Annotated in this window: 39 protein-coding genes and 1 tRNA gene; 14 read left to right on the forward strand and 26 right to left on the reverse strand. The window is 67.2% G+C overall.

All coding sequences use genetic code 11. From position 1 onward, the window contains the following. Together VM840_03470 and arc are read right to left on the reverse strand one after the other, a co-directional pair. The coding region (locus VM840_03470) for an alpha/beta fold hydrolase (GenBank protein ID HVL80634.1) at positions 1-755 on the reverse strand (755 nt) is incomplete at its 3' end. A 73-nt stretch (positions 756-828) separates the two neighbouring features. After that, complete coding sequence (gene arc / locus VM840_03475) at positions 829-2,568, reverse strand: proteasome ATPase (GenBank protein ID HVL80635.1); 1,740 nt, start codon at positions 2,566-2,568, stop codon at positions 829-831. A 78-nt stretch (positions 2,569-2,646) separates the two neighbouring features. On the opposite strand from arc, the gene VM840_03480 reads away from it, so the two are divergent. Then, positions 2,647-3,858 (forward strand): aminotransferase class V-fold PLP-dependent enzyme, encoded by a 1,212-nt coding sequence (locus tag VM840_03480; protein HVL80636.1) that lies wholly within the window; start codon positions 2,647-2,649, stop codon positions 3,856-3,858. Between the two features lie 28 nt (positions 3,859-3,886). Here VM840_03480 and VM840_03485 read toward each other — a convergent pair whose 3' ends face one another. The 5 genes from VM840_03485 to VM840_03505 are packed head-to-tail and all read right to left on the reverse strand — an operon-like array spanning position 3,887 to position 9,548. Continuing rightward, complete coding sequence (locus tag VM840_03485) at positions 3,887-5,089, reverse strand: acyl-CoA dehydrogenase family protein (protein ID HVL80637.1); 1,203 nt, start codon at positions 5,087-5,089, stop codon at positions 3,887-3,889. A 25-nt stretch (positions 5,090-5,114) separates the two neighbouring features. After that, the gene (locus VM840_03490; GenBank protein HVL80638.1) at positions 5,115-6,617 is read right to left on the reverse strand and encodes an aldehyde dehydrogenase family protein; all 1,503 of its coding nucleotides are present in this window, start codon (positions 6,615-6,617) and stop codon (positions 5,115-5,117) included. Beyond that, on the reverse strand, positions 6,575-7,363 hold the full coding sequence (locus VM840_03495) for a tRNA (adenine-N1)-methyltransferase (GenBank protein ID HVL80639.1): 789 nt from the start codon (positions 7,361-7,363) through the stop codon (positions 6,575-6,577). The genes VM840_03490 and VM840_03495 overlap by 43 nt, the downstream gene beginning before the upstream one ends. Further along, positions 7,360-8,484, reverse strand: a complete 1,125-nt coding sequence (locus VM840_03500) for an ATP-binding protein (protein HVL80640.1) — start codon at positions 8,482-8,484, stop codon at positions 7,360-7,362. The genes VM840_03495 and VM840_03500 overlap by 4 nt, the downstream gene beginning before the upstream one ends. Further along, entirely contained in the window at positions 8,484-9,548 is a 1,065-nt protein-coding gene (locus VM840_03505) for a site-2 protease family protein (GenBank protein HVL80641.1), read from the reverse strand. Before VM840_03505 ends, VM840_03500 begins: the two co-directional genes overlap by 1 nt. Before the next feature lie 31 nt (positions 9,549-9,579). Between VM840_03505 and VM840_03510 the strand changes: the two genes are divergently transcribed. From VM840_03510 to VM840_03520, 3 genes are read left to right on the forward strand one after another with little or no spacing between them, the layout of a single operon-like run. After that, positions 9,580-10,371 (forward strand): transporter substrate-binding domain-containing protein, encoded by a 792-nt coding sequence (locus VM840_03510; protein ID HVL80642.1) that lies wholly within the window; start codon positions 9,580-9,582, stop codon positions 10,369-10,371. After that, entirely contained in the window at positions 10,368-10,616 is a 249-nt protein-coding gene (locus VM840_03515) for a hypothetical protein (protein ID HVL80643.1), read from the forward strand. Before VM840_03510 ends, VM840_03515 begins: the two co-directional genes overlap by 4 nt. Before the next feature lie 24 nt (positions 10,617-10,640). Then, on the forward strand, positions 10,641-10,865 hold the full coding sequence (locus VM840_03520; protein HVL80644.1) for a thioredoxin family protein: 225 nt from the start codon (positions 10,641-10,643) through the stop codon (positions 10,863-10,865). Positions 10,866-10,879: 14 nt separating this feature from the next. Here VM840_03520 and VM840_03525 read toward each other — a convergent pair whose 3' ends face one another. Then, complete coding sequence (locus VM840_03525; GenBank protein HVL80645.1) at positions 10,880-12,220, reverse strand: adenylate/guanylate cyclase domain-containing protein; 1,341 nt, start codon at positions 12,218-12,220, stop codon at positions 10,880-10,882. Positions 12,221-12,380: 160 nt separating this feature from the next. Here VM840_03525 and VM840_03530 point away from each other — a divergent pair. Both VM840_03530 and VM840_03535 read left to right on the forward strand, forming a co-directional pair. Beyond that, positions 12,381-12,464 (forward strand) — tRNA-Leu (locus tag VM840_03530). A gap of 63 nt (positions 12,465-12,527) precedes the next feature. Further along, positions 12,528-13,859 carry an AAA family ATPase gene (locus VM840_03535; GenBank protein ID HVL80646.1) on the forward strand — a complete coding sequence of 444 codons (1,332 nt, stop codon included), beginning with the start codon at positions 12,528-12,530 and terminating at the stop codon, positions 13,857-13,859. A gap of 666 nt (positions 13,860-14,525) precedes the next feature. Here VM840_03535 and VM840_03540 read toward each other — a convergent pair. The 7 genes from VM840_03540 to VM840_03570 all read right to left on the reverse strand — a co-directional run bounded on the left by VM840_03540 (position 14,526) and on the right by VM840_03570 (position 23,719). Next, positions 14,526-17,939 carry an RNA-binding domain-containing protein gene (locus VM840_03540; protein ID HVL80647.1) on the reverse strand — a complete coding sequence of 1,138 codons (3,414 nt, stop codon included), beginning with the start codon at positions 17,937-17,939 and terminating at the stop codon, positions 14,526-14,528. A gap of 61 nt (positions 17,940-18,000) precedes the next feature. Beyond that, positions 18,001-18,501 (reverse strand): type II toxin-antitoxin system VapC family toxin, encoded by a 501-nt coding sequence (locus tag VM840_03545; protein ID HVL80648.1) that lies wholly within the window; start codon positions 18,499-18,501, stop codon positions 18,001-18,003. Continuing rightward, positions 18,423-18,665, reverse strand: a complete 243-nt coding sequence (locus tag VM840_03550; protein ID HVL80649.1) for a type II toxin-antitoxin system Phd/YefM family antitoxin — start codon at positions 18,663-18,665, stop codon at positions 18,423-18,425. The genes VM840_03545 and VM840_03550 overlap by 79 nt, the downstream gene beginning before the upstream one ends. A 44-nt stretch (positions 18,666-18,709) precedes the next feature. After that, entirely contained in the window at positions 18,710-19,888 is a 1,179-nt protein-coding gene (locus tag VM840_03555; GenBank protein ID HVL80650.1) for a restriction endonuclease subunit S, read from the reverse strand. Next, positions 19,885-21,888, reverse strand: coding sequence for a class I SAM-dependent DNA methyltransferase (locus VM840_03560; protein HVL80651.1), 2,004 nt, complete (start codon positions 21,886-21,888; stop codon positions 19,885-19,887). The genes VM840_03555 and VM840_03560 overlap by 4 nt, the downstream gene beginning before the upstream one ends. Positions 21,889-22,329: 441 nt before the next feature. Then, positions 22,330-22,476, reverse strand: a complete 147-nt coding sequence (locus tag VM840_03565) for a hypothetical protein (protein ID HVL80652.1) — start codon at positions 22,474-22,476, stop codon at positions 22,330-22,332. 64 nt (positions 22,477-22,540) lie between these two features. Further along, positions 22,541-23,719: a DUF222 domain-containing protein gene (locus VM840_03570; protein ID HVL80653.1), complete on the reverse strand. Its 1,179-nt coding sequence runs from the start codon at positions 23,717-23,719 to the stop codon at positions 22,541-22,543. Positions 23,720-23,829: 110 nt separating this feature from the next. Between VM840_03570 and VM840_03575 the strand changes: the two genes are divergently transcribed. Further along, entirely contained in the window at positions 23,830-24,351 is a 522-nt protein-coding gene (locus VM840_03575; protein ID HVL80654.1) for a magnesium chelatase domain-containing protein, read from the forward strand. Positions 24,352-25,850: 1,499 nt separating this feature from the next. Here VM840_03575 and metG read toward each other — a convergent pair. Next, positions 25,851-27,317 (reverse strand): methionine--tRNA ligase, encoded by a 1,467-nt coding sequence (gene metG / locus VM840_03580; GenBank protein ID HVL80655.1) that lies wholly within the window; start codon positions 27,315-27,317, stop codon positions 25,851-25,853. 815 nt (positions 27,318-28,132) lie between these two features. Here metG and VM840_03585 point away from each other — a divergent pair. Beyond that, on the forward strand, positions 28,133-28,306 hold the full coding sequence (locus VM840_03585; protein ID HVL80656.1) for a hypothetical protein: 174 nt from the start codon (positions 28,133-28,135) through the stop codon (positions 28,304-28,306). A gap of 17 nt (positions 28,307-28,323) precedes the next feature. Beyond that, positions 28,324-28,605, forward strand: a complete 282-nt coding sequence (locus VM840_03590; protein ID HVL80657.1) for a hypothetical protein — start codon at positions 28,324-28,326, stop codon at positions 28,603-28,605. Between the two features lie 1,018 nt (positions 28,606-29,623). Here VM840_03590 and VM840_03595 read toward each other — a convergent pair. From VM840_03595 to VM840_03630, 8 genes are all read right to left on the reverse strand, one after another. Further along, a complete protein-coding gene (locus tag VM840_03595; GenBank protein ID HVL80658.1) occupies positions 29,624-30,661 on the reverse strand; it encodes a hypothetical protein in 1,038 nt (345 codons plus the stop codon). Continuing rightward, positions 30,651-31,136, reverse strand: coding sequence for a sigma-70 family RNA polymerase sigma factor (locus VM840_03600; protein ID HVL80659.1), 486 nt, complete (start codon positions 31,134-31,136; stop codon positions 30,651-30,653). The genes VM840_03595 and VM840_03600 overlap by 11 nt, the downstream gene beginning before the upstream one ends. Before the next feature lie 442 nt (positions 31,137-31,578). Beyond that, entirely contained in the window at positions 31,579-31,878 is a 300-nt protein-coding gene (locus VM840_03605) for a hypothetical protein (protein HVL80660.1), read from the reverse strand. Positions 31,879-31,945: 67 nt separating this feature from the next. Continuing rightward, the gene (locus VM840_03610) at positions 31,946-33,172 is read right to left on the reverse strand and encodes a response regulator (GenBank protein HVL80661.1); all 1,227 of its coding nucleotides are present in this window, start codon (positions 33,170-33,172) and stop codon (positions 31,946-31,948) included. Then, positions 33,169-35,118 carry a response regulator gene (locus VM840_03615; GenBank protein ID HVL80662.1) on the reverse strand — a complete coding sequence of 650 codons (1,950 nt, stop codon included), beginning with the start codon at positions 35,116-35,118 and terminating at the stop codon, positions 33,169-33,171. The genes VM840_03610 and VM840_03615 overlap by 4 nt, the downstream gene beginning before the upstream one ends. Continuing rightward, positions 35,115-35,540 carry a response regulator gene (locus VM840_03620; GenBank protein ID HVL80663.1) on the reverse strand — a complete coding sequence of 142 codons (426 nt, stop codon included), beginning with the start codon at positions 35,538-35,540 and terminating at the stop codon, positions 35,115-35,117. The genes VM840_03615 and VM840_03620 overlap by 4 nt, the downstream gene beginning before the upstream one ends. 23 nt (positions 35,541-35,563) lie before the next feature. After that, positions 35,564-37,441, reverse strand: a complete 1,878-nt coding sequence (locus tag VM840_03625; protein ID HVL80664.1) for a PAS domain S-box protein — start codon at positions 37,439-37,441, stop codon at positions 35,564-35,566. Further along, the gene (locus VM840_03630; protein HVL80665.1) at positions 37,438-38,373 is read right to left on the reverse strand and encodes a response regulator; all 936 of its coding nucleotides are present in this window, start codon (positions 38,371-38,373) and stop codon (positions 37,438-37,440) included. Before VM840_03630 ends, VM840_03625 begins: the two co-directional genes overlap by 4 nt. Before the next feature lie 169 nt (positions 38,374-38,542). Between VM840_03630 and VM840_03635 the strand changes: the two genes are divergently transcribed. Further along, positions 38,543-39,232, forward strand: coding sequence for a response regulator transcription factor (locus tag VM840_03635; protein HVL80666.1), 690 nt, complete (start codon positions 38,543-38,545; stop codon positions 39,230-39,232). 117 nt (positions 39,233-39,349) lie between these two features. On the opposite strand, the gene VM840_03640 is transcribed toward VM840_03635, so the two are convergent. Continuing rightward, positions 39,350-39,826, reverse strand: a complete 477-nt coding sequence (locus VM840_03640; protein HVL80667.1) for a hypothetical protein — start codon at positions 39,824-39,826, stop codon at positions 39,350-39,352. Between the two features lie 176 nt (positions 39,827-40,002). Between VM840_03640 and VM840_03645 the strand changes: the two genes are divergently transcribed. Both VM840_03645 and VM840_03650 read left to right on the forward strand, forming a co-directional pair. Then, a complete protein-coding gene (locus VM840_03645) occupies positions 40,003-40,740 on the forward strand; it encodes a class I SAM-dependent methyltransferase (protein ID HVL80668.1) in 738 nt (245 codons plus the stop codon). Between the two features lie 208 nt (positions 40,741-40,948). Then, positions 40,949-41,563 carry a DUF998 domain-containing protein gene (locus tag VM840_03650; GenBank protein ID HVL80669.1) on the forward strand — a complete coding sequence of 205 codons (615 nt, stop codon included), beginning with the start codon at positions 40,949-40,951 and terminating at the stop codon, positions 41,561-41,563. A gap of 118 nt (positions 41,564-41,681) precedes the next feature. Here the strand turns inward: VM840_03650 and VM840_03655 are convergent, their stop codons facing one another. Beyond that, positions 41,682-41,822 carry a hypothetical protein gene (locus tag VM840_03655; protein ID HVL80670.1) on the reverse strand — a complete coding sequence of 47 codons (141 nt, stop codon included), beginning with the start codon at positions 41,820-41,822 and terminating at the stop codon, positions 41,682-41,684. A 249-nt stretch (positions 41,823-42,071) separates the two neighbouring features. On the opposite strand from VM840_03655, the gene VM840_03660 reads away from it, so the two are divergent. Both VM840_03660 and VM840_03665 read left to right on the forward strand, forming a co-directional pair. Continuing rightward, the gene (locus VM840_03660; protein ID HVL80671.1) at positions 42,072-42,377 is read left to right on the forward strand and encodes a hypothetical protein; all 306 of its coding nucleotides are present in this window, start codon (positions 42,072-42,074) and stop codon (positions 42,375-42,377) included. A 31-nt stretch (positions 42,378-42,408) separates the two neighbouring features. Then, positions 42,409-43,096 (forward strand): cyclic nucleotide-binding domain-containing protein (locus tag VM840_03665; protein HVL80672.1); only part of this gene is annotated, 688 nt, incomplete at its 3' end.

The raw sequence follows: 43,096 nt of genomic DNA on the forward strand, positions 1-43,096 counted from the left end.
ATGCTGCGCAGCGTGCGCATGACCCGGCCCCTGCTCGGCGCCAGCGGGAGCGCGGCGAACTCGGCCCGGGCCAGGCGTACGAACGGGACCGCCTGGCGGAACCACGGGATGCCGAGCGCGGGGCAGAGCAGCACCATCGCCTTCACGCGGTCCGGCTCCCGCGCCGCGACCTCGAGGGAGATCCGGCCCCCCATCGAGTTGCCGACGAGCCCGGCCTGCTTCAGCTCCAGCTCGTCCAGGAGCTCGAGCACACGGTCGGCGAACCAGGGCGCGTCGTAGGGCGCCATCGGCTTCGCGGAATCGCCGAACCCCGGTAGGTCGACGGCATAGACGCGGTACGTGCCCGAGAGCCCCTTCACGGTCGGGAGGAACGACATCTTGCTGGAGGCGAGCCCGTGTATCAGCAGGACGGGCAGGCCCTCGGGAGGTCCGGCCGCGAGCACGCTCCAGCGGACCCGACCGATCTTGGGATGGATCGTGACCGGGTACGAGGGGTCCCGCTCGGTCGGGGGGTCGAAGAGCGACTCGAGCTCCAGTCCGAGCGCGATGTTCCCGCGCGCCTCGAGCTCCCCGGCCAGGAACGCTTCGTACCCCGGGCGTCGGCCGAGGAGGATCTCCTGCATGACGGTGGGAGAGGTGCGCAGGTAGAGGTCCGGGTCGCGGGGAGGGGACTTCGTGATGGCGGCCCGTCCGGAGTCGAGCATCAACCCCCACGCGCCCGCGTCCCCCAGGTCGAAGGTGACGGCGGCGCGCACCCACCTCGCCTCGGGGCGCACGCGCGTCGTCAGGTCTAGGAGCAGGGACTCGACGTCGGGTTCCTGTCGGTGGTCAGAGGTACTGGCCAGGGGTGATCGTCTCCACGGGGCGCCGCTCCCGGCCCTCCCCGAGCAGCGTCCGGACGTACACGATCCGCTCGCCCTTCTTGCCGGAGATGCGGGCCCAGTCGTCCGGGTTCGTCGTGTTGGGGAGGTCCTCGTTCTCCTTGTACTCCTCGCGGATGGCGACGAGTAGGTCGTCCCCCTTGATACCCCGCTCCCCCTGTTCCAGCAGCCGCTTGATCGCCATCTTCTTCGCGCGCTGCACGATGGACTCGATCATGGCCCCCGACGCGAAGTCCTTGAAGTACATGATCTCCTTGTCGCCGGATGCGTACGTGACCTCGAGGAACCGGTTGTCGTCGGTCGCCTCGTACATGCGGTCGACCACCCGGTCGATCATCGACTTCACGGTCGCCTCGGCGTCGTCCCCGTGGCGAGCCAGATCCTCGGCATGCAGGGGGAGATCGGCCGTCAGGTAGATGGCGAAGATGTGCTTCGCCGCATCGGCGTCGGGGCGCTCGATCTTGATCTTCACGTCGAGGCGTCCCGGGCGCAGGATGGCCGGGTCGATGAGGTCCTCCCGGTTCGAAGCCCCGATCACGATGACGTTGCGCAGGGACTCGACGCCGTCGATCTCGGCGAGCAGCTGGGGGACGATGGTCGTCTCCATGTCCGATGAGATGCCGGTGCCCCGCGTGCGGAACAGGGAGTCCATCTCGTCGAAGAACACGATGACCGGTACGCCCTCGGACGACTTCTCCTTCGCCCGCTGGAAGATCAGCCGGATCTGACGCTCGGTCTCCCCCACGTACTTGTTGAGCAGCTCCGGCCCCTTCACGTTCAGGAAGTAGCTGCGCGCGTCGGGGTTGCCCGTCTTCTCGGCCACGCGTTTGGCGAGCGAGTTGGCCACGGCCTTCGCGATGAGCGTCTTGCCGCAGCCGGGGGGCCCGTAGAGCAGCACGCCCTTCGGGGGGCGCAGCTTGTGCTCGGCGAACAGGTCCCCGTGCAGGTACGGGAGCTCGACGGCGTCGTGGATCGAGACGATCTGCTGCTGGAGGCCGCCGACGTCCTCGTACGCGACATCGGGCACCTCCTCCAGGATCAGCTCGTCGACCTCGGGCTTGGGCAGCTTCTCGACGAGGTACCCCGAGCGAGCCTCGAACAGGATGTGGTCTCCGGCGCGGAGGTGGACGCCGCGCAGCGAGTCGGCGATCAACGCGACCCGCTCCTCGTCGGCGTGGGAGACGATCAGCGCCCGGTCTCCCTCCTCGAGCACCTCCTTGATCGTCACGACCTCGCCCGCCGTCTCGAACCCGCAGGCCTCGACGACGTTGAGCGCCTCGTTGAGCATGACCTCCTGTCCGAGCGCGATCTGCTTCGGGTCGAGCGTGGGGTGGACGTTGACGCGGAGCTTGCGCCCCCCCGTGAAGATGTTGGCCGTCCCGTCGTCGTTCAGACCGAGGAATACCCCGAACCCGGACGGCGGAGCGGTGAGCTTCTCGACCTCCTCGCGCAGGAGCGCTATCTGCTGGCGCGCCTCCCGCAGGACCCCCACCAGCCGCTCGTTCTGCTGGAGCGCCTGGACCAGCCGCGACTGGACCTCCCGGATGCGCTCCTCCATGGCCCGGACCGAGCGCGGCTCACCGCGGCGGGACTCCGTGACCGCGCCGAGCTGGGAGCGCAGCTCCTCCAGCTCGCGCTCGATGTCCTCGAAGCGCCCCTCCTCGGGCTCCTGGCCCCGTGGGCTCATCCGGTCCACCTTTCCTCGGGGTAGGGCCAGTATAGGTACCGACCCCCGACACCACCGCGCACTGGTTACCTTTGTCCGATGCGCCTCCCCGACCAGGGCCGGACGCCCGAGGAGCTGTTCGCGACCATGCGCGAGCGCAAGCGGGCGGACGCCGATTGGCGCGGCGGACGGACCTTCAGCCTCGTCTACCCAGCCTCCCCCGAGATCGACGAGGTGTTGACCGAGGCGAACCTCCTGTACCTGTTCGAGAACGCGCTGAACCCCGCGCGCTTCCCCAGCCTGAAGCAGATGGAGGACGAGGTGGTCTCGATGACCGCGTCGGTGCTCCGCGCGCCCGATGGAGCCGGCGGCTCGATGACCTCGGGAGGGACGGAGAGCATCCTCATGGCCGTGAAGACGGCCCGCGACGAGGCGGGGGTCGACTCCCCCTCGCTCGTGGCTCCCATCTCGGCGCATCCGGCGTTCGCCAAGGCGGCCCACTACCTGGGGATCGAGCTGCGCCAGGCGAGGCTGGACGCCGACCTGCGTTGCGACGTCGAGCACGCCCTCTCTTTGGTGGACGGGAGCACGGTGCTCATGGTCGGATCGGCGCCGGGTTACCCCCACGGGGTGATCGACCCGATCGAGGAGCTCGCGGCGGCGGCCGCGGAGCGCGGGATCGCCTTCCACACGGACGCCTGCCTGGGCGGGTTCCTGCTCCCCTTCATGGAGCGACTCGGGCACGAGGTCCCCGCGTGGGACCTCCGGGTGCCGGGTGTGACCTCGATCTCGGCCGATGTCCACAAGTACGGGTACGCGACGAAGGGCGCGTCCGTGATCGTCCATCGCGACCGTCACAGACTGGAGCACCAGGGGTTCCTGTACGACGCGTGGCCCGGGGGACGGTACGGGTCGCGGGCCCTGGCCGGCGCCCGCGCGGCCTCCCCCATCGCCGCCGCCTGGGCGGTGATGACCCACCTCGGTTGGGAGGGCTACCGTGCCCAGGTCTCGAGGATCCTCGACACGGTCGCGCGGGTGCGCGAGGCCATCGGGTCCATCGACGGTCTGCACCTGTGGGGTGACCCCGTGGCGTCCGTACTGGCCTTCGGCTCGGACAGCCACGACATCTTCGCCGTCGGAGACGTCATGGACGACCTCGGGTGGCACCTGGACCGCCAGTCCGGCCCGGACGCCCTGCACATGATGATCTCACCCGCCCACGATGCCGTCGTGAGCGGGTTCACGGACGACCTCCGTCGCGCCGTCGAGGCCGCGACCGTTTCGCGGGGTCGGGAGGCTCGCTACTCCTGACGGGCCCTCGACAGGGCCCACCGTCCGGCTAGTCGGACGCCAGCGCCCTCGATATGACCAGACGCTGGATCTCCGACGTCCCCTCGAACAGCGTGTAGATCTTGGAGTCCCGGTGCCACTTCTCGACGGGGAAGTCCTTGATGTAGCCGTACCCGCCCAGGACCTGGATCGCCGTCTCGGTCACCTTCACGGCCGCCTCACCGGCCTTCAGCTTCGACATCGAACCCTCGGCGTTGCTGAAGGCCTGTCCGGACGCGGCCATCCAGGCGGCGCGCCACACGAGCAGGCGCGCGCAATCGACCTCGACGGCCATGTCCGCGAGCTGGAAGGCGATGCCCTGGTGCTGGTAGATCGGCACGCCGAACGCCTTGCGGTCCTTCGCGTAGTCGACGGCGAACTCGAGCGCGGCGCGGGCGATCCCCACCGCCTGGCAGGCGACCAGCGGCCGCGTGATCTCGAAGGTGCGCAGGGCACCCGAGGAGCGGCCGGTCGACTGTCCGGACTTCGCGCGCTCGAGCTTGCCCTCGAGCTTCTCGATGCCCCCGAGCACGTTCTCGACCGGGACGAAGCAGTCCTCGAGCAGGACCTCCGCGGTGTGGGAGGCCCGGATGCCCATCTTCTTCTCCTTCTTGCCCTGCTTGATCCCCTGGTGGTCCTTCGTCGAGATGATGAACGTGGCCTGGCCGCGGTGTCCGAGGTTCGGGTCGACGGTGGCGACCACGAGGTGGACGTCCGCGATCCCGCCGTTGGTGGCGAAGACCTTCTGTCCGTTCAGGACGAAGCCGTCCTCGACCCGCTCCGCCTTCGTGCGCAGGGACGAGACGTCCGAGCCGGCGTTGGGCTCCGTGACGCAGAACGCGGCCACCGCGGGGTCGTCGGGGGTGCCGAACATGCGCGGCGCCCACGTGAAGAGCTGCTCGGGGGTCCCCCCGGCGGCGAGCGCGGAGAGCGGAAGCCCGGTGCCGAAGATGGCCAGGCCGATGCCGGCGCATCCCCAGAAGATCTCCTCCATCACGAGCGGCATGGAGAGCCCGGTCGGGTCCTGTTGGGTCTGCAGGTAGATGTCCGGGCCGTAAAGGCCTACCTCAGCGGCGCGCTTCACGACCTCCCACGGGAACTCCTCCGTGTCGTCGTACCGTTCGGCGACCGGACGGATCTCGTTCTCCGCGAAGTCGTGCGCCCACTTCTGAAGTTCCTTCTGCTCCTCTGAGAGGGCGAGGCTGAAGCTCATCTGTGCCGCTCCTTCCTTGGTGCGTCTATCGCCGTTGCGGTGCCTCGCCCGTCGTGTCCACGAATACGTCTCGCACCGTGAACACGTCGTCCCCTGCGAGGATCCCGGAACGACCCAGCAGCCGTCCCCGCTCCCAGTTCGTCAACCCTAGCTCAGGGCGTCCCCACGCCCACTGCCCATCGACCCATCTGGTGAACCCGTTGCCCACGTACGGGACCTCCGTACGAGCATAGAACCGCTCGAATCGTTCGCGGGACGCGGTCACGACCGAGGCGACGAAGCGGGGGCTGTAGCGGTTGACGAGGTCCACGGCCTCCTCGTCGGACCCCACGAGAGCGATCGACACCTCGGGCGTGCGGTCCCACTCCCACTCGGTCCCGAAGCCGTCGACGGGAAGCGTCTCGACCTGGGGCTCCTCGACCTCCCCGTCCTCGCGGCGCACGGTCACCATGCGCTCGGCCAGCTGAGGCGGGACGAGCGCCCGGGCCTCGGGGGCCGCGTGGAGACGGACATCCGGGTCGCGTTCGAGCAGCGCCTGCAGCGCCACATCGAAGAGGCGTTCCGACGCGTCGCGGTGCACGAGCAAGACGTTGAGCGTGTTGCAGACCTTGCGGTCCACCGAGTGCCGGACGGCGTTCGCGGCGGACGAGGGATCCGCGTCCTCCGCCAGGTACATCCAGGCTCCCCCGGTCCCGTGGAGGGAGGCCGGTATACCGTGCTGCTCGGCGATCGCGCCCAGCTGCGAGACGGCGCGTCCCGACCCCCTCGCCACCGCGAGCCTCACCTCGGGCATCGTGAACAGGGCCCAGGCCGCCGCGTGCGACCGCGACCGGAGGAGCGACACCGCGCCGCGCGGGAGCCCGGACGATGCGAGGGCGGGCTCGAGGGCCTGCTCCTGGATCGCGATGGCCGTCCCGAGCGCGTCGGACCCGATCCGCATCACCGCCGCGTTGCCGTTGCGCAGCACCCCCGAACCGTCCGCGAACACGTTGGGGCGGCCCTCGAAGACGAACGCGACGACCCCCAGGGGAGCGATGCGGCGCTCGATGCGGTACCCGTCCCCCTCGCGCGTCTCGATCACCTCGCCTCGACGGGACCGGGCAGCCGCCCACTCCCTCAGACCGGAGATCATGTCCGCGCGCATCTTCGCGGTGGCCTCGAGACGGGTGGTGGGGCGGCCACGCTCGCGCGCGGCGGCGAGATCCGCCTCGTTGGCGTGCGCGATATCCGTCCAGATGGAGTCGTCGGCCAGGCGGTCCGCGAAGATCTGGAAGAACCCGGTGATCGCCTCGTCGGGGGCGTCGGCCAGCGCCGGGAGGGCTCCCGCCGCGGCGGCGACCGCCTCCCGTGCGGCCGCGTGCTCGGCCGCGGGCACGACGAGCAGCTCGCCGGTGGCGTGGACGGCTATCACCCGGTCGTCGGGGGCGGTGTCCGGCATGGGGACGGTCCGGTCCCCGACGACCACCGGCGTGCCCGCGGGGATCGTCACGCTTCCGGGACCCCCACGCGCCGAGCCACCATCAGCCATGCCGTGTGGGCGACCATGCGGTGGTCCGGTCGGACCGAGAGGCCTTCGACCTTCCAGGTCCGGTGCAGGGTCTCGAACGTCTGGACCATCCCCCAGCCGGGCCGGTCGAGGGCCTCGGCCATGCGCTGCACCTGGGGGACGGTAGGCATGTACACGGTGAGGATCCCGCCCGGACGCAGCGCGCGCTCGAGGTTGTCGACCGCCATCCACGGTTCGGTCACGTCGAGGACCACCCGGTCCACGACGATGTCGAGCGGGTCGGTGTAGAGGTCGGCCAGTCGGGCGTCCAGGGTGCCGTACGAGGGGTCGGAGCCGACGAACCGCTCGATGTTGCGGAGCGCCGTGCGCTGGTGGTCCTCCCGGCGCTCGAGCGTGTGCACCGTCCCCTTCGGCCCGACGGCACGGAGCAGGGCGAGCGTCAGCGAGCCCGAGCCGGTGCCTGCCTCGAGCACGCGCGCCCCGGGGAAGATGTCTCCCCAGACCACGATCGGACCGACGTCCTTGGGGTAGACGACGGTCGCGCCGCGCGGCATCTTCAGCACGTAGTCGGCCAGCGTCGGCCGGAGGGCGCGGAACCTGCGCCCTTTCGAGCTGGCCACGAGCACGCCCTCCTCCGCCCCGATGATCTCGTCGTGCGGGAGCGGGCCGTGATGCGAGTGATACGCGCCTCCCGGCTCGAGCGTGATCAGGTAACGCCTCCCCCGCCCATCGATGAGCAGGACCAGGTCTCCCGCGGAGAAGGTCACGCCGACTCCCGGGACGCCTTGCGGCGTTTCATCTCGACCATGCGGCAGAACGCGCAGACATCGCCCGGCGTGGGCATCCCGCACGAGGAGCACGCGTGGAGCGCAGGGGGGCCCTCCGCGGTGAACCTCTCCTTCGCTCGGTCGATGAACCCGCCGTAGAAGGAGGCCTTCGTCCCGGGGGCGGCCTGCTCGAGGAGGTCGAGGGCCTGCTTGTAGCGGAGCTGCGTGTTGCCGGCGACGAGCGGGCACTCCTCCACCAGGTAGTCGATGCGTCGCAAGAACGCGTAGGTCGCCGTCTCCTTCTCGCTCAACCGGTGCAGGGGCTTCACCTTCCGGACGAACCCCGTGTCGTCTCCCAGCACGGGGCCCTGTCGGGCCAGGTACTCGGCGTCCCAGCGCAGCGTGTTCCCGAGCAGGACGGCCGCCTCGTCATCGAGGTTGTGTCCGATCGCGATCACGTCGAACCCGCCGTCGCGCGCCGCCTTGCTTATGAGGTGTCGCTTCGTCAGCCCGCAGGCCGAGCAGGTGGGGCGCCCGGTGTCGTGCGGGAGGTCGGGGATGGTGAAGCCGAACTCGGCCGCGAGGTCGCTGACCACGAGCTCGACCCCGCGTGATCCGGCGAACGACCTGCAGATGCGCAGCGACTCGGCGGCGTACTCGTCGCCGGTGCCAAGGACGATGTGGAAGCCGGTCGTGTCGTACCCGAGGTCGATCAGGACGTCCCACAGGGCGAGGGAGTCCTTGCCCCCGGACACCGCCACGAGCACCCGGTCGCCTTCTCGCAGCATCCGGTCGGACTCGATCGCCCTGGACACCTGGTTGCGGAAGAAATGCAGGAAGCACTCCTTGCAGAAGGCTGTGTTGTGGCGCCGCAGCTCGACGACCGCCTTCGCCTTGCAGCGGCGGCACTTGGTCGTCGTGGCGGCTCCCCCCGATATCACCGGACGGATCTCGATGTGGTCGCCGTCCTCGATGACGTCCTCCCGGGTGAGGAGCTCGTCGCCCCTGATCACGAGCACGGTGTCGGCGTCGATGTCCAGGTCGCGCAGTACGACCTTCACCCGCTTGGGGCCGTCCACCGACACCTCCCGGCGCGGGTTGCGCAGCACGATCGTCGCCATCAGACCGTCGCCTCCAGTCGGGCGCGCACGGCCGGGTGGTCGAGCACCCCCACGACGGCCCCCGCGTCGTCGACCACGATCAGCACCCCGTCCGCCGCGACCGACAGCTTCTCGAGCGCGCGCGACATCGGGAGCCGGTGTGAGCAGCTGATCCGCGGGCTCCAGGGGACCATGAGGTCGCGGACGCGCGCGAACGGGTCGACATCGGCCGAGAAGGCGGAGGGAAGCAGCACCCCGTCCAGACGACCGCCGGACGAGACCGCGTACGGTCCCCCGCCGCTCGACCGAACGTACGCGGCGGACTCGTCCCCCGTCAGGGTGCCGGTGATCGGACGCGCGTAGTCGGCGGCCGGCTGGCGCGACAGGCGCGAGGTGATCCGCGAAGCGCGCCGGGCCGAGCTGGCGAGCACGTACAGGAACCCCCCGACGACCGGCAGCCACAGCGCCTCACCAAGTTGACGACGCCAGGCCACGACGAGCCCGACGACGATGAGCAGGACCGCGAATACCTGTCCCACGATCGCTGCGCGGATGGACGACCGGTGGGGATCGTCGCTGCGCGACCACAGCCAGGCCCGGAGCAGGCGTCCCCCGTCGAGCGGGTAACCGGGGAGCAGGTTGAAGAGGGCCACGACGACGTTCGCCCACCCCACCACGCGCAGGACCGCTCCCGTGTCGCTGTCCCCCGCGGCCAGCAGCAGCCCGGCGCCCAGGACGAGACTGGCGGCCGGACCCGATGCCGCGATAGCCGCGTCCTGCGCGGGGCGCGAGGGCTCCCGGTTTATGCGAGCCACTCCCCCGAAGATGAACAGGGTGACGTCGCGGACCGGCACCCCGATCGACCTGGCCGTCTGGGCATGCACCAGCTCGTGCACGAGCAGAGAGAGGAAGACACCGAAGGTGGCCGCGGCCGAGAGCCAGATGGCCGAGGGGAGCCCGTGGGAGTCGTAGACCTCCAGGGCCAGGATGCAGGCGAGCAGCAGCGCCGCCGGGAACCACGACCCGTGGACTACGAGGGGGATCCCGAACGGACGGCCGAGCCGGACGCCGCGCCAGACCTGCATGGGGATGAGCCCAGAGTACCATCGCTGTGTTTTGGACCCCCTACGCGCACGGGCCGCACTCCTATCCGCTCTGCTGATCGCGGGGCTCCTCGTGGGGTGCAACCGGGCCGATCGCGAGGCGGGCGGGGTCGGCTGCCGCGGCTCCCGCCTGGAGCTGATCCGGCCCCAGACCTTGCTCGTGGGAGCCGATGTCGGGATCGAACCGTTCGCGTTCCGTCGGGAGGGTGAGCTGACCGGGTTCGAGGTCGAGCTCATGCGGGAGCTCGGCCGCCGCATGAACCTCGAGGTGGAGATCGTGAACCGGACCGCACCGGGACTCCTGCCCGGGTTGATCGCGAAGCGCTACGACGCGGTGGCGGCGGCCGTCCGGACGAGCGCCGAGAACCGCGCCCAGGTCTGCTTCTCCGCCCCCTACCTCGAGGCCGACCTGGCGGTCGTGTCGACCCGCGCGTTCGAGGACCTGTCCGCGGTCCCGGACGGCACACGCGTCGCCGTCGAGGCCGGGTCCGTCGCCTCGGCCTGGACCGGCCGCAACCTCGACCGCCGCCTCGACGCGGACGTCGTCCCCACGTTGCAGGACGTCCTCCGTGCCGTAGACGAGGGGGGCGTCGCGGTCATGGACCTGGCGAACGCCCGCGCCCGGGCCAAGGACACCCGGCTGCGCATCGTCGAGGTGATCGACACGGGCGAGGACCACGCGGTCGCCTTCCACCCCGACGGCGGCGCCCTGCGGGATCGGATCTCGCAGCGGATCGAGGCGATGCGCGAGGACGGGTCGCTCGAGGCGCTGGAGAAGGAGTGGTTCGGGGAGCGACCGGGATGAGGGAGACGCTGAACCAGCACTCGTACGCGTTCGTCGTCGTGTCCGTGCTCGTCGTCTCCCTGGTAATGCTGCGCAGGTTCGGCGGGGGCCTCCGACTCCTCGGGTTGATCTCGGTGATCGCGGCGCTGGCCGTCGGGTGGCTCGTCCTGCGTCCGGGCTCGGGGGACGTCAGGGCGCCCGAGGACCTGGACCGCGCCCTCGCGGACGGCCGTCCGGTGATGCTCGAGCTCTACTCGAACTACTGAGCGGTCTGCCTGGCGAGCAGACCCGTGGTCGACGGGATAGCGCGGGAGTACGAGGAGCGGGCGACGGTCCTGCGGGCGGACATCCAGTCCGAGGCGGGAGCCGAACTGGCCAGGCGCCTGGACGTCTCGGTCGTGCCCACGTTCGTCTTCTTCGGTCGGGATGGGAGCGAGGTGACGCGGTTCGGGACGACGCTCAAGGCGTCAGAGGCGCAGCTCCGACGAGGGTTGCGCCAGGCGGGAGCCCCCTGAGCGGACGCGAGCGGTCATCGGCGCACGGCGTGGATGCGCCACCGACCCGGGACCCCCTTGAGATCGTGCTCGCCCCGGTCCTCGAAGTCGATGCCCGACCCGAAGACGAGATCCTTCACCGTGCCGGACGCGCAGATCTCGTCGGCGCCGGCCAGGGAGGCCACGCGCTGAGCTAGGTGAACGGCGATCCCGCCGATGTCCTCGCCGCGCAGCTCGACCTCGCCGGTGTGGACGCCCGCCCTCACCGAGATGCCGAGCTGGGCCGCGCCGTCGCGGACGGCGGCTGCGCAGCGCACGGCGGGGGTGGGGCCGGTGAAGGTGACGAGGAAGCCGTCCCCGGTCGTCTTCACCTCCCGCCCATCGAACCGGTCGATCTGGCGACGGACCATCGCGTCGTGGCGGTCGAGGAGCTGGCGCCAGTCCTGGTCCCCCATCTCGGCGGCCAGCTCCGTCGACCTGACGATGTCGGTGAACAGGATGGTGGCCAGGACACGCTCCGGCTCCCGGCGCCGCCGCGTCCCCGTGAGGAACTCCTCGACCTCGTCGGCCAGCAGGTCCCCGTTCGGGCTGAAGGGGTAGAGGTCGGCCTGGTCGAGCTCGACGAACCGCGCCCCGGCGATGTGCTCGGCCAGGTAACGGCTGTGATCCGGGACGCCGAGCCCGTTGTCGCGCGTCGGGCCGAGCACCAACGTCGGGACGGACAGGGTGGGCAGGACGTCCCGGACGTCGGTGAGGAAGTAGAGGCGGACGAGGACCGCGGCCACCGTAGGACTGGCCCCACGACGCCCTTCCCCCTTCCACCACTCGAGGTAGGCGCGATCGTCGGCGAGGGAGGGCGCGTGGAGCGCTGCGATGTCCTCCGCCGGCGGGTCGGGTCTCGGTGTGACGACCTCGTCGAAACGGACCTCGAAGGACTCCACCTCGTCGCCATACGGATAGTCCGGACCGCGGTGCGCCCGTGCATAGGTGTTGCACAGGACCAGCGCTTGCGTCCGGCCTGGGTGGGTGGCCGCGAACACGATCGCCGGGGGTCCGGACGTGAAGGGCGCGAACAGGGCGGCCCTCTCCGAGCCCACGTCGTCCAGGACGGCCAGCGCGTCCGCCACGCGCTGCTCGAGCGTCGGGGGCGCGTCGGGAGAGATCGGGTCGGAGAGCCCGATCCCGCGAGCGTCGTAGCGGATCACGCGCGCGTACGACTCCAGACGTTCCAGGAACCGAGCCAACCGCGGCTCCCGCTCGAAGGCGTCGATCGAGATGTTGATGTACGACGACATCAGGACGTCGATCGGCCCGTCGCCCTTCACCTGGTAGGCGATGTGAGCGTCGCCGCTCCGGACGTAGCGGGTCTCGGTCATGGACAGATGGTGACCTATGACAGGGAGCCGTGCCCGCGTCCGGCGGTCTACCTCCGGGGGGTCGGAGCGGCGTGTTCGCTGAGACCACGAAGTGTCGGGGTCCGCGTCACCGGCACTGCCCCGCGACCGGACGCGACCAAGCCGATATCATTGCCGCCAGGTCGGAGTGGCGGAATAGGCAGACGCGCATGGTTGAGGGCCATGTCCCCGCAAGGGGGTGGGGGTTCAAGTCCCCCCTCCGACACAACGCGATCGTGGACACGACCCTACTTCTGAGACACGATCCCCACTTGAGGGACTGCCCGTCATGAGGATTGACTCACTCCGAATCCAGGCATATCGGTCGCTCTATGATGTCCACCTTCGACCTTCCCCCTTTCTTGTCCTCGTTGGTCCCAACAATTCGGGCAAGAGCAACTTGTCCGAGGCCCTCGACTTTTTGGGAGATACTTACGAGTTGGGGCTCGAATTCGCGATTACCCGCAAGGGAGGCTTCGAGAGCATCGCTCACCGTCGCCAACGGCGAACGAAGCAGCCTCTGACTATCAGCATTACCGTCTCATTCTCGGCGGAAGATCTGTCCCGCCGACCTCGTTCAGTGCTTCAACCACAGCGGCGGGTCCTGTTTGATCAACCTGATCAAGCTGTGATTCGGCTCGAGCACTCCTTCTCAATCGCTGCAGCGACACAGCGCCGCGACACAGACTTCCACATTCGGCACGAGCGGATTCACATCTCGCAGGTGAAGAAGCACGACGCCCTTGATGGAGCCCGCCTACCAATGACCATTGAGCGAAAGCACAATGAGGTTGACTTCCATGTTTCACGGAAGCGCGGGCGGACTCAGAACCCGAAGGACCGGGTGAGATTCGACAGCCCCTTCTATCCTCTTATCGAGTCCGATTTCCAATCGTTTCTTCGACAACAAGTCACCGATACCGAATTGCTTGTCAAGCATCTCGATTACACACCCATACTAATGCTCTTCCAACGCGATCTAGCCGCAACCAGGTTGTACCAACTCAGCCCCCTGGAGTGCCGCCAGCCTGGAGTGGTTACTCCGAATGCCAACATCGACGAGCACGGTCGTAATCTACCGGCGCTAGTACACTTGATGCAGCGCCGTTATCCACAGGAGTGGAAACGAGTACTGCGCGCCATGGATAAGATTCTTCCAGAACTCACTGACGTCTCAATCGGGTTTACCCACGATCGCCGGATAACTCTACAATTCCATGAGGATTCGGTAGGCCGACCTTGGACCCCTGAAGACATGTCGGATGGGACAATCCAAACCCTAGCCCTGTTCGCCGCACTTCATGACCCAAGAAGCCCCTTGGCAATAGTTGAAGAGCCCGAGAACTCAATACACCCATGGATAATTCGAAGTTTCGTCGATTCGTGCCGGGAAATCGGCTACAAACACATCATTCTTACAACACACTCTCCCGCCCTAATCGATTATCTTCGACCAAGTGAAGTAGTCGTGATCTGGCGCCAATACGGGCGCACGAAGTTAGTGCCACTGCTAGAGTTGGCCCCGGGTGCGGAGGATGACTGGGCCCACGGCAGGCTCACGGTGTTCCAATTGCTCGACTCTGGTCTCCTTCCAGAGGCGATTCCAGCTGGCTACCGATGAGAATCGGAATTGTCGTAGATGGCGAGGCTGAATACGCCTCGCTCACACTCATGTTCCCCGCTCTCCAAGCCCATACCAATCATACTCTGCTTCACCCGGTCTTGGCCAAAATTCAGCCCTATGCGCCTCCGGGCGCAATCGCCCAACGGTGCACACTTGCCTCGCGAGCGTTCCTGCACAAATCGCCCGACCTAATCGTGGTTCTCTTCGATCGTGAGAATCGCAGTGAATGTTGCGGGACTCTGGCTCGACAGGTCGAGGCATCCCTAGAATCCGGAATTCCTTGCTCAGTAGGCGTCGTAGTAAAAGACCGGATGTTCGAGAATTGGCTTGTCGCTGACTTGGACGCTCTGGAGCAACAGCCCGCTCGATTCCGTCTGAGCCAAAGGGATAGGCGACTCGTTGCTCCAAACAAGTCCGACCGCTGCGACGCCTTGAGTCTCCTGAAACGTGCGACTGGACATGAGTACGACAAGGTCAGAGATGCGAAGAACGTGCTTAAGCGAGCAAGCCCGGAAAGGATTGCTGCAAACTCACGCAGTTTTCGTGGTTTTCTACGTCTCCTTGGGGACCCCGATTACCTAGACCAGAGCCTCAACCCCCGCTGACAGTCGGGCCTGAGGTGCGAGCGTATGGGACGTACATGTAGGCATCTCGTCACCCCCGCTATCCCTGATTACTCCCCCATCGACTAGAGATGTACTTCTCGCGTTCGGTGGGGTCAGAAATCTCGCGGGTTCCGTTCCCGATCCGGACGTAGAAGGACGTCTTGGTCTCCAGCTGACCCTTTCGGTCCACCACGACCTTGGCCTCCACCGGGAAGCTGCTCGGCGGCACGTGAACCCGGCAGATGTCGTCCCCGTTGATCGTGTGGATCTCGCTGGATACCGAGCTGGCCGCGGTCTCCCCCACCGCGTTGATCAGCAACTGACTGAGATGGAGCAGGAATCGGTCCCGGTCCCCCTTGCCTTCCTTCCTCAGTGAGGCGTAATCCGAAGACAGTCCGTGGACGGATCCGTCATCCGCCACCCCGATGAGCAGCGTCCCGCCCTCTCGGCTGTTTGCGAACGCCGCGATCGTCTTGATCGACGCCGTCTCCAGCGACTTGTAGACCTCACCCGTGTCGGCCCCCGTCCGCAGCGTCGCCTTGAACTCGAGGTGGCTATTCTCGGTCCCGGTCGCCAGCAGCTCACCGATCGGGCAGTGCTGCTGGTACGCCACCCTCGCCCGCGCCTGGGCCAGGGTCGCGTACACCTTGATTACGTCCGCTGCCAGGGCCTCGTCGTCCAGGAACTTGTAGACCACCTTCTCGTTGCGGTCCATGCGCCCGAGCAGAGCCTTCTGGAACATCTCCGGGAAGACGACCCCGAAGTTCTCGGCAGTGTTGTTCACAGCCGTCACTTGGACGTCCTCCTGGGAGACCAGGTCTTCCAGCGCGGCGTCAAAGACGAGCCGGTCGGCGTCGGACCAGTCCGTGCCGTAGAGGGCGTTCAAGCGGTCGATAATCACGGACAGGCGCTCGTCGTCGGGCTCGTTGAGGCGTCCGGTCCCAGAGTAGATCGTGGTCACCTCTCCCCCATCGCTACCCAACGACACCGAACCCGCGAACTGCTGCTCGTTGCGAAGGTGGGTGAGCTCGAGCGCTCCGCTGAGGTCCACGGCCGCTCCGGCGTCCGCCTTGATAAACGCCTGCAACGCCTTGCCGAACAGGTAGTCACGCTCCAGCTCGGTGTCCACGAACGACACTATCTGGGACAGAAACGAGTAGATGCGCACGAATCGCCCGAGCGCGTCCCGGAAGCGTTCCTGCTCGTCCTCCTCCAGGTCTCTGAACCTGTCGATCGCCGGGCCCAGCGCAGCGTGCAGTCGTCCGTGGTCTGCGCTCTCCGAGAGCAACAGCCGGGCGAACGTCACAGCCTCCTCGGCTACAAGCACGCCGAACTCGTCTAGGGCGTGACGCGTGTCGTAGAGGAGGTTGGGATCGGATGGGGGTGCGACGGTCCGGCCGTGATAGGGCTCGAAAGCCGCCGCTATCTCATCGGCGTCGTTGACGAAGTCGAGGACGAACGTGCCGTCCTTGTCCGGGTGCGTGCGGTTGAGCCGGGACAGCGTCTGGACCGCGGCCAGTCCGGTAAGGGTCTTGTCCACATACATCGCGTACAGCTTGGGCTGGTCGAACCCGGTCTGGAACTTCTCGGCCACCACCATGAGCTGATACTCGTCGCTGTCGAAGCGCTCGGCCGTCTGCGACTCCGGGAACCCGTTGCAACGGCCTTCCGTGACCGGCTCCCCTCCGTTGAGCGGCACCGCATCGGAGAACGCGACGAGCACGCCCAGGTCGTATCCGTTCTCGTTGACGTAGGCGCGCAGAGCTTCCCAGAAGCGCACCGCATGGAGCCTGGACGAGCACACGACCATGCCCTTCGCCTGTCCGGCCACCTTGTGGGCGACGTGGGCCCGGAAGTGCTCGACAACGATCTCCGCCTTCTGGGACAGGTTGTGCTCGTGCAGGATGACGAACCGGGCGATGGCTCGCCGCGCCTTGGCCGTCTCGTAGGCCGGGTCGTCCGCGATCGCCTTCTCGAGGTGGAAGAAGGTCTGGTAGGTCGTGTAGCCGGCCAGGACGTCGTGGATGAACCGCTCCTCGATCGCCTGACGCATCGAGTAGAGATGGAAGGGCTCATGGCGGCCGGTATCCGGATAGTGGCGGCCGAACAGCTCCAACGTCTTGCCCTTCGGAGTGGCGGTGAACGCGAAGAAGCTCATGTTCTCCTGCCGTCCGCGCGCGGCCACGGCCTCGGCCAAGACCTCCTGGACCTCATCCACCGGGATGTCCGGCTCCTGAGCCTGGGAAACGCCGAGCAGGCGGCGCAGCTCCTTGGCGGCCTCACCGCTCTGCGACGAATGGGCCTCGTCCACGATGACCGCGTAGCGACGATCCGGGAGATCGACGCCCTTCTTGATGACGACGGGGAACTTCTGAAGGGTCGTGATGATGATGCGGGCCTGCTCGCCCGCCAGCGCGTCGGCGAGCTGCTGCGAGGATTTGTCGATCCGCTCCACCACGCCGTGAGCGTGCTCGAACTGATAGATCGTGTCCTGGAGCTGGCGGTCGAGGATGACGCGGTCGGTGATGACGACGACCTTGTCGAACACCTTGTCGTCGCCTCGGTGGAGCGTGGACAGCCGGTGGGCGAGCCAGGCGATCGTGTTGGACTTCCCGCTTCCCGCAGAGTGCTGAACGAGGTAGGAGTGGCCGGGACCCTCCTCCCGGGCCGAGGCTTCCAGGTGCCGGACGGCGTCCCACTGGTGGTAGCGCGGGAATATGACCTGTCCCGGACGCTTGGACCCCCTCGCCGGCTTCACCTCATGGACGAACCGTCCGAGGAGGTCGAGCCATGCGTCCCGCTGCCAGACGCGCTCCCACAGGTAGGAGGTGGCGTGTCCGTCGGGGTTGGACGGGTTGCCCGCTCCCCCATCCCGGCCTTGGTTGAAGGGAAGGAAGCGGGTGTTCTGTCCGGCGAGCTGCGTGGTCATGGCCACACGCTGCGGATCGACGGCGAAGTGAACGACCGCCCGGGCCAGGGTCCTGTTCCGGGCGTCACGGTCGGTGCGGTACTGATGGACGGCCTGCTCAACGCCCTGTCCGGTGAGGGGGTTCTTCAGCTCTGCGGTGGCCACGGGGACGCCGTTCACGAACAGGGCCAGGTCGACCGACTTGCCGGAGCCGGGGTCGTAGCGGAGCTGTCGGGTGGCCGTCAGGCGGTTGGCCCGGTATCGCTCGACCAGCTCGGGGGTGAGCCCGTGGGCGGGCTTGAAGTACGCGATCCGGAGGGTGACGCCCTGGTCGACGACGCCGTGGCGCAGGACGTCCACCACCCCCCTCTTGTCGAGCTCGGACGAGAGCCGATCCGCGAACCTGGACTGGGTGGCGTCGGGGTCGTTGCCATAGTTCTTGACCAGCCGCTGCCACTCGTCGGACTGCGTGGCCCCGATGAACGCATAGAGCTCGGACGTGTCGAGGGCCCGGTCCGGATCGAAGTCGCGGGCCGGACCCTGCTCCTTGTCGTTCTTGACCACGTACCCACCTTGGAAGGCGAGCCAGTCACAGATGGAGGCCTCGAAGAGATCTTCGGACGGGTTACTCAACGCTCGGCCCCCCGGCGAATGGGTTCAAGACCTTGACGCCGGTCCGCGCGATATCAGTCGTGTTCCGAGTCACCAAGGTCAGATCATGGACCTTGGCGGTTGCAGCCAGGAGTCCGTCGACGACTGGGAGAGGGTCAGGGACGTTGAGTCGCCCCCATTCATCTGCGACCTCAGCCGTGACAGGCAGGATGCGGTCGGTATAGGTGGAGTTGGTCCCCTCCAGCCATCGATCGAGCTCGTCGGCTTGAGCGGGATCACGACGTCGGAGCCGCTCGATCCCTGAGCGGATCTCGCCGACGACGAGCACGCTGAGGAACAGTGAGGAAGGTGAACGAGCGCGTAGCCACTCCTTGACCGCATCGTCGCCCGAACGCCTGCGGGCCTCGGAGAGAACATTCGTATCGAGGAGGAACGCTATAGCGCCACCTCTCGGGGCATATCCGAGCTTCGCTCCAGTTCCAGATCGTCGAAGGGGGGACCCTCCAGCAGGAATTCGACGAAACTCGGACGCTCCCCCACGAGCTCCTCATAGCGCTCGGCGGACAACACGACGACCACGGCCTCCCCATGCCGGGTCACGACCTGGGGGCCCTCGGTGAGGGCGCGACGAACCACCTCGCTGAGGCGTTGTTTGGCGTCTTGCAGCTTCCAGACCATCCTTGCTCCTGTCTAGACGGTCTAGATTAGCTCAGGAGCCAATGCTATGCGACTTCTAGTTCTCCGGTGACAGCCGCTGTGATGAGGGCCTGACGATGCTCCTGGAGGAGCGCAAGTTGGCGGTGAATCCGTTCACTGGCCTGACGAATCCGGGCGACAGTCGCTTCTAGACGTTCCTTTACCCCAACTTGCTCTTCGGCAGGTGGGACCGGGACAGGCAACTCCCCAGCATCTTGCGCATTGAAGTGACCGAGAGCAGCGTTATCGGATCCCGCGGCCACGAAACTCCGAGATCGAGCGGAGTTGATGCCATGGCAGAGCAGCTCTGGCAGAAGGCGAACACTTCGTCGAATGATGATGAGATCAACGCAATTCGCCCCATCGAGGTCGGGTGGGACTACCGCCGCAGTTCCAGCGTTTCCCGACCTCACCACTACAACGTCTCCTGCCTGCAGGTTGGTTGCGCGATGCCGAGTTGCGTCCTCCTGGGAGACGCGAAGCAGAGCTCTGCGGTCGATGCCCCAGTCCCTGACATTGAGGCCGCGCAAGCAGGGAACACCCTCTTCCGACTCGGTAAAGGAGTGGTCTCGGTTCCCGCTGGTGGGTCGGCCGGCGACATGCTTCAGTCGACGAAGGTCGTAACGGGGGTTCCACAACTCCCTATCTATCACCGCGATGCGTCTCTGCTCGAGAAGTGAGAGTAACTGCCCCTTCTTCGCGACCAGAGCATCGATCTGAGCGGTCTCGACGTCGAGGAAGTCCGCAATCGCTCGCTGCGCGCCAGGCGGGGGGACAGACAGCCGCGTAGAGGCAAGTGCGTCGGTGGTCAGCTCGAGGAACGTCGATCCCACACCTCTGGCCTGAAGTCGGTCAACAATATTCCCGAGCACGTAGCGGTAGTAGCGGATATCGCATGGGGTGACAGGAACCAGACCTCTGCACCCTTGATTGAAAGCAACAACTCCGACCGTCTGAGCGACGTAACCGATCGGCGCCCGGGTAGACAACACAAGCGATCCTCCTGGGACTGTCGCGCTACCAGTCTCGAGTCCCCGCCGGCTAAGGGTGCGGTCCGTGGTCTCGATGACTCTCCCGTTTTGACGCCCCAGGTCAACAGGCGTCGCCCATGGGATGCCCCCATCCCAGTTCCCTGGATCAGAAGTGGGAGTTCCTCCATTGACGACCTTGAAGAGACGACGCAGCGGGACCTCGGCCCACGTCACTCCGTGACCTCCCGCAGCAGGTCCTGAATCTCGGCCTCCAGTTGTTTGATCTCCCTATCGATCTCCTCAAGTGGCCGGGGTGGGACGTACTTGTAGAAGTGTCGCGTGAGCGGGATCTCGTACCCGACCTTCGTCTTCGAGTAGTCCACCCACGCGTCCGGGACGTAGGGGTGGACCTCCTGCGCCAGGTGGTCGTCCACTGCGGTTCGGTACTCGACCGACTTGAGACGTCCGGACACGTCCTCCTCGAATCCCACCCTCACCGCCGGCAACGGGACGTTCTCCTGATCCCGCAGCTCGGGGTCCGGTTCCGGCTCCCCCTTGCGGTTCGTGATCACCGGGGCGTCCGGATCGCGGACGGCCAGCGCGTCCCAGACCGCCTTCTGCTGAGGCTTGGTCAGTCCGGCCCCCTTGAGCACCTCTTCCACGACCTCAGGGTCAGCCGGTCCCGGATGGGCAGCCAGGGCTGACACGACCGAAGTGACCACGTCCGGGTGCAGCTTTGCCAGGCGGCGCTCCGAGCGGACAGCGGCCAGCGTGTCGTCCGTGACCTCCCAGCGCAGCTGCAGCGGGCGCTCTACCGTGATGCGCAGGAACCCGAACGCCTCGTTCGGAAGTATCTTCACGCGGTCGGAATCCTCGAACGCCCCGTACAGCTTCGTGATCTCCGCGATGTGCTCGGCAGATAGCTCCTTGCGCTTCTCCCCCAGGCTCTTGCGCATCTTCTGCCACAGCTCCCGGGCGTCCACCAGCTGCACCTTGCCCCGTCGCTCAGGACGCTTGCGGTTGGTCACCACCCAGAAGTAGGTCGAGATCCCCGTGTTGTAGAAGAGCTGGTCAGGCAGGGCCACGACGGCCTCCAGCCAGTCATTCTCGATGATCCATCGGCGGATCTCCGACTCCCCCGAGCCGGCGGCCCCCGTGAACAGCGGCGACCCGTTGAACACGATCGCCAGCCGGGAGCCCCCCTGCTCGACCGGCTTCATCTTCGCGATCATGTGCTGTAGGAACAGGAAGCTCCCATCGTTGATCCGTGGGAGCCCGGCCCCGAAGCGGCCCGCGAACCCCTTCGACTCGTGCTCGTCGCGCACGACCTTCTCGACCTTCTTCCACTCCACGCCGAACGGGGGGTTGGCGAGGAGGTAGTCGAAGTGCTCGCCCGAGAACCCGTCTTCGGAGAACGAGTTGCCCAGCAGAATGTTGGCCGCGTTCTGGCCCTTGAGCATCATGTCCGAGCGGCAGATCGCGTAGGTCTCGGGATTCAGCTCCTGTCCGAACACCTCCAGGCGAGCCTGGGGGTTCAGCGACCTCAGGTGGTCCTCGGCGACCGAGAGCATGCCTCCCGTCCCGCACGCCGGGTCGAGCAGCGTCTTCACCACTCCCGGTCTGGTTAGGAGGCGGTCGTCCTCGATGAACAGCAGGTTGACCATGAGACGGATCACCTCACGGGGGGTGAAGTGCTCACCGGCCGTCTCGTTCGAGAGCTCCGAGAAGCGGCGGATCAGCTCCTCGTACAGGTAGCCCATCTCCAGGTTCGACACGTTCTGGGGGTGCAGGTCGATCTCGCAGAACCGGGAAACGACGAGGTACAGGAGGTCGGAGCGGTCCAGGCGCTCGATCTGTCCGGGCAGGTCGAACTTCTCCAGCACGTCCCGGGCCGCCGGCGAGAACGCGAGCAGGTAGCTGCGGAGGTTGTCCGCGATGTTCGGGGGGTCGTCCAGGAGCCGGGTCATCGTGAGAGGGGACGTGTTGTAGAACTGCTCCCCAGCCGCCTTCTCGAGGAGGGGGCGCATGTTTTCGACCTGGCCGGTGAGCTTGCGGGCCGTCTCGAGCACCTTCGCCTTGGTGGGCTCGAGCACGCAGTCGAGCCGGCGCAGGACCACCATGGGCAGGATGACCCGTCCGTACTCGGACTGCTTGTAGTCTCCGCGCAACAGGTCGGCCACCGACCAGATGAAGGCCGCGTGGTTTCGGATGGTCTCGTTCTGACCGATCGCCATGACTCCCCCGAGATTCGAACGTGCAGCCATGGTGACATCTGGCGGGCATGGAGGGCCGACCGGCTCGGATCGAGCTACTCGGCCCCTGTGAGGTCGGCCCTAGCGCTGGTTGCCCACCTCTTGTCGCAGTCCCGACATCGCAGCGTACGACGGCCGCTCGTCAGGTGATAGATCCCCACTCCGACCCATCGGAGGCCCAGGATGATCGTGGCGATGAGGCCGACAGCGGGGAGCGCCGTACTGCCTCCTGATCCCTCAGCCAAGCCCAACCAGATCCCGAAGGGCAGGGGGCCGAGAAGGAAGGTAAGTACCCCGCTCCAGATGTAGCGAAGAGGGTTCGTCGGTACTACTCGGCGCCCACCGCAGCGGACACAAGGCTCCCACGCTGTCCTCATCTCAGACCGCCAGAAGCCCCCCTGTCCGTTGCGCTCCGCTCACCGATCACATCGAGTTGAACGCGCTCCGGAACATCGCTCCCAAGACCACCATCCAGAAGATCGCGTGAAGCCAGATCACGACCATGAAGGCGATCGCAGTAGCGAAACCAATCCGGAACGCCGCGCGCCAACTGAGCCGGAAATCCTCCATGGGCCCCCCTTCTTCAAGCTGACGGGAGAACCCTAAAGGCGGATGACGACACGGGCCCGAGCCCCTAGCCTCCCGGCGGCCCCCGGCCTGGGTCGGACGGCTCGAGGATCCGCTCCCGCACCTCGCGGCGCAGCGACACCGGACCCCCTTCGACGAACCGCCCCGACGGGCTGATGAACGCGACCTGATGGGTCGGATCGCCGCTGATTCGCCATCCCCCCTCGTGCACGAGCCGATGATGGAAGCCGCACAGCAGGATCAGGTTCTCTAGGTCGGTCTTCCCGTTCAGCGCCCACTCCTTAACGTGGTGAGCGGCGACCCAGCGTGAACGCTCACATCCGGGGAACCGGCAGGTGATGTCCCGACGACGCAGCTCGCGGACCATCGCCGCGGTCGGCGTCCGGCTTATCCGCCCGATCCCCACCGCGCGCCCGTCCGGACCGTGCGCCACGATCTGCCATCGCGCATCGCAGGCCAGGCGGCGGAGGGCCTCCGACGAGATCGCCACTCCCCCCTCGAGCTCACCGCCTCCGGGCTCGCCCATCAGGACGTCCGCATCGACGTGCACGACGACGGTCGCGCGGTCGGTGTCCGGATCGGCTGCGAGACGCATGCTCGCCAGCTCAACCAGAGCGTCCGCGCAGCGGGTCTGATGATCCTCGTACGTCCCCGTCTCCGGATCGAGAGGCGCGGTCTCGGCCAAGCGCGAGATCGCGCGCTCAACCACCGCACCCTCGGCCTGCGGGAGCGAGCCGGCGATCCGGAGCACGAGCCCGTCGTGGTCCCACCGCAGCCGCAGCTTGCGTCGGCGGTGGGCCCGGTTCTCCTCCTCCTTCTCCACCGGACGAGCCCGGCGGGCCACCCGTCGCAGGTGAGCCGCGGACATCCTCCGAGCCTCCTCCACGAGGTCGGCCTCCGTCTCCGACGTCGCGAAGGAGGCCAGGGCACGCGTCTGGTCCCACGAGAGGGTTCCCTCTGAGTAGGCGCCGGCCACGATCGGCAGGGCCTCCAGCGCCCGCGCGACCCGCACCACCTCGAACGCGTACTCACGCGTCCACGCGAGCCGAGCGACCAACCACGCCTCCATGCAGGAGGAACCGTCCTCGGCCCACCCCCGGCAGGCGTCGTAGGCGGCCACGAACTCGAGCATCTGCGCGTCCACCGCCAGCTTCAAGCCATGGAGCTGCTCGATGCCGTCGGCGAGTTCCGCCGTCGACCGTCCGGCGAGGGATTCGCGACCCATGTAGGGAGCATAGAGGGAGGTAGTGACAGTTTCTCGAACACGTGTTCGTATCCCCTGTCGGTGCCCGATGCGATACTCCAGCCGCCTTCCCCCTGGCAAGGGAGGGACGCATGGAACCTACGATCCTCACCCCCGTGGGCCCCGTGGCTCACGTCGTTCGGGCCCGCACGACGCGGGGGCCCACAGCCCTGCGCTTGCGTGGCTGGCCCGCCGCATGCGGCAGGACGTCAGCGGACCGGATCCGCGCAGCCGTGCTCAACTCAGGTTTCTCGCTACCCGCGGGAAGAACGACGCTGTGGATCGAGCCCGAGCTGGCCGAAGCCAACCCGGGAACCGACCTGGCCGCCGCTCTGGCGCTGATGCTCGCCGATCCCTCGCGTGCGCACGTCCGGCAGTCGAATCTGATGGCCTGGGGCGCTCTCGACCTAGACGGGACCCTCCGTCCGGCCGACAAGGAGCCGATGGCCGAGCTCCCGGACGAAGGGTGGGTCGGACGGTTCTGGTCTCACCACGACGAGGTGCCCCGTCCGGACGAAGCCGCCGTTCTGACCGTGATCGACGTCCCGGACCTGTCCCGGGCGTGGGAGGTGATCGTCAGGCTTTTGGACATCCAAGCCGCCCTTCTGAGCTGAGCTCTCGTTGACCCGGCGCCCGCTCCCTCTCGGAAGTGATCATGCGCCCATCTCAGTCGAGCGTTGGGTCAGCACGGAGTTATCGCCCCTCCTGACCAACCCCAGGGAGGAATGAGTCAGGAACCTAAGTGCGTCGCCCACGGAGCGTTGGCACACCCTGGCCATCGTCAAAGGAGAGAACGATCCGGGCGTCGTCTTCCACAGAGAAGGAGACGAGGAGATCAGCGATGTGTTGACCTGCCGATGCTCGCCACGAAAGAACTCGGATCCCGCTCCCACCCGAGCCGAACGTGCTCCATCCGTAGCGACCGTAGAACGGTTCCTTTGTATTGGAGCTCTTCAGCCCCCAATAGTCCGCCCCGAGTTCTATACGGAGCGTGAAGTCCCCGCGGGCGCCGTGCGGGACAACCACGTCTGCCTCGTAGTTGCCGGGTCCAATCAAGGCCGAACACTCTCCCGCACCTTGGGCTGCCTCGATAGGAGGGACAACGCACGCGAAATCTGGGACGTAGGCCCGAGGAGATGCAGTTGCAGGAGTCGCGCCTAGGGCCCACGTCGGCCTGAACATAAGCCTGAGCAAAGGCATCACGACCGTATTCGCCACGAAGCCGATGTCCCCTGCAACCTAGGACCCCTCCAGAAGGCTCATATGTGCCGCGCGGACCTGAAGTGAATGGGAGCGACCCCTACGAGAGACCGAGTTCATGTCCTCCTCGAGCGCCCCGAGGTTGACGAGTAGGTCAGAACGAAGGTGCGCCAAGGACAACCGGGTCGCCGCGACGACTGACTCCCTCAGGTACCGCTGGGCGCCCTCGGGGTCACCATCGAGCCGGGCCAGGCATCCGAGCATCCTGAAGGCCTGGGCGGGAACCAACCCAGGCATCGTTACGCGTAGGCGTCCTCGGGCGGGGGGCGTCCGTGATGACGTCGGTCATCACGCTGCGCGCGAGCGGGAAGTCTCCCCGCAACGCGGCGATGGTGCCGAGCGCAGGTCCCCGGGGGCGCCCAGGGGCCTGGCCTTCCACGTCTGGGCATGCGTTCGAACGCCGCGAACGAACCCCTTTCCCTACATCCACGGGTAACTCTAGGCGCACCGACCCCGACGCGCGGCGCCAGTCCGAAACTTTCCCCCCGACCGCGCTCCGTCGGGTGACGAACGCGGCTCCCCGGGGGCCCCGGCTCCAGCGGTTGCAGCGTCAGACCCGCGCGCGCCGGGGGCGCGTCGCACCCGACTGCGTGCCAGGTACCCGTCACCCGCGGCGGTGTACCCACGTGCCATAGGCCCTCCGACACGCAGGTGAGAGGCCCTATCGGACACTCACAGTCACCCCAGGTCCCATGTCCTGGACACGTCGCGGACACGCCCCGCGAGGTAGAACACGGCGCCGCCGCCCTGTCGGTAACGACGCCTAGAGCTTGGCTGTGGATCCGAGTAGGCCTACATGCGCTTCGGCCGCGCTGGATAGAGGGGGTCTGGGGTGCGGCCAGGCCACATCCGATCAGGTCTTGGGAAAGAGAGGCGGACCCGTCCGCACCCTGTTACCAGGAACGCCCACTCGTGCGAGGATCTCGCTCGATGTTCGCGGCAGGAAGGGTTCAAGGCAATCACCAACTGTCCGGATCACCGCGCACAGTTCCGCCAGGACGTCCTCGAGACGACCGTCGGCCTCCCGTGCGAGGACCCAGGGAGCAGTCTCCACGACATAACGATTGGCCGCTTCGACCAATCCCCAGATAGCCCCTATGGCGTCGTGAATCGCGAAGCGCTTCATGGCGACCTCGACCGCACTCGGCAGTTCCCGCGCCTGTCCTGTGAGCGGGCCGCCCCTCGCGGTTGGCACGCGGCCATCGAGGTAACGATGAACCATCGCCACCACGCGGGACACAAGGTTGCCAAGCTGATCCGATAGATCGGCGTTCCGTGAAAGCACGAACCGGTCACGGGTGAAGTCCCCGTCCTCCGTTGTCCGGATGTGGCGCAGGAGGAAGTACCGAACGGTGTCGACCCCGAATTCATCGACCAAGGCGAACGGGTCGATCACGTTCCCAAGGGATTTACTGATCTTCCGGCCGTCGATCGTCACGAATCCGTGCGTCACGATGGCGGTCGGAAGGGGGATGCCAGCGGACAGGAGCATGGCCGGCCAGTACACGGCGTGGAACCGGATGATGTCCTTACCGATGATGTGAACACGATGAGGGCTTTGAAGCCAGTACTGCTGGAAGGCCGGGCCATCTGTCGCGTAGTCGAGCGCCGTGATGTAGTTGCCGAGGGCATCGAACCAGACGTACATCACTTGCGTGGGGTCTCGCGGTACGGGGAGGCCCCAGCCACGAGCGCGCTCAGCGGAGCGGGAGATGCTGAAGTCTCGGAGCCCCGATCGCAGCAACGACAAGACCTCGTTGCGCCGCGACTCGGGCAGGATCTGGATGTCTCTCGACGTAACTAGCTGGAGCAACTGCTCCGTGTAGCGAGACAGACGGAAGAACCAGTTCTCCTCCTCGACCTCCTCAGGAACGGTCTCATGGGCGGAACATCGACCACCTGTCAGGTCGGAATCGTCCAGGAAGCGCTCGCACCCGCTGCAGTAGCGCCCGCGGTAATGGCCCTTGTAGATGTCACCCGCCGCGTCGCAGGCGGACCACAGCTTGTTGACGCCCGCCCGGTGGCGAGCGTCGGACGAGGTCCGGATGAAGTCGTCCACCGATAGGTCTAGGGCATCACCGAGGCGGTAGAAGCTGTCGGCGTAGCGCGCGACCAGTTCGACCACGGGCACGCCTTCGCGCTCCGCCGCCTGAACACTCTTGATGCTGTTGTCGTCGGTGCCGGTGAGGGAGCGGACGGCGTCTCCCTGCTTCCGCCTATAACGCGCAATCGCATCCGCAATCAGCGCCTCAAGAGCGAACCCGATGTGCGGGTCAGAGTTGACGTACGGTATCGCGGTCGTGACGTAGAACGTAGACATGGCTTCTCCTCTCGGGTGCGCAGGGGGTCCGGGTGCTCCCGAGCAGGAGGTGATGCTGGTCAGCGTGCGCGAAGCCGCAGCACTCCCGCTGGGAGCACCGGCATTCGCATTCGCGTGTAGGCGCGCTGATCGGTCATCTGTTCACAGGCTAGCAGGACCTCACGGTCCCGACGGGGCGGCCCCGGCCAGAGTAAGCACCGAGCCTCGTCCCCCGGCTACGGGCTGACTAGACATGGGGTCTCGTTCCAACGACCCGCTTGCTACGGGGAGGGCATCGGCCACGACCTCCGGAGCCAAGCCTCCTGATGCTGAGGCCCCACGTGCGACAGAACCAGTTCCGTTATGCCGGCGCGAATGCTCTGGATCAGAGTCTCCACATGACCACTGTGAAGCTCCAGAGGAGCATCCTCCAGGAGCCCCATACGACTTGAACTTGTCGCACACCTCGCGCGTCCCGCCCCTGCTGGTGGAGGATCGCAGGATCCGCGCCGGTTGCCGTGCGGAGTCGAGGGTTGCTCCTGGCGCGCCTACGGCTGGGTCAGCCCACGGATCCCGATGATCGGAGCCCGGGACCCCGTCCCCGAGGACCAACTCTCGGAGAAGGAGCGGCGAGGCGGTGCCCGCGCCCGGGCCGAGCACCCGCGACATCCGGGCTAGAGGTTCGCGACCCCCGGCATCACCGCAAACGACGACGACGACAACCCGAGAGGAGCAGCGTGATGCTGCACGAGATGCTGACAGGCAACCCAGTGGATGGAGTTGGAGGCCGAGCTCGAGCGGATCGCCTCCGCCGGCGGAAGCACCGGGAGCGGGCCGTGGCGGAGGACGCCCGCCACGAGGAGGCGCTCGCCCTCCACCGTCGAGCCGTCGAGGAGGCGAACGGCGCCGGGGAGCCCCCGCCCGCCCCCGATGGCGCCGCCCGGGCGGCCGCGGTCCGCGCGTTCATGGACGCGCGGGACTCGGTCAGGCTCCGGAGCGGGCGTTCCTAGCTGAGCACGGGCCGGGCATGCTCGCCCGCCTGGCCGACGAGTCGCGGGCCAACCTCTCCGAGGTCGCCGAGGTCGTGAACCGGTTGGTCGTGCCGGTCGTCCGGCGGGAGGTCGCGCTGCGCCGCACGGCCGAGCGGATCCTCGCGGGGATTCCATCCCCCCGGCCGCTCGCCGGCCGGGAACGCGTCGACGCGGTCGCGGTGGTCGTCGCGGCACCGGCCGGGGAGGACATGCTCCGGGTCGAGCCCGGCGGCGGGAGCCGGCAGCCCGCGTACCGGCGGCCGAACGTCGCACAGTGAAGCAGGTCCCCCCATTGCGCGCCGCGCCCGGGGACGTGACCGACTGGCGGAACCGGGCGTCGTGCGTGGGCACGGACCGGCGCCTGTGGTTCCCGGAGCGGGGCGACCCGGGGAGGGCCGCTCCTCGGATCTGCGCGGGCTGCCCGGCCCGGGAGCCGTGCCTCGAGTACGGGCTCGTGGACCCGGCGCGCGGGCACGGGATCTGGGGTGGCCTGACCGCGAGGGAGCGGATCCTCCTCGTAGTCATTCTCTAAGAGGGGAAGCGTGGATCCGGGTCGAAGTACCTTCCCATGCGATCGAAGTGTGGACTCATCCTCTCTGCGCTGGTGATCTTGGCCTGCCCAACGGCCCAAGCCTCAGAGGACGGTTACTGCGAAGTCCGGGAACCCGTAGTCGTCGCGGGATATGACCCTGACCGAATCTGGGTCGGCTATGAGTCGCCGATTCCAATCCCGGTGGTAGGGGGCGGCCTGGTCGCCTGCGGCGTGCCCGTGACCTGCCCGGCCGACCACGAACCGTACTGCGAGTTCGAGACCAGAGCTATCATCCAGGGCATCGGGCTAACGGCGGCAAAGGCCAGCGATTGGAACTCCCAATCATGTGTGGGGTTCAACGGTTGCGTCACCGGTTGGACCAACCAGACCATACCTGTGCCTCCCGGTCATCAGAGACACGTCGCATCCTGTCTCGCTCACGCCGGCCTTGGTATCCACTGGCGCGCGCAGATCGGCACGACGGCGACCGATGTGGTCCTTCGCTGCGAGGCCCGGTTGCGTTGAGATGCGTGTGGGTCGAATCTTGGCCCGCAGCGGGGAGCGAGCCGTCGACATCTCGCCTCTTCGCCCCCCCTTGGGACCTTCCATATCGCTCGTGTCGGCGAGGGATGGTCGGCTCCATCGCCGAGTTGGCCAGCGGGTCCAGGCGCATCGATTCCCGCCGGCGCGAGGACGGCTCGCTCACTTCGTCGAAGAGAAGGTCGATCATCGTGTTGTCTGCCGCGGGTGTGCCCTCCGTGAGGTCACCTCAGCGCGACTCGCACCGACAGCTTCCCGGATCGGAGGGTCACACGGAGCGCGTCAGGCGCGACCCCGGGTCGGAACACATACGTCATGAATGAGCCATAGCCTGTCCGAGATGATCCAACGCCGGGTTCCCCGATGAACTCGCGCCCTGCGTCGTCTACGAGAGCCCAATCTCGCGGTCCCCAGTGTCCATCCGGAGCCCACGTGCGGAGTCGGATCTCATCGCGCCAGATCTCAAGCATGAGGGGGTGAATCACGTCACCTTCCTGAACGGCCGTACCGCTGTCCCCCGTAAGCACATACAACGACCTCGGTGTGTTGAAACCCTCCGCCGGTTCAACATGCACCAGGCTCGCCTCCGACGGAGTCACCGGGACGTCAACCGGGACAGGCTGCCCAGGAGTCTTCACGCCCACAGCCCGAACCTCGAGAGGCGAGACCCTCGCATCGACCACGGACGTCCCGAACCAGAGCCCCTGCGGGCCTCGTGATCCTCCCGCCCCGAGCCCCCTAAGCGGCCGTTCCAGCCCATCGGTCGTGCGCAGATACACCAGCGGCGATGGTGGAGGTTCGCACTCCATAGGCTTCACCGGGCGATCCTCGCCGTCCTGCTCTGCGCCGACCTCCACGGGCGCGGGACTGGCACAGGCAACGGAGGGAGCCGGGACCTCCACCGTCCACAGCTCGGTGAACGTCGGGAACCTCGTCATGCTCAGGACATAGAGAACCCGGCCCGGATCGAGCGGGATCCGCGTCCCCACTGGAAACACCTTCGGACCGGTCGAACGCATCCCGGCCGGCAGGACTGTGCGGCGGCCGCCCACTAGCAGAGCACCGAGAACGAGAGCAACGGCCGCGAGGATCGAAACTGCAACGGGGAACGCCCTCGAGGACTCCAGGGCTCGCCCGCCACGTGCTGCGGCACGGTCGAGCACGTCATCCCAGTCCGGCTCCCGGACCTTCACGGCAGTCGCCCGCTCACGGATAAGGCTGCCGATGTCCGCCCTGTGTCGAGGCCTGGTTTCATCCGTCACGATCGCTCATCCCCTTGAGTCGCAGGGCCTGCACCGCCCGACTGACCTGACTCTTCGCAGTCCCCTCCGAGATCGACAAAGCCTCAGCGATCTGGGCGTAGCTGTAGTCCAGATAGAACCGAAGCATGAGGCACACGTACTGCCCCTCCGGGAGTTCGCGGACGCTCGCCCACAGTGCGACCCCCTCCCCGTGGTCCGCATCGTCCGGGAGCTCGCGCAGGAGGCGGCGGATCTTCTCCCACCTCCTGTTACGCCTGTACCGGCTCTTGGCCATGTTGAGGATCGCGCCCCGGACGTAAGCCGGAACATCCTCGACCTCCGAACCCCTCTGCAGCGCAGCTGCGAACGCCTCCTGGACGAGGTCCGCAGCCGCATCTGCATCACCGATCAGCAAGAATGCGAACCGCGCGAACCGGTCGTAGGTTTCTCGGTACGCACGCTCGACCGCCGAATCAGCCCCGTGAAGTCGGTGCATCACATAAGAAGTCGAACGAGTCCGATGAATGGTTGCTCCTGGCTCGAGGCTTGACTGCACGTCAGCGCACCGGCTTGCAGCAGGATCAACCGGGTCGCGCACCGCATACTCGGTCGGCGGGTGGCGGTCGTCTCCGGCGCCGATGACTGTGTGGCCGCGGCGGGATCGCTACCGTTCGGGCGCTCCCTCCTCAGACGCCAGCCTCTCGAAGCTGCCGAGCACCTCGACCCACCCATCGTCGTAGGACGGACGCAGACGCAGCGCGTGGCCGCCGAGCCGGTCCCATCCCCGATGCTCCAGATCGAGCCGAGTGCCTCATCAGCCGGGGTGAATCTAACCTCCCGGTCCGTGGCGGGGGTGTAAGGGGGTCAGGGGCTTGGCGCACGTGCACGACGCCGCGCCCACACAGCACACCCGGAAGGCCTGCACGCGCGAGACGCCCTTATGGGTAGACGGTGATGGAGGTGCCCGAGCCCCCAGCGGCCGCGTCGAATCGGCATCCCCAACCCACCCCCTGCGCGTCCCACACCCAGGCGACCTCGACGGACACCGGCTTGTGTTCAGCCGTCTGCGCTCGGCACTCCGCCAGTGAGGGTCGTTCGGTGACGTTGCCCAGGCGCCACCCGAACACGGTCGTGGAAGCTGCGCCGAGTATCAACAGCAGAACGATCACTCCGCCGGCGATCAGTACGCCGGCAGCCCACCGCGGCCCGCGCTCTTCAGGCGCGGCTTGGTCATCCATCCTCTTGTCTCCCACTTTCCTCTCCAGGCGTCCTCATGGCTGTACCAGCGGGTGCCGGCTCCCCGGGTCAAGGAGAAGCGGCGGCCCCGGCGGCCTCGGGACGCTCTGGTGCGAGGACGACCCGGAAAGAAGCTCCTCCGCCGGGACGATCCTCGACCCACGCCGACCCCCCGTGCAGGTCCGCGAAACCGGCCACCAGGCACAGACCGCTGCCCAGGCCCGGAGTGACCTCGTTCTGCTTCGGGCCCCAGTCGAAGCGCTCGAATACCGAGACCTTCCTCTCGTCAGGGACGCCGGGCCCGCGATCGTCGATGATCAGCCGCAGGCCCTCGGCGGTGGCCTCCGTGCTGATGTTGACCGGTTCGGAAGCGGGGGTGTGCCGGATGACGTTCACCAGGAGCGCGTCGAGGATCCGCTCGAGGTAGCCGCCATCGATCTCGGCCTGTATCACTCCCAGCGAGACCTCGACCGGTCGGTCCCCCAACTGCGCCGCCAGATCCGCGACGACCCGGTCGACGAGCGCAGCTAGGTCCGTCGGCTGACGATTCGCCTCGAACGTGCCCCTCCTCAGCTTGTCGATGTCGAGGACCGTCAGCAGCAGACGCTCAAGCCGTTCGGCGTTGTCCCGGAGGCTGCCCAACAGGCTCACGACCTGCGTTCGCGGCAGCCTCTCCAGCCGGCCATGGAGCAAGCTGGCTATCCCGCCGACGACGGTCAGAGGGGTACGGAGCTCGTGCGACACGCTGACGAGGAACGCATCCTTCATCGCGTCCAGATGGCGGAGGCGGATCGCGTCGCTCCGCTGATGCTCGTAGGCTCTTTCGAGTTCCTCGGTGCGACTCCGGACCCGGTCTTCGAGGTGAGCGACGCTCTCCGCGAGGTCATGTTCGAGGAGTCGTCGAACCACCAGATTTCGCGTACGCAGTACCACCTCAACCGTGTCGAGCGGTTTGGTCAGGAAGTCCGCCGCTCCGCAGGAAAGTGCTCGCCGCTTCGTCTCTGCGGTGACATCGGCCGTCAGGACTATCACCTCGGGGGCATCAGGGTCCTCGCGAAGACCGTCCAGAACCCCGAAACCGTCGATGACGGGCATCATGACGTCCAGCAGCAACAGGTCTGGACGGACCGTCGCGCACAGGTCGAGGCCGATCTGCGGGTCCGTGGTGGACGTCACCGCGGTGAACCCAGCCTCCTCCAGGATGGCCTCGAGCAGTTCAACGTTGAGCGCTTCATCGTCCACGATCAGGATCGGGGCTGAGAGGATCCGGGCTTCCTGGGGGCCTAGCTCGCTCATGCGACCGCCCCTATCAACCGCGAGACCATCCGGTCGAACTCACTGAGGTCGAGGGGCTTGATCAGGTACGCCGCGGCCCCTCCGGCGAGGACCCGGCGACGGCGGGGCGACGAGACGTCTGCTGAGAGCACCGCGACGGGGATGTCCCTCGTCCGGGGATCGGAGCGCAGGCGGTCCAGGAGCTGCTCCCCCGACATGTCGGGGAGATCCAGATCGATGAGGATCACGTCGGGGCGGTGGACCCGTGCGAGCTGGAGGCCCAACCCCGCCTGCATCGCGGAAAGGATCTTCACGTCCGTTCGGTCGGCCAGCATGTGCTCGATCAAACCAAGGCTGGCGAGGTTGTCCTCCACGTAAAGGACGGTGTGCACCAGCCCACTCGCGGGCGCACGCACGTCGGTGACCACGCGTGCCGTCGGGGGGGCCGAGGCCGGCAGGTTCACGGTGAACCGGGTGCCGACGTCAGGGGTGGACTCGACCTCGATCGTCCCGTCCATCGCCTCGACCAGGCGTTTCGCCAGCGCCAGGCCCAGTCCCGTCCCCTGCACCGAGGTGTGCTCGGCTCCCAGTCGCTCGAACGGCGTGTAGAGCGACGCTGTCCTATCCGCGCTCATCCCCATGCCGGTATCGCTCACGAACAGCTGTATGACGGGCCCCATCGCCGCCCACGACACGCTGACCGAGCCCTCCGGGTGGTTGTACTTCACAGCGTTGGAGAGCAGGTTGAGAACGACCTGCTTCAGGCGCTGGTGGTCGGCATGCACGAACACGTCGTCCGGACAGGACTGGACGAACACGGATATCCCTTCCTGAGCTGCGATCGGCTTCATGAGATCGGTGGTCTCGGTGACGACGGCCAGGACGCTCACGGCCTCGCACGAGAGGGACAACTTGTCGGCCTCGATCCGGGAGATGTCGAGGACCTCGTCGATCAGTGCGAGCAGGTGCCGACCGCCCTTGAGTATGTGATGGACCTTCGCCAGGTCCGGCCCGGAGATGGTTCCCGTGTCGAGCAGCTGCGCGAACCCAAGGATCGCGTTCAGGGGAGTTCGCAGCTCGTGGGACATGCGGGACAGGAAGGCTGACTTCGCTCTGTCTGCGGTCTCGGCAGCCTCTTTCGCCATCTCGAGGTCCGCGGAACGGGCCACCTGCTCCGCCATCGCGACGGACTCCGACAGGTCGCGCAGCACGATCACGGCTCCGGTGACCGCTCCTCGTCTGTCGTGGATCGGGGCGACCGAACCGTCGACGTGCATCTCGGAACCGTTCAGGCCGAGGAGTAGGCATCCGTCCGGGAGACGCAGGGTCCTGTCGCGATCGAGCGCCGGTCCGACCTGATCCGCGAGGGGGGACCTCGTGGCCGCGTCCACCATCCGGACCGTGTCCATGAGCGGGGCTCCCAGTCCTTGCTCTCGGGAGAGGCCCGTCATCCGCTCGGCTACCGGGTTGAGGAAGGTGATGCGTCCATCCTCCCCCGCGCAGATGACACCATCCCCGATGCAATGAAGTGTCACCTGGGCGTTCTCCTTCTCCGCGAAGAGCGCCTCCTCCAAGGCCTTTCGTTCAACGGCGTACCTCAGGGCACGGTCGATGCCTCGCGAGTCGATCTGCCCCTTCACCAGGTAATCCTGTGCGCCCTCCTGCAGGGCCCCTAGAGCGAGGTCAGTGTCGTCCGTCCCGGTCAGCACGACGATCGGGACGCCCGGGGCGGCCGCCTGCGCCCGGCTCACCGGAGTCAGCCCGTCGGTGTCGGGAAGACCCAGGTCCAGGAGGATGATGTCGGTCGCGGTGGCGGCCAGATGGGTCTCAGCGTCCCTCATGGTCTCTACGTGTGAGACCTTCGTGGCGCCAAGGCTGCCCTCACGAAGCATCTCCCGCAAGAGCCTCGCGTCGCCTGCGTTGTCCTCGATCAGTAACAGCCGGGCTGATCCCTGCGACGGGTTCACTTCTGGGCTCGTTGGGGCAGCCTGGCTTTGCTCCAGAAGTCGTTGATGCTCTGCACGAGGTCGTTGAAGGCCACGAGTTGGACGGGCTTGCTGAGATAGGAGTTGGCACGCAACTCGTAGCTCTTCAGGATGTCAGCCTCTGCTTCGGACGTCGTGAGGATCACGGTCGGGATCGTCTTGAGCGCGTCTTCCTCCTTGATGAGGGCGAGAACCTCTCGACCGTCCATACGTGGGAGGTTGAGGTCCAGGAGTATCAGGTCGGGGCGCGGCGCGTGCTCGTGCTCTCCCTCCTGCCTGAGGAATGTCATCGCTTCCACACCGTCGTAAGCGACGTGCAAGCGGACATGTCCGTTGGTCTCGCTGAACGCCTCACGCGTCAGCCTGACGTCCCCGGGACTGTCTTCGACCAGGAGCACGTCCATCGGCGCCGAGGGACTCGCGGTCGTCATGATGCACCCCCGACGGCCGTCATCGTGAAGCGGAAGGTGGAGCCCGCGCCCTTCACCGATTCGACCGAGATCGATCCACCGTGCCGCTCAGCGATCTTCTTGCAGATCGCGAGCCCGATCCCGGTTCCCTCGAACTCGTCTCTCTTGTGCAGTCTCTGGAACATCCCGAAGATCCTTTCGAAGTATTCAGGCGCGATACCCAGCCCGTTGTCCTGAACAGAGAATGTCCAACCCTCCAACTCGTCGCCGGTCGCGGAAACGTGCACCGTCGGCGTCCCCCCCGCCTGGTACTTGATCGCGTTGCCAACGAGGTTCTGGAAGAGCTGCGTCAGTTGGGCTCGATCGGCGAGAACGGGAGGGAGGGGATCATGCGTCACGACCGCTCCGCTCTCGTCGATGGCCGCTTGGAGATTCCGCATCGCGTCGCCCAAGGCATCGTCACTCGCGGTGGGCTCGAGCTCACGGCCCTTCGTCGCGACGCGCGAGACGGAGAGGAGGTCCTGGATCAGACGCTGCATGCGGTTCGCACCATCCACGGCGAAAGCGATGAACTCATCCGCGTCGGCATCGAGCCTCCCCGAGTAGCGCTTCGACAGCAGCTGCGTGTAGCTCGACACCATCCGCAGGGGCTCCTGCAGGTCATGGGAGGCGATGTAGGCGAACTGTCCGAGCTCCTCGTTGGAGCGCTGCAGCTCCCCCAGCTTCACCAGTAGGTTCGCCTCGGCTGCTTTGCGAACGCTGATGTCGCGTATCGCCGCCGTCACTACGACGCCCTCGTCGCTCTCGAGCGGACTCAGCATGATCTCTATCGGGAACTCGCTGTTGTCCTTCCGACGCCCGGTCAACTCGATGCCGGTTCCGATGCGTTGGGCGAGGGCGTCGGCTGGGGAACGCAGTCCGTCCGCAGCCAGACGCTCGGCGAAACCTTCGGGAACTATCTGCGTGATCTGTTGACCCACCAGTTCTTCGCGCCTGTAGCCGAACTGCCTCTCGGCCTGCGCGTTGAGCAGAAGGATCTCCCCTTGCTCGCCGACGGCGACGATGGCATCCGGCGCCGCTTCGAGGAGGCCCCGGTACTTCGCCTCCGTCTGAGCCAACTGGCTCTCAGACGCCTTGCGCACGCTGATGTCTCGGATCGCTGCCGTTACGAGGATCTCTTCGGCGCTGGCCAGCGGGCTGAGCATTATCTCGATAGGGAACTCGACACCGCTCTTGCGGCACCCTACGAGCTCCAAGCCCGTCCCGATCTCCTGTGTCAGGGCGTCGGCTGGCGTTCTGAGGGCGTCGGTCACCAGCCGCTCACTGAACCCTGCAGGGATGATGTTGGTGACTGGCTGGCCCACGAGTTCGTCCCGGTGGTACCCGAACTGTTTCTCCGCCTGCAGATTCAGCATCACGATCTCTCCGGACCCATCCACGACCACCATGGCGTCGGGGGCCGCTTCCAGCAGGCCCCGGTACCTCGCTCCGGCTTCTTTGCTTTCGTTCAGGTCGTGGCTGAACTCGGAGAAGCCCCTGAGTGACCCGTCTGGACCCCGCAGGGCGGTGAACGTCAGCCGGGCCAGGAACCGGGAGCCGTCCTTGCGAACGCGCATGCCTGTCACCTCGTGCCGGCCCTGCTCCGCGGCGAGCCGCAGGACCTCCGCCGGCCTCCCCCGGGCGACATCGTCCGGAGGGAAGAAGCAGGCGAAATCGCGACCCACGATCTCGTCTGCGGTGTAACCCTTCAAGCGCTCTGCGCCGGCGTTCCACATCAGGACCCGCCCGCTCACGTCGAGCAGCACGACGGCATGCTCCTGTATCGAGTCCAGCAGCATCGGGTACATGTCCTCGTGCCCGAGGGCCGGATCGCGGCCGGCGGCCGTGGTTGTCATAGGGAGAGCTCCTTCTGATCGTCAGAGAAGTGGTCGGAGGCCGGCCGCCACGGGGGATCGTCGACCAGGCCGAGGAATCGAGGGATGTCGAGAGGCTTCGTGACGAACGCTGCCGCACCCGACTCGATCAGCCGTCGGCGTACACGAGGTGAAGCATCGGCGGACACGACGACCACGGGGATATGAGATGTGCGGCGGTCGACGAGGAGCCGACGAAGGACCTCCTCTCCCCCCATGTCGGGGAGGTCGAGGTCGAGGAGTACGAGGTCGGGCAGCGCATCACGAGCCAGATCCAACCCTGCTAGGCCGCGTGTGGCCGTCAGCAGCGTCACGCCGGCGCGGGCGCCGAGCGCTTCCTCGACGAGTTCCAGGTTGGCAGGGTTGTCTTCTACGTAGACGACCGTCATCGGCGACGTCTCGTCGTCCAGCCGGGGGTAGGTACGTCGGGCCCGGATCGCGCCGTCCGGTGGTCGATGGTGTCTCGTCTCGGCGGCCGGGAGGTTCAAATGATGGGCTCCCCCTCCGGCTGGGTGGACCCAGACGACGACCTCACCGCCCATCGACTCGGCGAGGCGATCCGCCTGAGGGAACTCCTCAGGAGCAGTCGCTGCACCGTCGCAGACCACTATCGATACCCGCGACTCGGAAGGCTTGAGCCACGAGACGCGGATGTGACCTCCACCCGCGCTCCTCTGCATGCCGCGTTGCACTAGCAGGGTCAGGACGCGCGACAAGGCCCGCTCATCAGCCATCACCGACGTCCGCTCTGCTCCCGCGGCAACGAGCAGTTGGACCCCTGTCTGATCCGGCGAGGCTCCTGCGGCCGTCAGAACGGACCGGACGACCGGCTCCACCTCCACAGCTTCGAGCACCAGCGTCGGGCACGACGCGACGGCATGCGCCTCTGGGTGAGCAGGTTCATCCGAGGCCATGACCGGTCCTTCTTCGGGTAGACGGGCGGGAGGCGCCCTGTGTCTGAGTCTGCCCCGACCTGCGTGAATGCGGAGTGAACGCCTTGCGAAGGACGCCGACCCGCGGCACCCGTTAGGATTCCCCTGCCGCGAGGCAAGCTCGGTTGCCGCGGAGGGGGCCAGCTCGCTCATGACTAGCGTTCTCGTCGTCTATCCACACGACGATGGGGCTCGACCGAACCTGCTCGGCCTGCGCGAACACGGCATCACGGCCTCGGTTGCCCGCTCCGCGGAGGAGGCGATGGGTCGGGCCGCGGAGGTTCGTCCCGACCTCATGGTGGTCGAGCTCGAGCGGGCCGACTCAGCCGGGATCGACCTGATCCGGGAGGTCCGGCGGTGGTCGGACCTCCCTCTGATCATCGTCTCCTCCGTCGGGGACCTCGCCACCAAGGTCGAAGCATTGGAAGCCGGCGCGGATGACTACCTCACGAAGCCGGCCGAGGACGAAGAACTGGTCGCGCGCATCGAGGCCGTCCTGCGGCGGTCCGTCTCCGGGAGCACGAGGCACGGCCTACTCACCTTCGGGGACCTCAGCGTCGACCTGCGGCGCCGGCTCGCGACGATGGCCGGGGTTCCCATCCACCTCTCGGACACCGAGTACAGACTGCTGGCCATGTTCGTCTGCCACCCCGGGACGCTGCTGAGTCACGACGAGCTCCTCCGGGCGATGTCCGGGGGGGTGGGGGCCGAAGCGAGCACCCTCAGGGTGTACGTCCGTCGCCTACGGCGCGCGCTCGGCGAAGGACCCTCCGGGACCCATCACATCGCGAACGAGCCTGGGCTTGGGTACCGCTGGCTCACTGAACCCGACAGCCCTTGACGCGGCCCGGCCAGCGATCCGGGGCTCGCGGGAGGAATCATCCGGGATCAGCTAGCGCATCTCGCCGCGGCGCGGACGAAACGCACCCGTATGAGAGTCACGGCGCCCTGGCCCCGGCTAGACGTCCACGATCGGCCCAGGTTCCTCGATCCCGATCCCGCCGAGCGCTTCGAAGATCTCGCGCATCAGTGCGTGGTCACGTTCCGCGTCGAACGGGACGCTCGCACGGAGCCCGCGCTCGTAGTTCCACACCGGCCCGCTGCGGTACGGCTCCGGTTCGGTCGTGTAACGGGGGAAGATGTGCGCGTGCAGAGCCGGGTCGGAGTTTCCCAGGATCTCGTAGTTGGTACGGATGGCGTCGGTGACAGCCAGGAGCGCGTCCCCGACGGCAACCATGTCGGCGAGGAAGATGGCGCGCTCGCTGCCCCGGAGATGGTTGACGCTGGGCACGACCGGATCGGGAAGCAGGAGACAGTAGCCGCGCAGGTGCTGACTGTCGCCCAGGACGACCCACCCCGAGCGGAGCCGACCGATGACGGTAGGGTTCGCTCCTGCTCTAGCGGACGCCACCCGCTCGTGGATGAGTGTCTGCACCGAAGGATCTCCGGACCGGAAGCCGATCATGCATCTCATCACGTAGGCAGGAGGGAGCGTCCCCGACAGATGTGGTCCAAGACTCCCTGGGCGGCCGAGCCCCCCGTCCGACCCGGTGCGCGCCCCGGCGGTACCCGCTACGGGAGCCACCGCGGTGACCCCCGGCGATCATCTCCATGACCGACGCTATCTTCAGCGACGGTCGCTTGGCCGAGATCTACGATCCCCTCGACCACGACAGATCTGACCTCGATCTCTACCTGTCGCTCGTAGAGGAGGTCAGGGCGCATACGATCATCGACATCGGATGCGGCACGGGAACCTTCGCCTGCCTGCTCGCGACCCGCGGGTACAGCGTCGTGGCTGTGGACCCGGCTCGCGCTTCCATCGATGTCGCGCGGCGCAAGCCAGGCGCCGAGCGCGTGCGATGGGTGGTAGGGGGCGTCACCGATCTGCCCGACACCCAGGCCGACGCCGTGACGATGACGGGGAACGTCGCGCAGGTGTTCCTGTCCGATGCCGAGTGGTCCACGGTGCTCGACGGGGCGCGCCGTGCCCTCAGGCCCGGAGGACACCTGATGTTCGAGGTCCGCGACCCCGCCGATGAGGCATGGCGGCGCTGGACGAGGGAGCTCTCTCACAGGCGCGTGACGATCCCGGACGTTGGCCCGGTCCGGACGTGGGTCGACGTCACCCGCGTCGACCTGCCGCTCGTGTCCTTCCGCTGGACGTTCGAGTTCGAGAGGGATGCGTCGGTCCTCACATCGGACTCGACCCTCAGGTTCCGCGATCGCCCCGAGGTCGAGCGATCCCTGGCAGAAGCCGGTTTCGTGGTGGAGGACGTGCGTGACGCTCCGGACCGACCAGGCCGCGAGCTGGTCTTCATCGCGCAACGGCGCGAAGTTGAGTCTTGACGAGAGAACGGGGTGAACCGCATGGTTGGGGCGAGCTCGAGCTCGCGACGGGGGTGCGCCACCCGCACCCGTGTGGCCGTCTCCTCGGCTTCGCGGCGCGGAGGCTCGGACGTCGTCGTGAACGTACGGACGGGGATCATGGCGACGCATCCGGGTTCGAGGTGTTCCCTCTGATGGTGGCATGGGAGTTCACCCGGGGAGCCGGAGGGTGAGACGCCGCTCCCCTGCCGTACGGCCGGAGCCGCGCCCCGACGGATCCACACGTCTGCTCGCTCTCGGTGGCGTCGTCGGACCCGCCGCCTTCGTCGCTGCCTGGGCGATCGGAGGAGCCCGCGCCGTCGGCTACTCGCCCGTGGAGGACGCGATCAGCCGGCTCGCGGCCGTCGGTGCCCCGACCCGTCCCGGCATGACGGCCGGGTTCATCACGTTCGGTGTGGGTGTGCCGCTCTACGGCCTCGCCTTGAGACGGGTCCTCCCGGGCCCCGCCTGGGCCTTCGCCGTCGCCACCGGCCTCGCCACCCTCGCTGTCGCCGCCCTCCCCCTCGATGCGGGGGTGGACGAGGCTCACGGCGTCGCGGCCGGCCTCGGCTACGCGACCCTGGCCGGCGTGCCGTTGTCAGCGGCGCCCTACCTGCAGGGGAGGCGGGCCACCGCCGCCGCGCTGGCCGCCGGGGCAGCTACGGCCGGGCTCCTCATCGCCACCCTGGGCGGAGGTCGCCACGGACTGCTCCAGCGAAGCGGTCTCGCGGCTACGGACGTCTGGATCGCTGTGACCGCCGCGAAGCTGGCCGTCCGGGCACGGCTGGAGAGCCCGGGCGGTTAGAACCGACCGTCCAGGTATCTTCTCGACGTGCGATTCAGCATCTGGCCGACGCCCGGTTCAACGTGGGAGGAATCCTCGCGCTGATCCGGCGCTGCGAGGCCACCGGCTGGGACGGCGTCTACTTCGCCGACCACTTCATGCCGAACGGTCCGGACGCCACGCCCCTGGACGGAGACATCATCGAGTGCTGGTCCGTGCTGGCGGCGATAGCGGCCTCCGTGCCGCGCCTGAGGATCGCCCCGCTCGTCACGAGCGTCACGTCCCAGCCTTCCCTTTCGACAACCTCCAACACGCGTTCGAGACCTGCGACATGTTCATCGAGACGGTCGCCCCCTCGTTCCGCTGACCCGCCGAACCGGGCGCTTCACCGCCGCCGGGTCGCGAGCCGGACCGGCTCTGAGCATCCGACCTGCACCGAACCTCCACCGTTCACGACGGACCCGCTGACATCGGCGTCCTAGGCTCGCTCAGTGGTCGCATCCGGTGGTCGAGCAGGGAGGAGCGCGTCGTGAGAGCCAGCAAGAGGGACGTGATCGCGGATAACAGGGTCTTCCTCTGGATCGCTCTGGCGACGGCCGCGGTCCTGCTCATCCCACTGGTCGCCATGCGCTTCACGGAGGAGGTCGAGTGGACCCTTTCGGACTTCGCCGTCATCGGCACGCTCCTGCTGGGGACGGGGTTCTCCTTCGTCCTGGCGGCGAGGAGGATCGACAGCAGGAGGGGCCGAGCACTGGTGGCGGTCGTCCTGACCCTGGCGCTCCTCTACGTCTGGGCGGAGCTGGCCGTCGGGGTGTTCACGACCTGGGGTAGCTGATCCCGTCTCCCCGCGCGTCTACCTTGTTCTGATGCGCGCCCTCCCCTGGCTCCCAGGCGACGAACGCGTCGAGATCCTGCGATCCGCCCTGGGCGACCGTCCCAGGCGGGAGCTGAGGCGCGTGGCCCGGCTGTTCCGTCTGGACCGCTTCGCCGACGGGGCCGTCCTGTGCAGTGAGGGGGAGGTCGGTCGGGAGGCCTACCTGATCGCCCGAGGACACGTTCGCGTCTCCCGCGGGCGCGAGGTGGTCGGTACGGCGGGGGCAGGCGAGTTCGTCGGCGAGATGGCCCTCGTGGACGACCGTCCGCGCAACGCGACCGTGACCGCCGAGGGAACCGTCACCGTCCTCACCGTGCAGCGCGCGGACTTCGAGCTCCTGATGCGGGAGCCGTCGTTCCTGACGCGTGTCCACGACGGTCTCGTTGGTCGGGTGCAGCCGTCCGCGAAGGAGCGGGCCCGGCGTCTGAAGGACCCGACCGACTGGCGTGTGCTGCTCGATGCCGCGCGCGCCCGACGGATCCGGGCTCGACGTCGTCGGCTCGTCTTCACCGGCCTCGCTCTCTTCCTGCTCGTGGCGGCGCTGGGCATCGCGATCCGCGCCGTCGCCGACCGTTCCACGCCCGTCGCCGTCGACGACGCCGTCTCGCGCTTCCGCGAGGCGAGCGCCCGGGCGGCCGCGCCCGCTCCGGGGTCCGGGCTCGAGGAGGAACCCCCGGCAC

It is taken from the genome of Actinomycetota bacterium (genome assembly GCA_035540895.1).
In the GTDB taxonomy this organism is placed as follows: domain Bacteria; phylum Actinomycetota; class JAICYB01; order JAICYB01; family JAICYB01; genus DATLFR01.

Coding starts and splice junctions, on each gene's coding strand:
- arc (HVL80635.1), bottom strand. CDS start 2,568: ATGAGCCCACGGGGCCAGGAGCCCGAGGAGGGGCGCTTCGAGGACATC.
- VM840_03480 (HVL80636.1), top strand. CDS start 2,647: ATGCGCCTCCCCGACCAGGGCCGGACGCCCGAGGAGCTGTTCGCGACC.
- VM840_03485 (HVL80637.1), bottom strand. CDS start 5,089: ATGAGCTTCAGCCTCGCCCTCTCAGAGGAGCAGAAGGAACTTCAGAAG.
- VM840_03490 (HVL80638.1), bottom strand. CDS start 6,617: ATGGCTGATGGTGGCTCGGCGCGTGGGGGTCCCGGAAGCGTGACGATC.
- VM840_03500 (HVL80640.1), bottom strand. CDS start 8,484: ATGGCGACGATCGTGCTGCGCAACCCGCGCCGGGAGGTGTCGGTGGAC.
- VM840_03505 (HVL80641.1), bottom strand. CDS start 9,548: ATGCAGGTCTGGCGCGGCGTCCGGCTCGGCCGTCCGTTCGGGATCCCC.
- VM840_03515 (HVL80643.1), top strand. CDS start 10,368: ATGAGGGAGACGCTGAACCAGCACTCGTACGCGTTCGTCGTCGTGTCC.
- VM840_03525 (HVL80645.1), bottom strand. CDS start 12,220: ATGACCGAGACCCGCTACGTCCGGAGCGGCGACGCTCACATCGCCTAC.
- VM840_03535 (HVL80646.1), top strand. CDS start 12,528: ATGAGGATTGACTCACTCCGAATCCAGGCATATCGGTCGCTCTATGAT.
- VM840_03550 (HVL80649.1), bottom strand. CDS start 18,665: ATGGTCTGGAAGCTGCAAGACGCCAAACAACGCCTCAGCGAGGTGGTT.
- VM840_03560 (HVL80651.1), bottom strand. CDS start 21,888: ATGGCGATCGGTCAGAACGAGACCATCCGAAACCACGCGGCCTTCATC.
- VM840_03565 (HVL80652.1), bottom strand. CDS start 22,476: ATGGAGGATTTCCGGCTCAGTTGGCGCGCGGCGTTCCGGATTGGTTTC.
- VM840_03570 (HVL80653.1), bottom strand. CDS start 23,719: ATGGGTCGCGAATCCCTCGCCGGACGGTCGACGGCGGAACTCGCCGAC.
- VM840_03575 (HVL80654.1), top strand. CDS start 23,830: ATGGAACCTACGATCCTCACCCCCGTGGGCCCCGTGGCTCACGTCGTT.
- metG (HVL80655.1), bottom strand. CDS start 27,317: ATGTCTACGTTCTACGTCACGACCGCGATACCGTACGTCAACTCTGAC.
- VM840_03590 (HVL80657.1), top strand. CDS start 28,324: ATGCTCGCCCGCCTGGCCGACGAGTCGCGGGCCAACCTCTCCGAGGTC.
- VM840_03600 (HVL80659.1), bottom strand. CDS start 31,136: ATGCACCGACTTCACGGGGCTGATTCGGCGGTCGAGCGTGCGTACCGA.
- VM840_03605 (HVL80660.1), bottom strand. CDS start 31,878: ATGGATGACCAAGCCGCGCCTGAAGAGCGCGGGCCGCGGTGGGCTGCC.
- VM840_03610 (HVL80661.1), bottom strand. CDS start 33,172: ATGAGCGAGCTAGGCCCCCAGGAAGCCCGGATCCTCTCAGCCCCGATC.
- VM840_03620 (HVL80663.1), bottom strand. CDS start 35,540: ATGGACGTGCTCCTGGTCGAAGACAGTCCCGGGGACGTCAGGCTGACG.
- VM840_03625 (HVL80664.1), bottom strand. CDS start 37,441: ATGACAACCACGGCCGCCGGCCGCGATCCGGCCCTCGGGCACGAGGAC.
- VM840_03630 (HVL80665.1), bottom strand. CDS start 38,373: ATGGCCTCGGATGAACCTGCTCACCCAGAGGCGCATGCCGTCGCGTCG.
- VM840_03635 (HVL80666.1), top strand. CDS start 38,543: ATGACTAGCGTTCTCGTCGTCTATCCACACGACGATGGGGCTCGACCG.
- VM840_03645 (HVL80668.1), top strand. CDS start 40,003: ATGACCGACGCTATCTTCAGCGACGGTCGCTTGGCCGAGATCTACGAT.